At 71.0% G+C, this 55,332-nt stretch carries 60 protein-coding genes and 3 tRNA genes (2 of these 63 only partly in view); 48 read left to right on the top strand and 15 right to left on the bottom strand.

The window, feature by feature from the left end:
• Positions 1-1,281: the 5' portion of a TrkH family potassium uptake protein gene (locus tag J0P97_RS00575; protein ID WP_215485829.1), read on the bottom strand. It extends 162 nt beyond the left edge of the window; the window shows 1,281 of its 1,443 coding nt (coding positions 1-1,281); its start codon is at positions 1,279-1,281; the stop codon falls past the left edge of the window.
• Positions 1,282-1,357: 76 nt separating this feature from the next.
• On the opposite strand from J0P97_RS00575, the gene J0P97_RS00570 reads away from it, so the two are divergent.
• The 5 genes from J0P97_RS00570 (at position 1,358) to J0P97_RS00550 (ending at position 2,947) form a co-directional block, all read left to right on the top strand.
• Positions 1,358-1,765 carry an ArsR/SmtB family transcription factor gene (locus J0P97_RS00570; protein ID WP_215485828.1) on the top strand — a complete coding sequence of 136 codons (408 nt, stop codon included), beginning with the start codon at positions 1,358-1,360 and terminating at the stop codon, positions 1,763-1,765.
• Positions 1,766-1,886: 121 nt separating this feature from the next.
• Positions 1,887-2,078: a helix-turn-helix domain-containing protein gene (locus tag J0P97_RS00565; RefSeq protein ID WP_215485827.1), complete on the top strand. Its 192-nt coding sequence runs from the start codon at positions 1,887-1,889 to the stop codon at positions 2,076-2,078.
• An 83-nt stretch (positions 2,079-2,161) separates the two neighbouring features.
• Positions 2,162-2,260, top strand: a complete 99-nt coding sequence (locus J0P97_RS00560; protein WP_003792170.1) for a 30S ribosomal protein bS22 — start codon at positions 2,162-2,164, stop codon at positions 2,258-2,260.
• A gap of 100 nt (positions 2,261-2,360) precedes the next feature.
• Entirely contained in the window at positions 2,361-2,654 is a 294-nt protein-coding gene (locus tag J0P97_RS00555; protein WP_215485826.1) for a glutaredoxin family protein, read from the top strand.
• The gene (locus J0P97_RS00550) at positions 2,651-2,947 is read left to right on the top strand and encodes a Dabb family protein (protein ID WP_215485825.1); all 297 of its coding nucleotides are present in this window, start codon (positions 2,651-2,653) and stop codon (positions 2,945-2,947) included. The genes J0P97_RS00555 and J0P97_RS00550 overlap by 4 nt, the downstream gene beginning before the upstream one ends.
• 7 nt (positions 2,948-2,954) lie before the next feature.
• Here J0P97_RS00550 and J0P97_RS00545 read toward each other — a convergent pair whose 3' ends face one another.
• The 3 genes from J0P97_RS00545 to aspS all read right to left on the bottom strand — a co-directional run bounded on the left by J0P97_RS00545 (position 2,955) and on the right by aspS (position 5,389).
• The gene (locus J0P97_RS00545; RefSeq protein ID WP_215485824.1) at positions 2,955-3,131 is read right to left on the bottom strand and encodes a YegP family protein; all 177 of its coding nucleotides are present in this window, start codon (positions 3,129-3,131) and stop codon (positions 2,955-2,957) included.
• Positions 3,132-3,235: 104 nt separating this feature from the next.
• Entirely contained in the window at positions 3,236-4,024 is a 789-nt protein-coding gene (locus tag J0P97_RS00540; RefSeq protein ID WP_215485823.1) for a tyrosine-protein phosphatase, read from the bottom strand.
• A 9-nt stretch (positions 4,025-4,033) separates the two neighbouring features.
• Positions 4,034-5,389: an aspartate--tRNA(Asn) ligase gene (gene aspS, locus J0P97_RS00535; protein ID WP_215485822.1), complete on the bottom strand. Its 1,356-nt coding sequence runs from the start codon at positions 5,387-5,389 to the stop codon at positions 4,034-4,036.
• A gap of 76 nt (positions 5,390-5,465) precedes the next feature.
• Here aspS and J0P97_RS00530 point away from each other — a divergent pair, with 76 nt between their 5' ends.
• The 10 genes from J0P97_RS00530 to ccsB all read left to right on the top strand — a co-directional run bounded on the left by J0P97_RS00530 (position 5,466) and on the right by ccsB (position 14,437).
• Complete coding sequence (locus J0P97_RS00530; RefSeq protein WP_215485821.1) at positions 5,466-6,119, top strand: DedA family protein; 654 nt, start codon at positions 5,466-5,468, stop codon at positions 6,117-6,119.
• Between the two features lie 26 nt (positions 6,120-6,145).
• Positions 6,146-7,741 (top strand): radical SAM protein, encoded by a 1,596-nt coding sequence (locus J0P97_RS00525; RefSeq protein WP_246539371.1) that lies wholly within the window; start codon positions 6,146-6,148, stop codon positions 7,739-7,741.
• The gene (locus J0P97_RS00520) at positions 7,738-8,055 is read left to right on the top strand and encodes a hypothetical protein (protein ID WP_215485820.1); all 318 of its coding nucleotides are present in this window, start codon (positions 7,738-7,740) and stop codon (positions 8,053-8,055) included. The genes J0P97_RS00525 and J0P97_RS00520 overlap by 4 nt, the downstream gene beginning before the upstream one ends.
• Before the next feature lie 3 nt (positions 8,056-8,058).
• Positions 8,059-8,886 carry a prolipoprotein diacylglyceryl transferase gene (locus J0P97_RS00515; RefSeq protein ID WP_215485819.1) on the top strand — a complete coding sequence of 276 codons (828 nt, stop codon included), beginning with the start codon at positions 8,059-8,061 and terminating at the stop codon, positions 8,884-8,886.
• Positions 8,870-9,499: a hypothetical protein gene (locus J0P97_RS00510; protein WP_215485818.1), complete on the top strand. Its 630-nt coding sequence runs from the start codon at positions 8,870-8,872 to the stop codon at positions 9,497-9,499. Before J0P97_RS00515 ends, J0P97_RS00510 begins: the two co-directional genes overlap by 17 nt.
• Before the next feature lie 73 nt (positions 9,500-9,572).
• On the top strand, positions 9,573-10,202 hold the full coding sequence (locus tag J0P97_RS00505; RefSeq protein WP_215485817.1) for a histidine phosphatase family protein: 630 nt from the start codon (positions 9,573-9,575) through the stop codon (positions 10,200-10,202).
• A complete protein-coding gene (locus J0P97_RS00500; RefSeq protein ID WP_308163306.1) occupies positions 10,202-10,798 on the top strand; it encodes a TlpA family protein disulfide reductase in 597 nt (198 codons plus the stop codon). Before J0P97_RS00505 ends, J0P97_RS00500 begins: the two co-directional genes overlap by 1 nt.
• Before the next feature lie 10 nt (positions 10,799-10,808).
• Positions 10,809-11,600 carry a cytochrome c biogenesis CcdA family protein gene (locus J0P97_RS00495; protein ID WP_215485816.1) on the top strand — a complete coding sequence of 264 codons (792 nt, stop codon included), beginning with the start codon at positions 10,809-10,811 and terminating at the stop codon, positions 11,598-11,600.
• Positions 11,581-13,332 carry a cytochrome c biogenesis protein ResB gene (resB, locus tag J0P97_RS00490; protein WP_215485815.1) on the top strand — a complete coding sequence of 584 codons (1,752 nt, stop codon included), beginning with the start codon at positions 11,581-11,583 and terminating at the stop codon, positions 13,330-13,332. The genes J0P97_RS00495 and resB overlap by 20 nt, the downstream gene beginning before the upstream one ends.
• 10 nt (positions 13,333-13,342) lie before the next feature.
• On the top strand, positions 13,343-14,437 hold the full coding sequence (gene ccsB / locus J0P97_RS00485; RefSeq protein WP_215485814.1) for a c-type cytochrome biogenesis protein CcsB: 1,095 nt from the start codon (positions 13,343-13,345) through the stop codon (positions 14,435-14,437).
• Positions 14,438-14,646: 209 nt separating this feature from the next.
• On the opposite strand, the gene J0P97_RS00480 is transcribed toward ccsB, so the two are convergent.
• The 3 genes from J0P97_RS00480 to J0P97_RS00470 all read right to left on the bottom strand — a co-directional run bounded on the left by J0P97_RS00480 (position 14,647) and on the right by J0P97_RS00470 (position 20,842).
• Positions 14,647-15,540, bottom strand: a complete 894-nt coding sequence (locus J0P97_RS00480; RefSeq protein WP_215485813.1) for an endonuclease domain-containing protein — start codon at positions 15,538-15,540, stop codon at positions 14,647-14,649.
• A 272-nt stretch (positions 15,541-15,812) separates the two neighbouring features.
• Complete coding sequence (locus J0P97_RS00475; RefSeq protein WP_215485812.1) at positions 15,813-17,900, bottom strand: YhgE/Pip domain-containing protein; 2,088 nt, start codon at positions 17,898-17,900, stop codon at positions 15,813-15,815.
• Positions 17,897-20,842 (bottom strand): MMPL family transporter, encoded by a 2,946-nt coding sequence (locus J0P97_RS00470; RefSeq protein WP_215485811.1) that lies wholly within the window; start codon positions 20,840-20,842, stop codon positions 17,897-17,899. The genes J0P97_RS00475 and J0P97_RS00470 overlap by 4 nt, the downstream gene beginning before the upstream one ends.
• A gap of 138 nt (positions 20,843-20,980) precedes the next feature.
• On the opposite strand from J0P97_RS00470, the gene J0P97_RS00465 reads away from it, so the two are divergent.
• Positions 20,981-21,607 (top strand): TetR/AcrR family transcriptional regulator, encoded by a 627-nt coding sequence (locus J0P97_RS00465; RefSeq protein ID WP_282838223.1) that lies wholly within the window; start codon positions 20,981-20,983, stop codon positions 21,605-21,607.
• A gap of 46 nt (positions 21,608-21,653) precedes the next feature.
• On the opposite strand, the gene J0P97_RS00460 is transcribed toward J0P97_RS00465, so the two are convergent.
• Complete coding sequence (locus J0P97_RS00460) at positions 21,654-22,652, bottom strand: o-succinylbenzoate synthase (protein ID WP_215485810.1); 999 nt, start codon at positions 22,650-22,652, stop codon at positions 21,654-21,656.
• Between the two features lie 106 nt (positions 22,653-22,758).
• On the opposite strand from J0P97_RS00460, the gene J0P97_RS00455 reads away from it, so the two are divergent.
• The gene (locus tag J0P97_RS00455) at positions 22,759-23,109 is read left to right on the top strand and encodes a PadR family transcriptional regulator (protein ID WP_215485805.1); all 351 of its coding nucleotides are present in this window, start codon (positions 22,759-22,761) and stop codon (positions 23,107-23,109) included.
• Position 23,110: 1 nt separating this feature from the next.
• Complete coding sequence (locus J0P97_RS00450; protein ID WP_215485804.1) at positions 23,111-24,076, top strand: permease prefix domain 1-containing protein; 966 nt, start codon at positions 23,111-23,113, stop codon at positions 24,074-24,076.
• Positions 24,077-24,100: 24 nt separating this feature from the next.
• On the opposite strand, the gene J0P97_RS00445 is transcribed toward J0P97_RS00450, so the two are convergent.
• The 3 genes from J0P97_RS00445 to J0P97_RS00435 all read right to left on the bottom strand — a co-directional run bounded on the left by J0P97_RS00445 (position 24,101) and on the right by J0P97_RS00435 (position 25,266).
• A complete protein-coding gene (locus tag J0P97_RS00445; protein ID WP_215485803.1) occupies positions 24,101-24,493 on the bottom strand; it encodes a glucose-6-phosphate dehydrogenase in 393 nt (130 codons plus the stop codon).
• Between the two features lie 85 nt (positions 24,494-24,578).
• Entirely contained in the window at positions 24,579-25,028 is a 450-nt protein-coding gene (locus J0P97_RS00440; RefSeq protein ID WP_308163301.1) for a VOC family protein, read from the bottom strand.
• Positions 24,955-25,266: an antibiotic biosynthesis monooxygenase family protein gene (locus tag J0P97_RS00435; RefSeq protein ID WP_215485802.1), complete on the bottom strand. Its 312-nt coding sequence runs from the start codon at positions 25,264-25,266 to the stop codon at positions 24,955-24,957. The genes J0P97_RS00440 and J0P97_RS00435 overlap by 74 nt, the downstream gene beginning before the upstream one ends.
• Before the next feature lie 213 nt (positions 25,267-25,479).
• Here J0P97_RS00435 and J0P97_RS00430 point away from each other — a divergent pair, with 213 nt between their 5' ends.
• From J0P97_RS00430 to J0P97_RS00420, 3 genes are read left to right on the top strand one after another with little or no spacing between them, the layout of a single operon-like run.
• Positions 25,480-26,400: a 1,4-dihydroxy-2-naphthoyl-CoA synthase gene (locus J0P97_RS00430; RefSeq protein ID WP_215485801.1), complete on the top strand. Its 921-nt coding sequence runs from the start codon at positions 25,480-25,482 to the stop codon at positions 26,398-26,400.
• A 16-nt stretch (positions 26,401-26,416) separates the two neighbouring features.
• Positions 26,417-27,574: an AMP-binding protein gene (locus J0P97_RS00425; protein WP_215485800.1), complete on the top strand. Its 1,158-nt coding sequence runs from the start codon at positions 26,417-26,419 to the stop codon at positions 27,572-27,574.
• A gap of 56 nt (positions 27,575-27,630) precedes the next feature.
• A complete protein-coding gene (locus J0P97_RS00420) occupies positions 27,631-28,608 on the top strand; it encodes a 1,4-dihydroxy-2-naphthoate polyprenyltransferase (RefSeq protein WP_215485799.1) in 978 nt (325 codons plus the stop codon).
• Positions 28,609-28,817: 209 nt separating this feature from the next.
• On the opposite strand, the gene J0P97_RS00415 is transcribed toward J0P97_RS00420, so the two are convergent.
• A complete protein-coding gene (locus tag J0P97_RS00415) occupies positions 28,818-29,093 on the bottom strand; it encodes a DUF4229 domain-containing protein (protein WP_215485798.1) in 276 nt (91 codons plus the stop codon).
• Between the two features lie 76 nt (positions 29,094-29,169).
• Here J0P97_RS00415 and J0P97_RS00410 point away from each other — a divergent pair, with 76 nt between their 5' ends.
• From J0P97_RS00410 to J0P97_RS00400, 3 genes are read left to right on the top strand one after another with little or no spacing between them, the layout of a single operon-like run.
• The gene (locus J0P97_RS00410; protein ID WP_215485797.1) at positions 29,170-29,655 is read left to right on the top strand and encodes a PLD nuclease N-terminal domain-containing protein; all 486 of its coding nucleotides are present in this window, start codon (positions 29,170-29,172) and stop codon (positions 29,653-29,655) included.
• Between the two features lies 1 nt (position 29,656).
• Positions 29,657-31,459 carry a 2-succinyl-5-enolpyruvyl-6-hydroxy-3-cyclohexene-1-carboxylic-acid synthase gene (gene menD, locus J0P97_RS00405; protein ID WP_215485796.1) on the top strand — a complete coding sequence of 601 codons (1,803 nt, stop codon included), beginning with the start codon at positions 29,657-29,659 and terminating at the stop codon, positions 31,457-31,459.
• A gap of 25 nt (positions 31,460-31,484) precedes the next feature.
• On the top strand, positions 31,485-32,348 hold the full coding sequence (locus tag J0P97_RS00400) for a polyphosphate kinase 2 family protein (RefSeq protein ID WP_215485795.1): 864 nt from the start codon (positions 31,485-31,487) through the stop codon (positions 32,346-32,348).
• A 6-nt stretch (positions 32,349-32,354) separates the two neighbouring features.
• On the opposite strand, the gene J0P97_RS00395 is transcribed toward J0P97_RS00400, so the two are convergent.
• The gene (locus J0P97_RS00395; RefSeq protein ID WP_308163300.1) at positions 32,355-33,644 is read right to left on the bottom strand and encodes an isochorismate synthase; all 1,290 of its coding nucleotides are present in this window, start codon (positions 33,642-33,644) and stop codon (positions 32,355-32,357) included.
• Between the two features lie 46 nt (positions 33,645-33,690).
• Here J0P97_RS00395 and J0P97_RS00390 point away from each other — a divergent pair, with 46 nt between their 5' ends.
• The 9 genes from J0P97_RS00390 to J0P97_RS00350 all read left to right on the top strand — a co-directional run bounded on the left by J0P97_RS00390 (position 33,691) and on the right by J0P97_RS00350 (position 43,405).
• A complete protein-coding gene (locus J0P97_RS00390) occupies positions 33,691-34,230 on the top strand; it encodes a DUF402 domain-containing protein (RefSeq protein ID WP_215485793.1) in 540 nt (179 codons plus the stop codon).
• A 46-nt stretch (positions 34,231-34,276) separates the two neighbouring features.
• Positions 34,277-35,011: a demethylmenaquinone methyltransferase gene (locus J0P97_RS00385; RefSeq protein WP_215485792.1), complete on the top strand. Its 735-nt coding sequence runs from the start codon at positions 34,277-34,279 to the stop codon at positions 35,009-35,011.
• Positions 35,012-35,045: 34 nt separating this feature from the next.
• Positions 35,046-36,107 carry a polyprenyl synthetase family protein gene (locus tag J0P97_RS00380; RefSeq protein ID WP_215485791.1) on the top strand — a complete coding sequence of 354 codons (1,062 nt, stop codon included), beginning with the start codon at positions 35,046-35,048 and terminating at the stop codon, positions 36,105-36,107.
• 68 nt (positions 36,108-36,175) lie between these two features.
• Positions 36,176-37,549, top strand: a complete 1,374-nt coding sequence (locus tag J0P97_RS00375; RefSeq protein ID WP_215485790.1) for an FAD-dependent oxidoreductase — start codon at positions 36,176-36,178, stop codon at positions 37,547-37,549.
• A 237-nt stretch (positions 37,550-37,786) separates the two neighbouring features.
• The gene (locus J0P97_RS00370) at positions 37,787-38,614 is read left to right on the top strand and encodes a type IV toxin-antitoxin system AbiEi family antitoxin domain-containing protein (protein WP_215485789.1); all 828 of its coding nucleotides are present in this window, start codon (positions 37,787-37,789) and stop codon (positions 38,612-38,614) included.
• Between the two features lie 311 nt (positions 38,615-38,925).
• Complete coding sequence (locus tag J0P97_RS00365) at positions 38,926-39,903, top strand: alpha/beta hydrolase (RefSeq protein WP_215485788.1); 978 nt, start codon at positions 38,926-38,928, stop codon at positions 39,901-39,903.
• A 167-nt stretch (positions 39,904-40,070) separates the two neighbouring features.
• A complete protein-coding gene (locus J0P97_RS00360; RefSeq protein WP_215485787.1) occupies positions 40,071-41,807 on the top strand; it encodes an AMP-dependent synthetase/ligase in 1,737 nt (578 codons plus the stop codon).
• A gap of 60 nt (positions 41,808-41,867) precedes the next feature.
• Positions 41,868-42,761 (top strand): DUF1295 domain-containing protein, encoded by an 894-nt coding sequence (locus tag J0P97_RS00355; RefSeq protein ID WP_215485786.1) that lies wholly within the window; start codon positions 41,868-41,870, stop codon positions 42,759-42,761.
• Positions 42,758-43,405 carry a DUF1684 domain-containing protein gene (locus tag J0P97_RS00350; protein WP_215485785.1) on the top strand — a complete coding sequence of 216 codons (648 nt, stop codon included), beginning with the start codon at positions 42,758-42,760 and terminating at the stop codon, positions 43,403-43,405. The genes J0P97_RS00355 and J0P97_RS00350 overlap by 4 nt, the downstream gene beginning before the upstream one ends.
• Here J0P97_RS00350 and J0P97_RS00345 read toward each other — a convergent pair.
• On the bottom strand, positions 43,392-43,880 hold the full coding sequence (locus J0P97_RS00345) for a YajQ family cyclic di-GMP-binding protein (protein ID WP_215485784.1): 489 nt from the start codon (positions 43,878-43,880) through the stop codon (positions 43,392-43,394). The two genes, J0P97_RS00350 and J0P97_RS00345, sit on opposite strands and share 14 nt — an antisense overlap.
• Before the next feature lie 73 nt (positions 43,881-43,953).
• On the opposite strand from J0P97_RS00345, the gene J0P97_RS00340 reads away from it, so the two are divergent.
• Both J0P97_RS00340 and J0P97_RS00335 read left to right on the top strand, forming a co-directional pair.
• Positions 43,954-44,706, top strand: coding sequence for a class I SAM-dependent methyltransferase (locus J0P97_RS00340; protein ID WP_215485783.1), 753 nt, complete (start codon positions 43,954-43,956; stop codon positions 44,704-44,706).
• 83 nt (positions 44,707-44,789) lie between these two features.
• A complete protein-coding gene (locus J0P97_RS00335) occupies positions 44,790-45,398 on the top strand; it encodes a hypothetical protein (RefSeq protein WP_282837394.1) in 609 nt (202 codons plus the stop codon).
• On the opposite strand, the gene J0P97_RS00330 is transcribed toward J0P97_RS00335, so the two are convergent.
• Positions 45,395-45,961 (bottom strand): GNAT family N-acetyltransferase, encoded by a 567-nt coding sequence (locus J0P97_RS00330; protein WP_215485782.1) that lies wholly within the window; start codon positions 45,959-45,961, stop codon positions 45,395-45,397. The two genes, J0P97_RS00335 and J0P97_RS00330, sit on opposite strands and share 4 nt — an antisense overlap.
• A 54-nt stretch (positions 45,962-46,015) precedes the next feature.
• Between J0P97_RS00330 and J0P97_RS00325 the strand changes: the two genes are divergently transcribed.
• From J0P97_RS00325 to J0P97_RS00265, 13 genes are all read left to right on the top strand, one after another.
• Positions 46,016-46,501, top strand: a complete 486-nt coding sequence (locus J0P97_RS00325; RefSeq protein ID WP_215485781.1) for an FBP domain-containing protein — start codon at positions 46,016-46,018, stop codon at positions 46,499-46,501.
• 87 nt (positions 46,502-46,588) lie between these two features.
• Positions 46,589-46,670, top strand: a tRNA-Tyr gene (locus J0P97_RS00320).
• 107 nt (positions 46,671-46,777) lie between these two features.
• On the top strand, positions 46,778-48,085 hold the full coding sequence (locus J0P97_RS00315) for an HNH endonuclease signature motif containing protein (protein ID WP_215485780.1): 1,308 nt from the start codon (positions 46,778-46,780) through the stop codon (positions 48,083-48,085).
• A 110-nt stretch (positions 48,086-48,195) separates the two neighbouring features.
• Positions 48,196-49,266 carry an MFS transporter gene (locus tag J0P97_RS00310; protein ID WP_215485779.1) on the top strand — a complete coding sequence of 357 codons (1,071 nt, stop codon included), beginning with the start codon at positions 48,196-48,198 and terminating at the stop codon, positions 49,264-49,266.
• 6 nt (positions 49,267-49,272) lie between these two features.
• On the top strand, positions 49,273-50,061 hold the full coding sequence (locus tag J0P97_RS00305; RefSeq protein ID WP_215485778.1) for an inositol monophosphatase family protein: 789 nt from the start codon (positions 49,273-49,275) through the stop codon (positions 50,059-50,061).
• Between the two features lie 165 nt (positions 50,062-50,226).
• Positions 50,227-51,531, top strand: coding sequence for a M23 family metallopeptidase (locus J0P97_RS15845; RefSeq protein ID WP_308163292.1), 1,305 nt, complete (start codon positions 50,227-50,229; stop codon positions 51,529-51,531).
• A 61-nt stretch (positions 51,532-51,592) separates the two neighbouring features.
• Positions 51,593-51,664 (top strand) — tRNA-Thr (locus J0P97_RS00295).
• A gap of 34 nt (positions 51,665-51,698) precedes the next feature.
• Positions 51,699-51,772 (top strand) — tRNA-Met (locus J0P97_RS00290).
• A 197-nt stretch (positions 51,773-51,969) separates the two neighbouring features.
• Positions 51,970-52,185: a helix-turn-helix transcriptional regulator gene (locus tag J0P97_RS00285; RefSeq protein WP_215485776.1), complete on the top strand. Its 216-nt coding sequence runs from the start codon at positions 51,970-51,972 to the stop codon at positions 52,183-52,185.
• A 304-nt stretch (positions 52,186-52,489) separates the two neighbouring features.
• Positions 52,490-53,191, top strand: a complete 702-nt coding sequence (locus J0P97_RS15980; RefSeq protein ID WP_215485775.1) for a tyrosine-type recombinase/integrase — start codon at positions 52,490-52,492, stop codon at positions 53,189-53,191.
• On the top strand, positions 53,085-53,657 hold the full coding sequence (locus J0P97_RS15975) for an RHS repeat-associated core domain-containing protein (RefSeq protein WP_372449666.1): 573 nt from the start codon (positions 53,085-53,087) through the stop codon (positions 53,655-53,657). Before J0P97_RS15980 ends, J0P97_RS15975 begins: the two co-directional genes overlap by 107 nt.
• A 196-nt stretch (positions 53,658-53,853) precedes the next feature.
• Positions 53,854-54,405, top strand: coding sequence for a hypothetical protein (locus J0P97_RS00270; RefSeq protein ID WP_215485773.1), 552 nt, complete (start codon positions 53,854-53,856; stop codon positions 54,403-54,405).
• A gap of 898 nt (positions 54,406-55,303) precedes the next feature.
• A protein-coding gene (locus tag J0P97_RS00265) for a sugar porter family MFS transporter (protein WP_215485772.1) crosses the window boundary here: on the top strand, positions 55,304-55,332 show its start. Its footprint extends 1,432 nt past the window's final position; 29 of the gene's 1,461 nt are visible here — the first part of the coding sequence; it begins with the start codon at positions 55,304-55,306; its stop codon lies beyond the right edge, outside the window.

Raw genomic sequence — 55,332 nt, 5'->3', positions numbered from 1 at the left:
CAGGCCCACGGTCGCGAAGCCGGAGATCACGTCGAAGAGGACGTTCTCGATCGGGTCGTTCGTGATCTGCGCGATCGTGATCGTGGACAGGGCGACGATGGTCGCCCCCCAGGCGACGACCGAGAGGGCGACCCGCTGCACGTCGCTCGGGATGCGGCGCCCGAAGGCCTCGACCGACGGGCGTCCCTTCGCCTCGGACCAGACGGCGAGGGCGAGGATCGCGAGGGTGGTCACCTTGATGCCTCCCGCGGTGGACGCCGACCCGCCGCCGACGAACATGAGCATCGATCCGACGACCAGCGACGAGCCGTTGAGCTCGCCGATGTCGATCGTCGAGAACCCGCCCGAGCGGGTCATGGCGGAGAGGAAGAACGCGTGGAACGTCGTGTCCCAGGCATCCAGTCCGCCGAAGGTCTTGGGGTTGGCGTACTCGAGGAGCAGGAAGACGCCGGCGCCGACGAAGAACAGGACGACGGTCGTGATGATCGTGAGCTTCGCGTGCAGCGACCACCGGCGCAGGTGGAAGTGGTGGCGCCACAGCGTGAAGATCACCGGGAACCCGATCGACCCGAGGAACACCCCGGCCATCAGGACGGTGAGGAAGAAGTAGTCGGTCGCGAACGGTTCGAGGCCGCCCGCGTTCGGCGTGAAGCCGGTGTTCGTGAACGACATGGCGGCGTAGAAGGGCGCCTCCCACAGCGCCGTCAGCGGGTCCACGCCGTTGATGAGGAGCGACGGGTAGATCAGCACCGCGAGCACGGCCTCGATGACGAGTGTGGAGAGGGCGACGGTCGCCAGAAGCTGACCGACTTCGCCCAGGCGCACCGTCTGGCCCTCGTTGACCGGGCCGCCGTGCGCCCGGAGGGGATTCGTGTCGCCGGCCGCGATGAGCTTCGCGCGCAGGCCGAGCCGCTTGGAGATGACGAGTCCCAGGATGGATGCCAGGGTCAGCACGCCGAGCGCGCCGACGTTGACGCCGATGTAGACGAGGACATGTCCGAAGGGCGACCAGTGCCCGGCCATGTCGACGGTCGACAGACCTGTCACGCAGATGGTCGAGACGGCGGTGAACAATGCGTCGGCGAACGGGGTCTGGATGCCGCTGGCCGAGGCGGCGGGCAGTGAGAAGAGCCCGGTGAACAGGAGGATCAGCGTACTGAAGACGAGCACGGCGAAACGCGAGGGCGAGGCGGTGGCGAGGTCTCGCACGCCGCGAACGGTGGCGGTGGCGAAGGAGGCCAGTCGCCGGCCGAAGCGGACGCCGACGGAGTCGTCCGTCATGACGCCCTCCTCACTGTCCGGTCCCGCGCGGTCGTTGTCATGGTACTCGGGACCGGAGGCGGGCTAACCTACCTTCATGGCGGACATCTTCGACGTGATCGCCGACGGTACCCGTCGGGACATCCTGCAGCTTCTGCGCGAGCGCGCGATGGCGGGGGAGGACGGTACGAGCGTCTCCTTCATCGTGCACGAGCTCGGCGTGAGCCAGCCGACGGTGTCCAAGCACCTGAAGGTGCTGCGCGAGGCCGAGCTGGTGTCGGTCCGCGAAGAGGGCCAGCACCGCTACTACAGCCTGTCGACCGCACCGCTGGACGTCGTGGACGACTGGCTCATCCCCTTCTTCGACGAGGCTCTCACCGCCTCCGGATCGGAGCAGATCTCGCTGCCCGAGTCCGCGGTCGCCGCGGCCGACCTCGTCGGGCGGGCCGCGGCATCCACGAAGCATGCGTTCGACAGCATGCTCAAGCGCATCCCCGGCCGCTGACAAGAACCTCATCGGTGTCGCTGAGGTTAATCACAGCGGTCACAGAGGTTTACACGCGTCGCACCGACCCCGTACGCTGAGACTGCGCCCTCGGGGGAGACAGGCGCAGGGGGAGTGGAGAATGGCCGAGTTGCCGGATGTGCGTTTTCTGACCGTCGCCGAGGTGGCGGAGATCATGCGCGTCTCCAAGATGACCGTGTACCGTCTGGTGCACTCCGGCGAGCTTCCGGCCGTGCGGTTCGGGCGCAGCTACCGCGTGCCCGAGACGGCTGTCACGGCCGCCCTGCAACGGCCGGTCGCCGACGTCGGCTAGACTGTTCCGAGGGCACTTTTCATTCGTGCCCGTTCCCGGACGCGGCGATCCGCGTCCAGACCCCTGACATAGTGAGGTTTTCCGTGGGTTCTGTCATCAAGAAGCGCCGCAAGCGCATGGCGAAGAAGAAGCACCGCAAGCTGCTTCGCAAGACTCGCCACCAGCGCCGCAACAAGAAGTAATCGCGGCGAACGACACCGAGCGCCTGTCCCTGCGGACGGGCGCTTCGTGTTCCTCTGCGCCCTGTCCGCACCGAAGCGCTGCTGCCGAAGGAGGGATGCCGTGACGACGCTCACGATCATCTCCAAGCCCGACTGCCATCTGTGCGACGTCGCTCGCGAGATCGTGGACGTGGTCGTCGCCGATCTGGCGGAGAGCGACGTCGAGGTCGCGGAGCTGTCGATCCTGGACGATCCGCACCTCTACGCGCAATGGTGGGAGAAGATCCCCGTGATCCTCATCGACGACCGCCTGCATGCGCACTGGCGTCTCGACGCGGCCCGACTGCGCAGCGCCCTCATCGACGCCGACAGCCGCACCGCCGACACCATCACCTCGGGAGGGGAACCCGCATGATCCGTCACCTCGTCGCGTGGCGTCTGGCCACCGAAGACCCGGCCGAGAAGGCCGCGCAGGCACAGAAGATCAGTGCCGATCTCACAGCACTGAAGGGCGTCGTCCCCTCGATCAGCGAGATCTGGGTCGGTCCCGACGTTGTCGGAGGCACGAACTGGGATGTCGCACTCGTCGCGGACTTCGTCGACCAGGCGGCCCTGGATGCCTACCAGACCCACCCCGACCACCTCGCCGTCGTCGGCTATGTGCGCTCGGTCGTCTCCGACCGGGTCGCCGTCGACCTCGAGATCTGATCGCGGGTCAGACCTCCACGACCGGAGCGTCGGGCGCGTTCTTCTTGATCGACTCGATGCCGTTGTGCGCGGCGGCCTTCGACTCGTAGGCCTCGCCGACCGCGATGACCTGGCCGTTGCCCGCCTTCAGGCGGAACCGCCACTTGCCGCCCGCGTCGGTGTAGAGCTCGAACTTTCCGGCCATGTCCGTACCTCCTCGCGTGGTGCGTGCGGGGCGCACGCGCTGCGGCTCACACGCTAGCGCGCGCGTCCGGGGTGGCGGAAGAGCACGAGTCTGTGCGTTCCCGATCAGCCTGCGAGGCGGCGCCGCAGCGCCGCGAGCTCGGCGTCGGTGAGCCCCCCGGAGCGCAGGTAGTCCGCCGCCGATCCGTGGGTGGCATCCACCCACTCCAACGCCGTGCGGATGGCCTCGGGCGGGGTCTTCACCATCAGGGTCTGAATCTCAGGAGTGACGGGGATGCCGAGCGCGGCGACCATCTGGAGCATGCCGTCGGCCCACTCTCCGGCGAGGTTCCGCTCGGAGGCGGTGTAGTCGGAGATGACCGCGGCTCGCTCGGCTCCCGCCGCACTCAGGAGGAGTGCCACGGCGACCCCGGTGCGATCTTTGCCCGCCGTGCAGTGGACCAGGACGGCGCTCGGAAGGTCGTCGGTGGAGGCGGCGACCAGACGTGCGACGGCCGCGAAGGCATCCGCGCCGTGCTGCAGCATGCCGACGTAGAGCTGGTCGAGGGTCGGGATGCGCGCCGCCACCTCCGCCATCCGCTCGGGTGTCGGGGGCGCGTCGGCGGCGAACGCCTCCTTCGCCATCTGCGCCATGGCGCCTTCGAGGATCGACATCTCGACGACGCGCACGGCGCGGTCCGCGGGGAGCAGGTCGGGAGCCGCAGCCCGTTCCTCCGGAGTACGGAAGTCGACGACGACGCCGATGTCCGACGCGGCCAGCTCCTCCACCCCGCGCGGCGTGAGCGCTTGCAGTGCGTCCGAACGATACAGGACGCCCGGCCGGACGGCGCCGCCACCCGCGAGGGCGATCCCGCCGACGTCCCGGAAGTTGTGCAGGCCCTCGATGCCGGTCATCCGCGTGCCTTACGGAGCGAGGCGCGTCGGCCCGCGGAAGAGGAAGGTCACCTCGCGGATCGAGTCCTGGCCGAGCATCAGCATGAGCACGCGCGCGAGGCCCATGCCGAAGCCGCCGTGGGGCGGGATGCCGTAGCGGAAGAAGTCGAGGTAGTGCTCGAGACCCTCCAGCGACAATCCCTTCTCGAGCGCCTGCGCCTCGAGGACGTCCACGCGGTGCTCGCGCTGGGCGCCCGTCGTGATCTCGGTGCCGCGGAAGAGGAGGTCGTAGCTGGTGGTGAGGCCCGTCTCCGCATTGCGCATGTGGTAGAACGGCCGGATCTCGGGGTGGTAGTCGGTAATGAACACGAACTGGTGCCCGAAGGTCTCCTGCACGTAGGCAGAGATCTGACGCTCGCCCTCGGGGTCGAGATCGCCGTCGGTGCGGGGGATGTCGTACCCGCGCGTCTTCACGATCTCGCGGGCCTCGGCGAGCGGGATGCGGGGGAAGGGGATCGTCGGCACGACGACCTCGACATCGAACAGCTCCGCGATCTCGGCGCCGTGCCTGTCCTTGACCGCCTGGAACGCGAACGCGAGGAGCTCCTCCTGCATCCGCGCGACGTCCTCGTAGGAGTCGATCCACGAGATCTCGGCGTCGATCGAGGTGAACTCGGTCGCGTGGCGGCTCGTGAAGCTCGGGTCGGCGCGGAACACGTCGCCGATCTCGAACACCTTCCCGAAGCCGGCGGCCTGCGCCATCTGCTTGAAGTGCTGCGGGCTCTGCGCGAGGTAGGCGGTCTGGTCGCCGAAGTACTCGAGGGCGAACAGCTCGGCGTTGCCCTCGGCGGGCGTCGACATGAGCTTGGGGGAGTGGATCTCGACGTAGTCGCGCTCGACCCAGTAGGTGCGCATCGCGTGCTCGAGCGTCGTCTGGATGCGGAAGACGAGGTTGTTCCGACGCTGGCGCAGGTCGATGAAGCGCCAGTCCATGCGCTTGTCCAGGCCGCTGTCGGCGGCGATCGGGGTCTCGGGCAGGGCGGCCGACGCGATCTCGAGCGAGCCCACCTTGATCTCGACACCGCCGAGCTTGACGCGCTCGTCGTGCTTGAGCTCACCCGTGACGGTGAGGAACGTGCCCGTCGACAGCTCGGAGATGAGAGCCGTCAGTGCCAGCGCCGCCTCGGTCTCTGAGCTCGTCGAGGGCTCGGCGCCCTCCGGGGCGGGGCGGGTCGCCGGGTTCACGAGCTGCACGGCGCCGGTCTCGTCGCGCAGGATGACGAACTGCACCTTCTTCTGATCGCGGACGGTCTCGACCCATCCGGATACCGAGACGGGGCCGTCTTCGCGGGACTGCAGCTGGCTGACAAGGGTGCGTTCACTCACGAGGAGCCAGTCTACGGGGCGGTCCGCTCGGCGTCCGCTCAGGTTCCCGTCCCCTCGGGTCCGTAGCGTCGAGCGCATGCAGACTCTGGACGGATCCTGGCTCACCGCCCTCGTGGACGGGGTCGTCGGGCTCATGAACCTCATCGGCGCGCCCGGCGCGGGCATCGCCATCGCCCTCGAGAACCTGTTCCCCCCGCTGCCCAGTGAGGCGATCCTGCCGATGGCGGGACTCGCCGCCGCGCGTGGCTCGTTCACCCTCGTCGAGGCACTCGCCTGGACGACCGCGGGGTCGGTCGTCGGCGCGTTCGCGCTCTACGCCCTGGGCGCGTGGCTCGGGCTCGACCGCCTACGACGCATCGCCCGCCGCGCCCCGCTCCTCCAGGTCGACGACGTCGACCGGACGGTCGCATGGTTCGGCCGCCACGGCGGCAAGGCCGTCTTCTTCGGGCGCATGCTCCCGATCTTCCGGAGCCTCATCTCCATCCCCGCCGGCGTGGTGCGGATGCCGCTCTGGCGCTTCGGCCTGCTGACTCTCGCGGGATCGCTCATCTGGAATTCGGTCTTCGTCCTGTCGGGCTACTTCCTCGGCGCGCAGTGGCACATCGTGGAGGAGTACGCCGGCATCCTCCAGTACGTCGTCATCGGCGTCGCCGGCGCGGCACTCGTCTGGTTCACCGTCGCGCGGGTGCGCCAGCTGCGCGGACGCGCTGTGGACCAGGGCCCCGCCTGAGCGTACCGATGCAGTAGCGTCGGCCCATGACCGCCACCGCCGGCGCCGGGATGCCGCTTCGCGACTATCGCGTCCACCGCTACGTGAACGCCTTCTGCCCGCGGTGTCACGAGGAGGATCCCGAGCGTCCGCTGTCGGAGGTGCGCCGGCTCTCCGGGTGGCTCGCCGACCGGGACGGCACCGTGTGGCTCGAGCGCGGGTGCCCCGATCATGGGCTCGTCTCCACCCTCTACGACGAGTCCGCGGAGATCCTCAGCTATCTCGAGCAGTGGACCGCCCCGACGAAGGTGCACGGCCCGGACACGGTGGGCAACTTCAAGCCGGTCCCCTCGGCGTACGAGGACGGGCTGCCGCAGATGCAGACGCAGCACACGTGCATCTTGCTCGAGGACCTCACGGACCACTGCAACCTGCGCTGCCCGACGTGCTTCGCCGAGTCGGGTCCGGCGGCGAGCGCGGTCGCGCCCCTCACCGAGGTGCTGGCCTCCGTCGACGCGCGCCTGGCCAAAGAGCAGGGTCGCATCGACGTCCTCATGCTCTCGGGCGGTGAGCCGACGCTCTACCCCTGGCTCGAGCAGCTGCTGGAGCAGCTGGTCGCCCGCCCGGTCGTGCGCATCCTGCTGAACTCCAACGGGCTGCGCATCGCCCAGGACGACGGTCTCGTCGAGACGCTGAAGCGTCACCGCGAGCGCGTCGAGGTGTACCTGCAGTACGACGGGGAGTCGGCCGAGGCATCCGCCTTCCATCGCGGCGCCGACATCCGCCGGTTCAAGCAGCGCGCCCTCGAGCGGCTCTCGGATGCCGGGGTCTTCACCACCCTCACCATGACGGCGGCGCTCGGCGTGAACGACGGTGAGATCGGCGATGTGATCCGCCGTGCGATGGCGACGCCCTATGTGGGCGGTGTGACGATCCAGCCCGTGTTCGGCTCGGGGCGCTCTGCCGGGATCGACCCCGAGAGCCGCCTCACCCATACCGGTGTCCTCGCTCGACTCGGGCCGCAGACGGGCGACGAGATCACGTGGCGGGACCTCACCGCCCTGCCGTGCAGCCACCCGCACTGCTGCTCGGTAGGGTACTTCCTCAAAGACGACGCGGGGGACTGGAAGTCGCTCGTCGGACTCATCGGCCACGAACGGCTGAAGGGCTTCCTCGACCTCAACCCCGATCTCCTCGCGAACCGCATCGCCGACTCGAACGTCAACAAGGCGATCCGGGATGTCGTGAAGAGCTCGCTCCTCGACCTCCTCAGCGAGCAGTCGTCCCTGTCGCATCCGTCGATGAGCGACATCTGGCGCGACATCTGCGTGAACTGCGATCTGGGCATCGGGACGCTCGCGACCTTGGCGGCATCCAAGCTCCCCGGGCAGCACCAGCGGCTGCGCAGGATGCTGGCCGATCGCGTGCTGCGCGTCACGGTGAAGCCCTTCATGGACATCAACACGATGATCGAGGAGCGTCTCACCCAGTGCTGCGTGCACGTGGCCACCGTGAACGAGGAGACCTCGGCGCACCAGTGCGCCCCGTTCTGCGCCGTCCAGGCCTGGGCTCCGCTCGCGCGGACGCGCATCTCGACGGCGACGGGCGGACGCCGGCAGCTGCCCGTCTCGGTGGCCACATGAGCGCCGCGGGCTACGGCCACCTGAACCAGCGCGATCCCTCGGTGCCCGATGCCACGGCGCCCTTCGACCCGCTGCGCCTCTGCGTCTTCACGACCATCGCCCTGCTGGCGTGCCTTCTCGGACCGGTCGCCGTCCTCGTCTTCGCGGCCGTCGCGATCGGCGGGTACAGTCGCGCGCGCCGCGCGGGCCTGCTGCGCTCGCGCTGCAAGCTCGGCGCGACGCGCACCGTGCTCATCTACCTCTGGACGGTCGCGGTGGCCTCCGCGGTCGCGATCCCCTTCTGGATCATGATGTGGGTCCGGGTCTGGAGCTGACGCGTGTTCCCGACGCTGCAGGACCTCGCCCCCTGGCTGCCGCCGGTGGGGACCCACGAGCTGTTCGTCGCCCTCGGACTCTGCGCGGCGGGGATCGTCTTCCTGATCGAGAAGCGCCGGCGCGGGGTCAGCGATCCGCGTCTGCCGTACCTCGTCCTCGGAGCCCTCGTGGGAGCGGCGCTCCTGTCGCGCCTCGGGACGTGGGCCCAGCACCTCGACCCGTCGCGGAACCTGAGCTTCGTCGATCAGCTCGCGCACGGGAACGCGTCGATGCTGTCGGCGCTCGTCGGCGCCTGGCTGGGCGTGCACGTCGCCAAGCGCATCGTGCGCTACCCCGACCGCACGGGCGACCTGTTCGCGCCGGCGGTGGCGCTTGCGATGTGCATCGGCCGCGTCGGATGCCTCCTGACGGAGCGCCCGGGGATACCCACGGCATCGGGGTGGGGCGTCGTGCTCACCCCGGAGGCCGCGGCACGCGTCGGATCGCCCGCCGGCGTGGGGCTGCACCCGAGCTTCGTGTACGAGATCGCATTCCACGCGGTCGCGTTCGCGCTCCTCTGGTTCTGGCTGCGCCATCGGCCGATCGCCGCGGGGGAGACGCTGACGCTCTACATCGCGGCCTACGGCATCTTCCGCTTCCTCGTGGAGTTCGTCCGCGGCAACGAGGTCGCCTGGGCCGGGTTCACGCGCCCGCAGCTGTTCCTCATGGTCACCATCCCGATCCTCCTCGTCCGCCTCGCCGTGATGGCGCGGCGCGGAGCCTTCGGGTCGCGGCGGCCGGAGGCATCCATTCCGGAAGAGAGGACGGATCGCCGTGAGCAACCCGCCTGACGAACCGCACGATGAGGCTCCGAGCCCGGAGCAGCCCGACCCGCCCGGGGCGCCGGAGCCGCCGGCGACGCCCGAGCAGCCGGCGACGCCCGAGCAGCCGTCGGTGCCCGGGCAGCCGACGACGCCCGAGCAGCCGTCGGTGCCCGAGCAGCCGGCGACACCGGAGTACCCGCAGCCGGCGACACCTCCGCCGCCGGCCCCGCCGGGCGCATACCCGCCGCCCCCGCCGGGGTCGTACGCCGCGGGCGCCCATCCGCCGCAGCCGTATCCGCAGCAGCCGTACCCGTCTGGGCCGTATCCGCAGCAGCCGTACCCTCCGGGCGCGTACGGCGCGCCGCCATCCGTGGCCGCTCCCTCGTCCACACCGCTCGGGGTCGGCGCGGGGGTGGGGATCGGCTGCGGCGCCCACGTGCTCGGCTTCATGGTGGCCTTCGCCGCCCTCGGGGCGGGTCTGTGGGGCTTCTTCGCCCCGTTCATCGTGATCGCCATCGTCGCGACCGTGATGATGTTCTTCCCCGTGACGCGCAGACTCGCGACCGGGATGCTGATCGTCGTGGCGGGCTCGTGGATCGTCTTCCTCGGGCCGTGCCTGGCGATCATGACCTCGCACTGATGCCGCGTCGGCGTCCTCCGGTGCAGCGGGTCTCCCAGCCCGCCCACAAGCTGGGCCCACGTAGACTTGGCGGGTGCCCGCCGATCGCCTTCACCTCGTGCGCCACGGCGAGGTCCACAACCCCGGGCGCGTCCTGTACGGTCGCCTCCCGGAGTTCCGACTGAGCGGCGCGGGGCGCGCGATGGCCGCCGCCGCGGCGGCCCATGTCGCCGGTCTCGAGCGGCCCGTGACCGCCCTGTACGCCTCCCCGCTCCAGCGCACCCGCGAATCGGCGGAGCCCTTCGCCGAGGCGTTCGGCCTCGATCCGGTCATCGACGAGCGGATCATCGAGCCGACGAACGTCTTCGAGGGCAAGCGGATGCGCCGCGCGGTCCTGAACCCCGGCAACTGGAAGTACCTCTCCGATCCCGCTCTGCCGAGTTGGGGTGAGCCCTACATCGAGGTCGTGGAGCGGATGGATGCCGCGATGGTCGCCGCCTGGGACGCGGCCGAGTCGGGTGACGTCGTCCTCGTCTCCCACCAGCTGCCGATCTGGATCACCCACCTCGCCGTGGCAGGCGAGCCCCTGCGGCACGATCCGCGCAAGCGGCGCTGCGCCCTCTCGAGCGTGACGAGCTTCGAGCGCCGCGGCAACGAGTGGCGGGAGGTCGCCTACGCGGAGCCCGCGACGACGGCGGACGCCGTGGATGTGGGAGCGGTCTGATGCGCAAGGTCCTGGCATCCCTCACGGCGGCGCTGCTCGCCATCACGCTCGCGGCCTGCACGGCGCCGAGCGACGAACTCGCCGACCAGTACCGGGAGGGCGGCGACACCGGCTTCATCTCCGGCGACGGGCGCGTGCAGGAGATCCCCGTCGATCAGCGCGGCGCCGCGGTCGAGTTCGCGGGGACGTCCGTGGACGGTGCCGCGGTCTCGAGCGCCGACTTCGGCGACGACGTGCTCGTCCTCAACTTCTGGTATGCGCAGTGCGGGCCCTGCCGTGCGGAGGCGCCGATCCTCGAGGAGAGCTTCCAGGCGACGAAGCCGAAGGGCGCGGCGTTCCTCGGCGTCAACATCTACGACGGGCCCGAGCAGGCGACCTCGTTCGAGACGACCTACGGCATCAGCTACCCGTCGCTGCTCGCGAAGAGCGACGCCGACCTCAAGCTCGCCTTCGCCGACTGGACGCCGCTGCAGGCCGTGCCGATCACGCTCGTCCTCGACCGCCAGGGCCGCGTCGCGGCGCGGTTCGTCGGTCAGGTGGAGAGCGCCTCGATCCTGCAGACCATCGTGAACGACGTGCTGGCGGAAGCCTCGTGAGGCTCCGGCCGTGAGCGCCGGATCGATCGTCTTCGACGGCGCGCTGTGGCTCGCCGTCCCGATCGCGATGCTCGCCGGCCTCATCTCGTTCGTCTCGCCGTGCGTGCTGCCGCTCGTGCCGGGCTACCTCGGCTTCCTCGGGGGCGCGACCGCGCCCGCACGGTCCGGAGCCGCGGTGGCATCCGGAGGGCAGGCCACGGGCGGTGCGGGCGGTGCGAGGGAGGGGCGAGCGCGCCTTCTCGTCGGCGTCGCACTGTTCATCGCGGGCTTCACCGTCGTGTTCGTCGCGATGGGGGTGCTCGCGGGGACCCTCGGGCGCTTCTTCATCCAGTACCAGGACATCCTGACGCGCATCCTCGGCGTCGTGGTGATCGCGATGGGGCTCGTCTTCCTCGGCCTGTTCGGGCTCGCCCAGCGCACCGTCAAGCCGCAGGTGCGCAGCGGCCTGGGCCTTCTCGGAGCCCCGCTGCTCGGCATCGCGATGGGGATCGGATGGGCGCCGTGCATCGGCCCCACCTACGCCTCGATCCTGTCGATCTCGCTGACGCAGGCCGACCCGTGGCGCGCGGTGCTGCTCGCGGTCGCGTACTCGCTGGGCCTCGGCATCCCGTTCCTCCTCCTCGCGGTGGGGTTCGGCTGGGCGACGCGCTCCGTCGCATTCCTGCGCCGGCATATCCGTACGGTCAACATCATCGGAGGCGTTCTGCTCGTGATCCTCGGCGTGCTCATGGTCTCGGGAGTGTGGACGGCGATCATGTCGCACCTGCAGGGGGTGATCGGCGGTGTCACCCTCCCGCTCTGACACGCGCGTCGGCGAGTCCTCCGCCTCGGATCCGCTGCGCCCCGCCGACCACGCGGACAGCGCCGGCGGCGACGTCCGCGACGGTGACGGGCGGATCACCCAGCCGCAGCTCGGCGTCGTCGGCTGGCTGCGCTGGGGCTGGCGGCAGCTCACGAGCATGCGGACGGCGCTCGTCCTCCTCCTCCTCCTCGCCATCGCGGCGATCCCCGGATCGATCGTGCCGCAGCGCAGCGCCGACCCGAACGGCGTCATCGACTTCGAATCGAAGAACCCGGGTCTGTATCCCGTCTACGACGCCCTGCAGCTGTTCGACGTGTACTCGTCGGCGTGGTTCTCCGCGATCTACATCCTGCTGTTCATCTCGCTCATCGGATGCGTGATCCCGCGGACGAGGCACCATTTCGCGGCGCTCCGCGCCCGACCTCCGCGAACGCCGATGCGCCTGTCGCGCCTGGACGACTACGCGTCGACGACGCGCGCCGTCCCGGTGGGGGCGGTCCCCGACGCGGAGGCGACGCGGATCGTCGAGATCGCCCAGGCGCAGCTGCGGAGGGCGGGTTACCGCGTCGAGCGCTACGACTCCCCGGCGACGGGGACGCGCCCCGCCGTCGCGTCGGTGTCCGCCGAACGGGGCTACGCGCGCGAGACCGGCAACCTCGTCTTCCATGCGGCCCTCGTCGGGGTGCTGATCTCGGTCGGCGTCGGCGGCGGGCTCACCTACACGGGGCAGACGGTGATCGCCGAGGGCGACAGCTTCGTCAACTCGCTCGGCCTCGGCTACACCTCGTTCAATCCGGGCCGCTTCGTCGACCCCGAGCAGCTGCCGCCCTACTCGCTGAGCCTCGACAGCTTCCAGGTGTCGTACGTTCCGGTCGGGCAGGCCGGTCAGGGGATGGCCGGCGACTTCGCCGCGAACCTCACGACACGCCTCCCGGGCAACGACGCCGAGAAGCAGACCGTGCGGGTCAACCATCCGCTCGAGATCGCCGGCGACCGGGTGTACCTCATGGGCAACGGCTACGCGCCGACGATCACGGTGCGAAACCCCGCGGGCGACGTCGTCTTTCGTGAGGACGTGGAGTTCCTGCCGCAGGACGCGAACATGACCTCGCTCGGCGTGGTGAAGGTCGCCGATGGTCTCGCCCAACAGCTCGGCCTCGTGGGCTTCTTCTACCCGACGGCGGCGACACTCCACTCCGGCGCGTTCACCTCGGCGTACCCCGCGCTGGCGAACCCGTTGCTCACCGTGGACGTCTACGTGGGGGACCTCGGCATCGATGACGGCACCCCGCGGAACGTCTACGCGCTCGACACCACGAGCATGACCCAGGTGACGGGTCGCGCGATCGGCGTCGATTCGCTCAAGCTCGAGCCGGGGAAGACCGTCGACCTCCCGAACGGACTGGGCACGATCACCTTCGAGGACAACACCGCGACCGGCGGCGCCGAGGCCGTCAAGCGCTACGTGTCGCTGTCGATCCACCGCGACGTCGGCGCACCGTTCGTGCTCGGTTTCGCGATCCTCGCACTCGGTGGGCTCGTCACCGCGCTGTTCGTGCCCCGCCGGCGGCTGTGGGTCAAGGCGACCCCGTCGGGCGGCGCGGGGATCCAGGTGGAGTACGCGGGCCTCGCGCGCGGCGAAGACCCGGCGATCGCCGTCGCCGTCGAGGCGCTGCGGCGTGAGCACGAGGCATCCCTCGACACCCCCTCGGCCCCGACCCGCCCTGCGTAGACTGGACGACATGCCCGCTGGAGACTTCTCGCTCGACGCCGTCTCGGTCCTCCTCGTATGGACCGCGGTCGCGATCTACGCCCTCGCGTTCATCGCCTACGCCGTCGACCTCGCTCGGCGGTCGGATCTGGCCGCCAAGGCGCAGGATGCCGCCGCGCAGGAGCTCGCGCCGGCTCGTGAGCTCGTCGGCGCCGCCGCCGGGGATGCCTCGGGGGCTTCGAACGCTCCCACCATCGCGCAGATCCGCGCGGAGGAGGCCGCCGCGCTCGCCGCCGTGGAAGCCCGGCCGTCTGCGCGCCCCCGGTACATGTGGGCGCGGATCGGGACATCCCTCACGGTCCTCGGTCTCCTCTTCCATGTCGCCGCGGACATCACGCGCGGCATCGCTGCGGGCCGCGTGCCGTGGTCGAACATGTACGAGTTCGCCCTCACCGGCACGATGCTCATCGTCGCCGTCTACCTCGTCGTGCTGCTGAAGTACGACCTGCGCTTCCTGGGGACCTTCATCACGGGCCTGGTCACCGTCCTCCTCGGCGGTACCGCGATCTGGTTCTACACGGTCGTCGTCCCCCTCTCCGACCCGCTGAAGAGCGTGTGGCTGGTCATCCACGTGTTCGTCGCCTCGCTCGCAACCGCGCTGTTCGCCCTCGCTTTCGCGCTCTCGGTGACGCAGCTGCTGCAGGCGCGACGCGAGCGCCTCGCCGTGGCCGCAGCCGAGGCGGGGGCCGCTGATGCCGCGGCGACGCCCACGGCAGTGGCATCCGGACCTCGCTTCCTGCGCACCCTTCCGTCCGCGGACGCCCTGGAGTCGCTCGCCTACCGTTTCGCGATCATCGGCTTCATCTTCTGGACCTTCACCCTCATCGCCGGCTCGATCTGGGCCAACGACGCGTGGGGCCGGTATTGGGGCTTCGACACCAAAGAAGTGTGGACCTTCGTCATCTGGGTCCTCTACGCCGGCTATATCCACGCGCGCGCGACGCGCGGCTGGCGGGGCACGCGCTCGGCATGGCTCTCGATCGTCGGATTCTCGGCCGTCATGTTCAATTTCACGATCGTGAACATGTTCTTCAAGGGTCTGCACGTCTACAGCGGCCTGAGCTGAGCCGCCCGTCGCGACCCGTCGCGCCCCGTCCCGTCGCGCCCCGCTCCGTCCCGTCGCGTCGCGCCGCGCCCGCGCCCCGTCCCGTCGCCCTGCCCTCTGCCGAGTGTCCAAGACACGCGGACACGGAGCGGTCGCACACCGCGTGTTGTGGACACTCGGCAGGCGCGGCGTGGCGAGCACGCGGCGGCGGCGGCAGCGGCGGGGCGGGGTCAGCGGGAGTAGCCGCGAGAGGTGAGCGCGGCGCGTGTGCGCGCGACGATCGCTCGTCCGGGGTCATCGAAGTGATGGGCGAGGACGCGCACGATCAGCCAGCCCTCCGCGGCGATGTCCGCCCAGCGGTCGGCGTCGCGTGCGAACTGCGCGCCGGTGCTGTGCTGGCGGCCGTCGTACTCGACGCAGACCCGCCAGCGCCGGTAGGCGAGGTCGAGGCGGGCGACGAACCGCCCGTCGGGGCGGCGGAGGTCGACGTTGAGCTCCGGCTCAGGGAGCCCCGCGCGAACGAGGACGAGCCGGGTGAGGGTCTCGCGCGGCGACTCCGAGCCGACGCGCGACTCCGCCAGCGCGGCCCGAGCGGTCACCGCGCCCCGCTGACCCGGGCGGAGGGATGCTGTGAGCTCCTCACGCGTCGCGAGACCGCGGGTGAAGATGGCATCCGCCATCGCGACGAGGTCGTCGACGAGGAGATGCTCGGCGCACTGCGACCAGACCAGGGCGGGCGGCGGGACCGGCATCCCTTCGACGAGCGTGACCCCCTCCGGGTCGAACGTGTGCCGGTGCCCGATCACGCCTTCCGTGCGCGGTTCGCGCCCGCCCCAGAGAGCGCAGACCTCGAGGGGGCGTGAGGCGCACCACGGGGGCAGCGGGAGCGACCAGATGGCCGCCGCGGTGAGGTGGCTGAAGATCTGATGGCCGCGGAGGCGCGGCGCGAGCTCCGTGCACCGCCCGAGGACGTCCTGCGCGGGCGGGTCGGGTGCGCGGACACCGTGGAACGGCCGCGCGAGCTGCCGCGAGCGGAGCCGGTTCGCGGGGAGGCCATGGGCGCGCGCCGCGGACACGGCGAAGGCCGTCGCGGCGAACTCCTCGGGGAGCAGGATGCGGTGCACGCACCCAGTCGACCTCGCCCGGCATCCCGCCGAAGCCTTCCGAGCCTGATCTGTGGACGGATTCGGCGATTCGCGCCCTGTGGATGACAACCCGACCCAACCCCCGGCCGTGCCTCCGCCCTGCCGCCCGGATCGCCGCCGAGTGTCCAAGACACGCGGGCCGCACCGGGGTCGCGTCCGCGTGTTCTGGACACTCGGCAGAGGGCGAGAGGGCGAGACGGCGAGACGGCGAGGGGGGCGGCCCCAGGCCCCGCCGCGCCCGCCCGCCCGGCCTACGCCAGCGCGGGGGCGGGCTGGAGCAGTGCGCGGGCGCCTGCGGTCCGGCGACGGGTGACGGCGATCACCGTCGCGATGAACGCGAGCACCGCCCAGACGACCATCCCGACCGCGCCGGCCCGGAGGCCGCCCGCCGACGTCAGCGCCGCGAGGAACGCGTCGTACGCCGGAGTCGTCGGCAGCAGGGCCGCGATCTGCGTCAGGATGCCGGGGACGGTCGAGACGATCCCCGTGGCGACCGCCATGACTCCGACGAGGGCCGAGATCCAGCGGCCGGCGCCTCCGAAGACGGCGACCAGCGCCTGGTTGACGGCGGCGAACGCGACCCCCGCGAGGACGGCGAGGATCGCGAAGCCCCACCACGTGTGCGCGTCGTAGCGTGCCGCCAGCTGCACGACCGCGGCGACCAGGATGCCCTGACCTGCCCCGATCGCGGCGGCCGGGGCGAGGCTCCTCAGCGCGAGGAGCGCGGAGGGGCGGCGGGAGCTCAGCGCGTACCGCGGCACCGCCTGCAGGGCGATGAACGAGGCGAGACCGCCGAACCACAGCGCGAGCATCGCCAGGAGCGGGATCGCCGAGGCGCCGAAGAGCGTGGAGGACGTGCCCGAGGCGGTCACCGGGTCGCTGACGACCGACGCGAGATCCGTCGCCTGCTGGTTCGTGTACGACGGCAGTGCGGATGCCGCGGTGTCGAGACCGTCGGCGAGCGAACCCGTGCCGGTGGCGACCTGCCCGATGCCGTCGGCGAGCTGGTCGGCGCCGTCGGCGGCCGTGGTCGCGCCGCTCGCGAGCTGGCCCGCCCCGGTCGCGGACTGCGCGGCTCCGTCGGCGATCCCCTGCGCGCCGGCCGCCAGCCCGTCGGCGCCGGTCGCGAGCTCGTTCGCTCCGGCGGCGGCCTGCGAGAGCCCTCCGGCGAGGCCGGCGATGCCCTGGGAGATCCCCGCGCTTCCGGCCGCGAGCTGCGCGGTCGCAGCGGGGAGCTGATTGATCTGGCCGAGCCCGTCGGCGATCTGCTGCGAGTTCCCGATCAGGTCGGTCACGGTGGGCAGTGCCGCCTCCGCCTCGTCGGCGGCACGTGTGAGAGCCGCGCAGAACTCGGCGGGCGACCCGCTGGTCGCGCACTCGGCGGCGAGCTGCTGCAGCTGCGCGACGGTGGCCTCGGCGTTCTGCTGCACGGTGGCGCTGTTGTCGGCGACGTTCTGCGCGGCATCGATGACCCGCTGCGGCACGCTGATGCCCTGCGCCTGGTCGGCGAACTGCTGCATCCCCGCGGCGAGGGCGGCACTGGGCTGCACGAGCTGGTTCAGTCCGTTCGAGAGCTGACCGAGTCCGTCCGCCGAGCGGTGTGCGCCGGCGGCATAGCTCGTCACACCGGACGCGAGCTGGCCGGCGCCGGAGGAGAGCTGGTCGAGTCCGCCGGAGAGGGCGCCCGCCCCCGTGGCGAGCTGGCGGACCCCGTCGGCGAGCGAGACGGCGCCGGACTGGGTCTTCGTCGCCCCGTCGGCGAGCTGGTGCGCGCCGTCCGCAGCGGTGCCGAGCTGGTCGCCGAGCGTCGTGAAGCCGAGGAAGACGTTCTCGAGGTAGACCGTGGACAGCTGCTGCCCCAGGACGGATGCCGCTGCCGATGCCACCTGCGAGGTGATCGCCTCGTCGACGATGCGGCTGTCGGGAGCCGTCTGCGCCGTGATCGTCGCGCGTTCCGGCGTCGAGCCCGGGGCGGTCGAGGTGGCCGCTGCGGAGAAGTTCGCGGGGATCGTGATGACGGCGTCATAGGTTCCGTCGGCGAGGCCGGTGGCGGCGTCGTCCGTGTTGGAGATGGTCCAGTCGAGGTTCGACGGCAGAGCATCCGACCCCTTGACGAGGCCGGCGGTCAGCTGGCGGCCGAGGGGGACGTACTGACCGTTGATCGTCACGGGCTCATCTTCGTTGACGATCGCGGCCCGCATCCCGTCGAGCCGCTCGACGGGGTTGTAGAGGGCCGCCACCAGGATGCCGCCGATGACGACGGGCAGCAGCAGCACGCCGATCAGGGTGAGCCAGGTCACGGGGCGGCGGGAGCGCGCGCGCTCGAGGGGGAGGGTCATGAGGAGATCACCTGGGTCGAAGGGGTCAGAGTCGAAAGGGCGAGGGACGTCACACCGGGGCGGTGCGCGTCGCTGAGGACGCCCAGTGCGGGGCCGTCGTGTCGGGCGGATGCCACGACCGTGAGGGCGGAGTCGGCATCGCCGGACCGCGCCTCGAGCGCGGTCGCCGCGTCGCGCAGAAGGGCGGCGGCCTGGTCGCGGTCGGCGCCGGCGAGCGTGTCCAGCCCGTCGATCGCCACGAGGGTCGTACGCCCGCGGAGGGCGCGCCGCAGCTCGGCGAGGGGATCGACGGCGCCGGCGAGCAGGGCGACCCCGACATGGGCGCGCACCCACGCCCCGCGACCGGGGAGGAGGTGGCCGGCGACGCGCAGGCGACCCTCGCTGGGGTCGATCCTCCCCGCCGTCATGAGGACGAAGGCGCGCGCGGCGCGCGGGTCGGAGGAGGTCACGAGCAGAGTGTCGCCGTGTCCCAGACGGAAGTCGGCTCCCGTGAAGAGCTCCACCTCGCCCACGCCGCGACCGCCGTCGACGCGCACGCTCACGCCCTCGCCGACGAGCGGGGCGCGCGAACCGGGTTCGGGCCAGTCCGCGAGGGCGAGCTCCCGTTCGACGGCCTCGCCCTCGATGTCGAAGTGGGGCAGCGCGCGGTCGAGCCAGCGCGGCATCCACCACGCCTTCTCGCCGAGCAGCGCCATGATCGCGGGCCCGAGCGTCATCCGCACGAGGAACGCGTCGACCGCGATGCCGACCGCCAGCCCGAGGGCGATCGGTTTGATCGCCGTGTCACCCTCGGGGACGAAGGCGGCGAACACGGCGAACATGATGACGGCGGCCGCCGTGACGACGCGGGCCGATGCGGTGAACCCGCTGCGGACGGCGCCGACGGCGGTCTGACGATCGGCCCGGCCGCGGCGCGCGCGACGTGTGTGGACGTAGTCCTCGCGCATGCGCGACACGAGGAACACCTCGTAGTCCATCGCGAGCCCGAACAGAACGCCCATGAGGATGATCGGCATGAAGGAGATGACGGGTCCGGTGCGGGTCACGTGCAGCGCATCGGCGAGCCATCCCCATTCGAAGACGGCGGCGACGACGCCGAACGAGGCGAGGATCGACAGCAGGTAGCCGAGGGTCGCCTTCAAGGGCACCCAGACCGATCGGAACACGATCATCAGGAGGACGAATGAGAGGCCGACGACGAACAGTCCGAAGGGCAGCAGCGCCGCTCCGAGCCGGTCGGAGATGTCGATCGCGATGGCGGTGAAGCCGGTGACCTTGAGGTCGACGCCGTAGGTCGAGAGCCACTCGTCGTGGTGCGAACGCAGCTCGCGGACGAGGTCGGCCGTCTGCGGGTCGTCGGGCGCGGTCGTGGGAACGACCTGGATGAGCCCGGTATCGGCGGTCTCGTTCGGGGTGGCGAGCGCCACCTCGGCGACGCCGGGGATCTTCTCGATCTCCGATTTCAGGTCGGCCATGAGGCCGAGCGGATCGGTGGAGGTGACGATCGTCCCCGTGACGATCAGCGGGCCGTTGGCGCCCGGGCCGAAGTGCTCGGCCGTCAGGTCGTACGCCTGGCGCGCCTCGCTCGAGGCCGGCTGCATCCCGGCGTTCGGGAGGGCGAGCTGCAGACTCGCCGCCGGGATCGCCACGACGCCGAGGGTCAGCACGACCGCGATCGTCGTGATGATCGGATGCCGCGTCACGAGCATCACCCAGGGGTTCGTGCGCGTGCGTGGGGTCGCGACGGGCTCGGGGTTCCGGCGCGCCGCCGCGGCGGGCACGGGCGCGGCGGGCACGGGCTCGGCGGGCGATCCGTCGACCGGCTCGAGAGTCGAGGCGGCCTTCGCCGACGGCCGAGCGCCTCGCCGACGGCCGACGCGCATGCCCCGCGAGAGGCCATGGCCCCAACCGGCGACGCGACCCTTCGCGAACCCGAGCAGAGCGGGCGTCAGCGTCACCGCGACGAGGACGGCGACGGCGACGGCACCGGCCGCGGCGATGCCCATCGTCGTGAGGAACGGGATGCCGGCGAAGCTGAGGCCGATCAGGGCGATGAGCACCGTGACGCCGGCGAAGACGACCGCAGACCCCGCCGTGCCGGTGGCGCGGGAGGCGGACTCCTCGGGCGCGATCCCGGCGCGGACCTGATCCTGATGTCGCGCGACGATGAAGAGCGCGTAATCGATCCCGACGGCCAGTCCGAGCATGATGGCGAGCATCGGGGTGGTCGAGGACACCGTCGCGAACGCGGTGGAGGCGAAGATCAGGGTGATCGCCAGGGCCACGCCGATGAGGGCGCTTACGAGGGGGAACCAGGCCACCGCGAAGGAGCGGAACGTGACGATGAGCACGAACAGGGCCACGAGGACGCCGACGATCTCGACGATCGAGAGGGCGGGAAGAGACGTCGAGAACAGGTCGCCCCCGACGACGACCTTCGATCCGGCGGGGAGCGTCGCGCCGAGGGAGTCCGAGGCATCCTCCAGAGCGGTCTTGGTGGCACCCGGCACGTCGGTCACGGTGCCCTCGAACTGGAGGCGGATGAGTGCCGCCTCGCCGTCGTCCGAGAGCGTTCCGGAGACGGTGCCGTCGAAGGGGTCGGTGACCGCGATCACGCCATCCAGGCGGCTCAGGTCCGTGACGGTCGCGGCGATCTCGTCGGTGTACGGCTCCTCGTCGACGCGGTCGCCCGGAGCGGCGACCACGATGAACTGCGCGCTCGTGCCGCTCGCCTGCGGGAATGTGCGGTTCAGGAGCTCGAGACCCTCCTGGCCCTCGGTCCCGGGGATCGAGAAGGAGTTGTCGAAGCCCTTGATGCCGCCGGTGGCGATCCCGACGCCGACCGATCCGCCGACGATGCCGAGGAGCAGGATCCACGAGAGGAGCACGCGCCACGGATGGCGGTAGGACCAGCGGCCGAGGGAGGACAGAAGAGTGGACACAGGCGCTCCGGGAACGTTGTTCAGTCGGATCAGGGAAAGGCGATACAGCGCTGTATCCGATACATGGTTGTATCCTAAGAGCGTCGGTCCCCGCAATTCTGGGGACTCGGTGTGAAAATCGTCCGGAAGGAGGGCGCCGTGGCCGATGTCCTGCCCCGCACGGGGACCCGCCGACGCGAGCAGACCCGCGCGCGGCTGCTCGACGCCGCGCACGAGGTCTTCGCCGAGGTCGGCATGGATGCCGCCTCCGTCGAGATGATCTGCGAGCGCGCCGGCTTCACGCGCGGAGCGTTCTACTCCAACTTCGAGTCGAAGAACGAGCTCTTCCTCGCCCTGATCACCCAGCTCGCCGGTGCGAAGCTCGACGAGGTGGCCGTGCGCGTGCGTGACCTTCCCACCAGCGCCATGACGGATCCGGGGAGCCTGGTGCGTCAGGTGGTCGGTGTGTCGCTCGGCGATCGCATGGAGCCGCAGCTGTTCAGCGAGCTCCGCACGCAGGCGCTCCGCGACCCCGAGCTCGCTGCGGCCTACCTCTCCTGGCAGGATGCCATGGCCGGTCGGGTGGAGGGCATCATCCGCCACGTCGTCGACGTCTACGGCCTGCGGCTGCGCCTTCCGGTCCCCGATGCCGCGCGCCTGCTGGTCGATGTGTCCGATGACACCTGCACGCGCGCGACCCTCGAGGGGCGCCCTGCGGAGGAGGTCTCCGGCCTCATGAACGACCGGCTCGAGCGGATCGTCGGCATCCTGGTCGAGCCCGCCTGACCCGCGCCTGCGCGCCGGCCGCGACGAGCCGTCCGGTTGTGCGCGACTAGTCCTCCGGCTGCAGGAGCGCCCGGCAGCGTTCGAGGCGTGCCAGCCACCACGCGGTGCGATCGGGCGAGGCCGAGCGCTCGCGCAGCAGCTCGGAGTCCACCGTGACCCGGCCGACCGGCAGGACGCCGCCCTGCGGGAGGAGCGGCGCGCGTGTCACATCGGCGGCGAGGAGGGAGGCCGTTCCCAGTCCGCAGTCGTACGGCAGATCCGGCAGCGACGCGGCGAGCGCGAGCCCCATCGAGAGCCCGACGGAGGTGTCGAGCGCGCTCGACACGACCGCGGGAAGGCCGGCGTCGGCGACGATCGTCCGCGCCCGCGCGACGCCTCCGAGGGGCTGGGCCTTCACGACGATGAGATCGGCCGCGCCCGCCCGCGCGACGGCGAGCGGGTCGGTTGCCTTCCGGACGCTCTCGTCGGCGGCGATCGGCAGGTCCCAGTCCGCGATCCGCTCGCGGAGCTCGCTCAGCTCGTCGATCGTCGCGCACGGCTGCTCGATGTACTCCAGGTCGAACTCGGCGAGGGCGTGCGCGGCGCGCTCCGCCTCGTCGACGTTCCAGCCGGCGTTGGCGTCGATTCTGACGCGCCCCTCCGCGCCCATCGCCGCGCGGACGGCCCGCACGCGCGCGATGTCGTCGGCGAGGCTCTGGCCCCGCTCGGCGACTTTCACCTTGGCCGTCCGGCATCCCTCGAAGCGCGACAGCAGCGCCGGCACCTCGTGCGCGGCGACGGCGGGGACGGTCGCGTTCACGAAGACCTCATCGCGGAGGGGTGCGGGCTGGGGATTCCAGCCGAAGTCGATCGCCGCCGCGAGCCAGGTCGAGGATTCCGCGTCGTCGTACTCGAGGAACGGTGAGAACTCCGTCCATCCCTCGGGGCCCTCCAGCAGGATCGCTTCGCGATGGTCGACGCCGCGGAAGCGCGTCACGAGGGGGAGGGAGACGACGCGGGCGGTCGCACGGAGCTCGCCGATCGTGGGGAGGGTCACGGCATCCATTCTGCCCGCGCGCCGACCGTTCTCGACGTGCGGGCGCGCGGGAAGACGGGATGCGGCGTGATAGTGCGATTGACGATAGTGTGTGACACACGGTAAAGTGCGTCATGTGACGGAGACCGAAGCGCTCGACACCCACCTGCAGGAGCTGCGGCGCGGCACGGTCGTGCTGGCCTGCCTGCGGCTGCTGATCGAGCCGGGCTACGGCTACGCCCTGCTCGAGCAGCTGCAGGCGCGCGGCTTCGACACCGACACGAACACGCTCTACCCGCTGCTGCGCCGGCTGGAGAAGCAGGGGCACCTGACGAGCGTGTGGAACACCGACGAGGCCCGTCCGCGCAAGTTCTACCGCACGTCCGCGCAGGGGCGCCGGCTGGCGCGGGCGCTCGAGCAGGATTTCACCGCGATCGCCGACGCGATCGCGGGCCTCCCGCAGGCCGAGACAGACGAGGAGCACTGAGATGGACGTCACCTTGACCGACCGCTACGTCGAGGCCGTGGTGCGCACGATCCCCGAACGCCAGCGGGCGGACGTCGCACGCGAACTGCACGCCGCCATCGCCGACCAGCTCGACGCGCGAGTGGAGGGCGGTGAGTCCGGGGATGCCGCGGAACGCGAGGTGCTCACCGAGCTGGGCGACCCCGACCGGCTGGCGGCGGAGTACGCCGACCGCCCGCTGCAGCTCATCGGCCCCCGCTATTACCTCGTCTGGAAGCGGCTCCTCGTGCTGCTGCTGTGGATCGTCCCGATCTGCGCAGCGGCGGGGGTGGCGCTCGCGCAGATGCTCGCGGGCGCCACGGCGGGTGGAGTGGTCGGCGCGGTCATCCCGGTCGTCCTCTCGGTGATCGTGCACACCTGCTTCTGGGTGACCCTCGTGTTCGCCGTGATCGAGCGCACGGGCGGCGCGGCGCCGGACGCGGGTCGGTGGACACCCGACCGGCTTCCGGAGCCGCGGGCCTCCGGCGCCCGGGCGTCCGACCTGATCGGCGGCCTGGTGTGGATCGCGCTGCTGGCCGCGGCGATCGTCTGGGACCTCGCACGCGGGTTCGTCTTCACCGGAGGCGCGTGGACCTCGTTCCTGAACCCCGCGCTCGGGCCGGGAGGGGTGGTGGTCCTCATCGCGATGATGCTCGCCGAGCTCGCGCTCACGGCGCTCGCCTTCCGGGCGGGGCGCTGGACGGTGGGGCTCGCCGTGGCGAACGCGGTGCTGGCGGTGGTCTCGGCATCCATCCTGCTCTGGATGCTCGGCGCGGGCCTTCTCGTGAACCCTGCCCTCTACGATCTGGCGGTCGCCTCGGGCGCGGGTGTGGACCTGCCCCGGGTCATCGCGGGCCTGACGGGGTTCACGATCGTCGGCGTCGCCGTGTGGGACGCGGTGGACGGCTTCCTCAAGGCGCGGCGCGCCGCGGGCGCGGGCGCACGCTGACGCGGGCGGGGCGGCGGTCGCGGCTCAGGCGACCTGCTGGCCGCACATCCCGCAGACGCCGGTCGCCGGCACCTGCACGAAGCAGTCCGGGCACAGCACGACGGCTCGCTCGGGAACGGTCGGGGCGGCGAGCCTGCGCGGAGCGGAGGGCGCCGAGCGGCGGGCGCGTTCGGGGGACGACACCGGCGGCGCGAGCTTGGCGACCGGCTTGTGGTCGGCGCAGTAGTAGCGGACGAATCCGGCGGGGTTCGTCGGATGCCGGTGCTTGACCACCCACAGCGCCTCGCGCGGCCAGGGCTCGCTGTCGATGCCGCAGCCCGCGCAGCGGGTCGGCTCGCCCGGCACGGCCTCGGCCGCAGCGACGGGAAGCTCGAAGGGGAGGGCGTCACGCCAGTCGGAGGAGTTCCGGATCTTCATGGTGCGCCTTCCCGGCGGCATCCATTCGGGTGGAGGTCGCCGTGCTCCATTGTCCCACGGCGGCGAGGCCGGCGGGGCCCGACCGTCAGCGGTGCGCGGCCCATCCCGCCCAGCCAGGAGCGGCGACCACGCAGAAGCGATTCCCCTCAGGGTCCTCCATGATCACGTAGTCGCTGCCCGGCGGCTGCCGGTCCCAGTGGACGCGGGCGGCGCCGAGGCCGATGAGGCGCGCGACCTCGGCATCCTGGTCCTCCGCGTACAGGTCGAGGTGGATCCGCGGGGGAGTATCCGCGGCGAGGGGACGACATCCAGCGAGATGCCCGGCCCGGGCCCGGTGCGCGGGCGCAGCACCACGAAGTCCTCGCCGGGGGCGTCGCGGGGGACGTAGTCCAGGGCGCGCGTCCAGAAGTCCATCTGCCGCGCAAGGTCGGTGACGCGGATGACGATCGAGCCGACGACGATCACGGCAGGGCCGGCGTGCCGCTCGAGATCTCGACGAAGTGCTCGACCCGGGGGAACGGGTCGTAGAACTCATGCAGCAGCTCGCGCCACCGGGCGTACTCGGGCGAGGTCCGGAAACCCTGGGTGTGGGCCTCGAGGGAGTCCCACTCGACGAGCAGCAGGTACTCGTTCGGCGTCTCCAGGCTCCGCTGCACCGAGAGGGAGACGAACCCGGGCTGCGCGGCGATCAGCGGCCGCGCGCGGTGCATCGCCGCCTCGAAGTCCGACTCCCGGCCCGGGCGGACGGGGAGGATCGCATGCTCGAGGATCATCCTCAGACACTAGCGAGGCCCATGGGGGCGGGGGCGGTGCGCTCGTAAGACCCTCGGCGCGAGACCGGCGGGACGAGACCGGCGGGAGGGGACCGGCGGTCCTCCCGCGTGCGAATCGGGTCCTTCTCCGTTCGCACCACGGCCCACGCGATCGGCGCCGCGCGGCGGGAGGCGGCAGAGTGGTCGCCGCGAACGCGCGCGTAGGCTGGGCGGGTGACCGACACCGCGCCCCCCTTCGTCTCCGACCTGTTCGACCCGGACGTGTGGGTGGATGCCCCGGGCGCGGATGCCTACACCGACATCACCGCCCATGTGTCGATCTGCGGCCGCGTCGCGCGCATCGCGTTCGACCGTCCCGAGGTGCGCAACGCGTTCCGCCCGCACACGGTGGACGAGCTCTACCGTGCCCTCGACATCGCACGGCAGGACCCCGAGATCGGCGTGGTGCTCCTCACCGGCAACGGGCCGAGCCCCAAGGACGGCGGATGGGCGTTCTGCTCCGGCGGGGACCAGCGCATCCGCGGGCGGGACGGGTACACGTACGCGTCCGATGACGCGACCGCTCCCGACTCCGCCCGTGCGGGTCGCCTCCACATCCTCGAGGTGCAGCGACTCATCCGCTTCATGCCGAAGGTCGTCATCGCGGTGATCCCCGGCTGGGCGGCCGGCGGCGGCCATTCGCTGCACATCGTGTGCGACCTGTCGGTGGCATCCGCCGAGCACGGGAAGTTCAAGCAGACCGATGCCGACGTCGGCTCGTTCGACGCCGGCTACGGCTCGGCGTACATGGCCCGCCAGGTGGGCCAGAAGGTGGCACGCGAGGTGTTCTTCCTCGCCGAGGAGTACTCGGCGCAGCGCGCATACGAGATGGGCGCGGTCAACCGGGTCGTCCCGCACGCCGAGCTCGAGCGCGAGGCGCTCGCGATGGCGAAGACGATCCTCGGCAAGTCGCCGACCGCGATCCGCATGCTGAAGTTCGCGTTCAACGCGATCGACGACGGCATGGTCGGCCAGCAGGTGTTCGCGGGCGAGGCCACGCGACTCGCGTACGGCACCGACGAGGCCGTCGAGGGCCGTGACGCGTTCCTCCAGAAGCGCGACCCGGACTGGTCGCCGTACCCGTACCACTACTGAGCCGTCGGGCACGGCCGTGAGACTCGAACGGGTGGATGCCTCCGATGCCCGCGCCGTCCTGCGGGGGCTCCGCGGTGCGGTGCTGGGCGCCGGGCCCGCGATCGCGTGCGGTGCGGCGTCCGGTGGTTCGTCGGCCGCGCTGCCGACCGAGGTCCCCGCCGGGACGGCCGTCGTCGTCACGACGTCGGGGTCGACGGGGCATCCGAAATCCGTCGTGCTGAGCCGGTCGGCACTCACGTCGAGCGCGCTTTCGACCGCCGATCGGGTCGGCGAGGGAGCGTGGCTGCTCGCCCTCCCGCCCGGCTACATCGCCGGCATCCAGGTGCTCGTGCGCGCCCTCGTCGCGGGGCGGGAGCCGGCGATCCTCGCCGGCGCCTTCTCGGCGCACGCCTTCACCGCCGCGGCGGCGGGGATGGCCTCCAGCGAGGGCGGCGTGCGCGTGCCGACCTACACCTCGCTCGTCCCCGCCCAGCTGCAGACCGTACTCGACGCCGTCGAGGCGGGCAGCGCCGAGGCGGGCCGGGCGCTGCGCTCCTTCACCGCGATCCTGGTCGGGGGGCAGGCGCTGCCGCCGGCTCTCGCCGCGCGGGCGGATGCGGCGGGCGCGCGGATCGTCCGGACCTACGGATCGAGTGAGACCTCCGGCGGATGCGTGTACGACGGCGTGCCGCTCCGGGGCGTCAGCGTGCGGATCGAGGCCGGCGAGGTGCAGCTGTCGGGGCCGATGCTCGCCGACGGCTACCTCGGCGATCCCGATCTCACCGCGCGGGCCTTCGCGACAGCGGCGGACGGGACCCGCTGGTATCGGACGGGCGACCTGGGCCTGGTGGAGAGCGGCCGGCTGCGCGTCACCGGCCGTGTCGACAACGTCATCGTCTCCGGTGGGGTGAACATCTCGCTCGACCGCGTCGAGCGGGTCGTGCGGCAGGTGCCGGGCTTCGCGGACGCCGTCGTCGTGGCGGTCCCGGACGAGAGGTGGGGGCAGGCATCCGTCGTCGTGTCGGCCTCTCCGGCGGCCCGCGCGGGCACAGCGCTCGACGTGGTGCGCGCCGCGGTGGGGGCCGAACTCGGCGCGCCGGCTCGCCCGCGCGCGGTGCGCGTGGTCGCGGAGATCCCTCAGCTGGCCAGCGGAAAACCCGACCGCGCCGCGCTCCGTTCCCTCGCCGAGAGATGACGCCGGCGCCGCCCCCGTGCACCGGGCGCGTACCGGCCACGGCATAGGATCGCTGCGTGGCTGGCAGCACCCGGAAGAAGAAGCGCCCCAACTCCCCGTCGCGGGGGTCGCGGGGAGGCCCGCAGCGCGCGCACGTCTCGCGCGACCCCGCGCACGTCGAACCGGCTCGGTTCGGCGACTGGGTGTCCGCCGCGCGACTTCGGACGCTTCCGCTGGCAGTGGCACCGGTCATCGTCGGAACCGGCGCGGCGCTCACCGAGAGGACCGAGTTCCACTGGGTCATCGCGCTGTGCTGCCTCGTGCTCGCCGTCTCGATCCAGATCGGCGTCAACTACGCGAACGACTACAGCGACGGCATCCGCGGGACGGACGACCACCGCGTGGGTCCCGCCCGGCTCACCGCGAGCCGCAAGGCGTCGCCGCGGGCCGTGCTCCTGGTCGCGCTGGCGTTCTTCGGCATCGCCGCCGTCGCGGGCCTCGCGATCGTGATCCGGACGGGGCACTGGTGGATGCTCCTGGTCGGCGCCGCCTGCCTCGTCGCCGCCTGGTTCTACACCGGCGGGAAGCACCCGTACGGGTACGCCGGGCTCGGCGAGCTGTTCGTGTTCGTCTTCTTCGGCCTTGTCGCGACGGTCGGCACCACGTTCGTGCAGGCGGGCTCGGTGCCTCAGGAGGCGTGGTTCGGCGGCGTCGCGACGGGGCTCCTGGCCTGCGCCGTGCTTCTCGCCAACAACCTCCGCGACATCGACCAGGACCGCCTCGCCGGCAAGCGGACGCTCACGGTGCGGATCGGAAAGCGCGCGACGCAGATCGTCTTCACGGTCTTCGTCGTCGGCGCCTTCGCGATCGTCGCCTTCCTCGCCCTGTTCTACCCGCTCGCGTGGATCGCGCTTCTCGCGCTGATCCCCGGGGCGTGTGCGATCCTCATCGTCTGGACCTACCGCGCGCCGCGCGAACTGGTCGTCGCCCTGAGCCTCACCTCGCTCACCTCGCTCGCCCTCGCGGGCCTGCTCTGCTGGGCGTTCGTGGCCTGACGGTTCGGGACGTGCCGCGGCTGCGGCGACCGCGCTGTACCGTTCGCAGGACGACTGCAGCATCGGCGCCGCTCGAGCCGCGGATTTCCGGGCCTCGGCGGGCGGCGTCCCGGTGGAGCTCCTGCATCAGGTACAGCTCGAGCCCCTCACGCCTCGGAGTGCGGCCGCTCGACGCCGGCAGACCCGGCAGACCCGGCGGCGGATGGGCCTCAGCGGTCGGCGGACTCGCCCGCCGACTCGGTCGCGGCATCCTCGACGTCCTCGTCGGTGACCGTGCGACGACGGCGGGATGCCAGGTCCGCGCTCAGGTCGTCGAGGGGGCGGCGGAGGAACAGCGTCGACAGGCTGAGGCCGATGAGGGCGGCGAAGATCGCCGACAGCCAGTAGTACTCGCGCAGGAGAGGCGAGAGCATCATGAGCCCGAACGGCACGAGGAACGCGGCCAGGCGGAGCACGGTGTAGACGAGGGCCGAGCGTACGCGCATGGGCTCAAGCTTACGCGGGTGCGTCGCCGATGCCTGCGGCGGCCGCGGGCATGGGCGCGCCGCTTAGGATGGGACCGTGGTGCGCATACTCCTTCCGGCGGTGCTGCTGCTGATCGCGTTCTGGGTCTACAGCATCGTCGACTGCGCGCTCCTGCAGCCGACGCGTCATCGCGGGGTGAGCAAGCCCGTGTGGCTCCTCATCGTGGTGCTTCTGCCCATCGTCGGCGGGATCCTGTGGTTCATCGTCGGCCGAGGCCGCGTCCGTCCCGTGGCCGCCCCGAAGGCGCCCGACGACGACCCGAACTTCCTCGGGACGATCGGCTCGATCAGCGACCAGGATGAGCGCATCCGCCGGCTCGAGGCGGAGCTCGCCGCCCTCGATCTCGAGGACCTCGCCGGCCTCGACCCCGACGGCCCGATCACGCCCCGTCCCGAGGATCCCCGCCCCGGAGGCTCCGGCCTCGACGGCACCCGACCGGGTGCGACGACCCCCGACGCGACCCCCGACGCTCCTCGCCCCGGCGCCGTCCGTCCGGACGACGACGTCGACCCGCGCGGCTGACATGACGCACGCCGACCTCCCGGCTCCGGCGACGGATGCCGCAGCCGCCCTCCTCGGGCGGTTGATCGAGCTCGGCGTCCGCCACATCGTGCTGAGCCCCGGCTCGCGCTCGCAGGCGCTCGCCCTCGTCGCCGCAGAGCTCGAGGCGCGCGGCGCGGCATCCGTGCACGTCCGCGTCGACGAGCGCGTCGCGGGGTTCACCGCGCTCGGCATCGGACGCGAGAGCGGGATGCCTGCGGCCGTCATCTGCACGTCGGGCACCGCCGTCGCGAACCTGCTCCCCGCCGCGCTCGAGGCGCACCACGCCGGCGTGCCCATGCTTCTGCTGACCGCCGACCGACCGCCCGAGCTGCGCGGCGTGGGGGCGAACCAGACGACCCGTCAGCCGGGGCTCTTCGCGCCCTGCGTGCGGCTCGAGGCCGACCTTCCGGTTCCGGAGGAGGTCGACGAGGACGGTGCGGGGGAGCAGTCCGCGATGCTGCGCCGGATGGCCGAGGATGCTGTCGCCGCAGCCCTCGGCGCCGGCACGCGTCAGCCAGGACCGGTGCACCTGAATCTGCCCTTCCGGGAGCCGCTCGCCGGCGCACTGCCGGATTGGCTCGGCATCGCGGCCGTGGACCTCGAGCCCCTGCCGCCGGGCCCCGACGACGTGCCCGTCGAGGAGATCGCCGCGCCGGACCCCTCGGGCGCGCTGTACCAGGGCGGCGGAGGCATCGGCGAGGCCAACCACCCCGCCGACCCCGAGGTCGACCCGCACGTCCTCGAGCGCGGCCCGCGCACGGTCGTCGTCGCGGGGGCGGATGCCGGGCCCGCCGCCGAGGCGCTCGCCCACGCCGGCGGATGGCCGCTCATCGCCGAGATCGTCTCGGGCTCGAGATACGGCCGCAACCTCGTGCACGGGTACCGGGCGCACCTGCGCGATGCCGAGCTCGGCGGGCGGATCGAGCGCGCCGTGGTCTTCGGGCATCCGACCCTCAGCCGCGAGGTGACGGCGCTCCTCTCTCGCGACGACGTCGAGGTGCTCGCGGTGCGGGGCCCCGGAGAGCCGCTGAACCTCAACGGCGCGACGGTCGCCGTCGACGCGGTGATCGCCGCGATCGGCGACTTCGACCGGGCCTGGTTCGGCGCCTGGATGCGCGCTTCGCGCGCGGCCGCGGTGGATCTGTCGCCCGCCGCTCCCGACGCCGCCGCCCTCGCGTCGGCCGTCCCACGCGAGCGGCTCGGGGCGCTCGCCGCGGAGCTCGAGACGGTCCGTGCGCCGATCGATCGCGCGGCGCTCGTCGACGCGGTCTGGCGGGCCAGCTGGCCGCACGACCGCCTCGTGTTCGCCTCATCGCGGCTGGTGCGGGTGGCGGACGAGCTGCTCGGGGGAAAGAAGATCCCGGTCCACGCGAACCGGGGCCTCGCGGGCATCGACGGCACGATCGCGACGGCGACGGGCGTCGCGCTCACGAGCCAGGCGCAGGGCGCGCCCGGGATCACCCGGCTTCTGATCGGCGACCTCGCCCTGCTGCACGACGTGGGGGCGCTGCTCCTCCCCGCCGCGGAGCCCGCCCCGCGCCTCCAGGTGATCGTCGGCAACGACGGCGGCGGGACGATTTTCGATTCCCTCGAGGTCGCGGGCGTCGCGGGCCCGGCGGCGATGGAGCGGGTGCTGTACACGCCGCAGGAGGTGTCGCTCGCCGACCTCGCCTCCGCGTACGGGTGGGCGTACGTCCGCGCGACGACGCGCACCGAGCTCGACCAGGCGCTCACCGCGGCGGTGACGGGGCGACAGCTCGTCGAGGTCGTACTCGCGCGCTGACCCCGGCATCCCTCAGGATGGCACCATGACCGCGAAGAGCCAGACCCGCTGGACGGGCGAACCCGCCGACCTGCTGCGCGTGGAAAAGGGGTTCCGCCTCGCGGAGGTCGACCCCCGCTCCACGCCCGGATTCGACGGCACGAAGAAGGACGGGCGCGCCGACCTGGCCGACGGAGTCGGTGAGTTGGACGAGCTCCAGGAGCGGCTGTACGCGCAGAGCCGGGTGGAGAAGGACACCCCGGCGGTCCTGCTCGTGCTGCAGGCGATGGACTCCGCAGGCAAGGGCGGCATCGTGCGGCACGTGATCGGCTCCGTCGATCCGCAGGGCGTGCGCCTCAAGGCGTTCAAGGCGCCGACGGCCGAGGAGCGTGCGCACGACTTCCTCTGGCGGATCGAGAAGGAGACCCCGCCGCCCGGATTCATCGGCGTGTTCGACCGGTCGCACTACGAGGACGTGCTGATCGGCCGGGTCCGCGAGCTTGCGCCGCCTGAGGAGATCGAGCGCCGCTACGGCGCGATCAACGACTTCGAGAAGCGGCTGACGGATGCCGGCACTCGCGTCGTGAAGGTCATGCTGCACATCTCCCCCGAGGCGCAGAAGGAGCGCCTCATGGAGCGGCTCGACCGGCCCGACAAGCATTGGAAGTACAACCCGGGCGACGTCGACGAGCGGATGCTGTGGCCCGCGTACATGGATGCCTACCAGGTCATGTTCGAGCGGACGTCGACCGCATCCGCGCCGTGGCACGTGATCCCCGCCGACCGCAAGTGGTACGCGCGCCTCGCGGTGCAGGCGCTCCTCCTCGAGGCGCTCGAGGACATCGACCCGCAGTGGCCGATCGCCGACTTCGACGTCGCCGCGGAGAAGGAGCGGCTCGCCGCGACCTGAGCCGCGTCAGGCCAGGGCGTCGACGATGGGGCGGAACTTGACGCGCGTCTCGAGGAGCTCCGCCTCGGGATCGCTCCCCGACACGATCCCCGCGCCGGCGTGGGCGGTGAACGGGATGTCGCCGCCGTCGCCGCCGTCGCCCTCCGCGCCGGCGCCCGCTGCGGCCAGGTCGAACTGCGCTCCGCGCAGCGCGATCGCCCATTCGCCGTCGCCGTGCGCGTCGATCCAGCCCACCGGGCCGGCGTAACGCCCCCGGTCGAAGGGCTCGATGCGCGCGATGGCGGCGACGGCGGCATCCGTCGGCGTCCCGGCGACCGCGGCGGTGGGGTGCAGCACCGCGAGCAGGTCGAGAGCAGACGAGTCCGCGGCGACGGTCGCCTCCACATCCGTCGCGAGGTGCCAGACGTTGGGTAGGGCGAGGGTGAAGGGCTGCTCGCTCGCCGCGAGGGCGCTCGTGAGCGGCGCAAGGGCGTCGACGAGGCTCCGGACGGCGAAGCCGTGCTCGGTGAGGTCTTTGAGGCTGGATGCCAAGCCGAGCGCCGCCTCGCGGTCCGAGTCGGGGTCGGCGCCGCGAGCCACCGTGCCCGCGAGGACGCGGGCGGTCACCGTGCCCCCGGAGACCGTGACGAGCGTCTCGGGGCTGGCGCCGATCAGGCCGTCGACGGCGTACACCCAGGTGTCGGGGTAGCCGGAGGCGAGAGAGCGAACCAGGCGGCGGAGGTCGGAGCCGGCGGGGACGGTGCCGACGAGGTCCCGCGCGAGCACGATCTTGCTGACCTCACCGGCGGCGATGGCCTCGAGGCCCGCGCGGACGGCGGCCTGATAGCCCTCGGGCGTCAGGCGACCCGGGCCGACCGCCGCCGACCAGTGCGGGCCGAACGGGACCGGCTGCGGCTCCGCGGGCTCGGGATCGCCCGTCTCGGGCAGGATCCAGGTCGCCCAGGTGCGGTCGCCGCGGTGGCCGATCGTCAGCTCGGGGACGACGAGGGCCGCGGGGGAGGAGGAGTGCGCGTCGAACGGGAGAGCACCGAAGGCGACGAGCCCGCTGCCGGGCTCCTCGACGTGATCGTCGATCTCGGCGATCCGCGCCGTCTCGCGCCAGCGCGCGGCGAGCGTCGCGGCATCCTTCGCAGGGGCCGTCAGCCGCAGGGCGCTCCCGACGCCCACGAGCCACGAGCCGCGCCGGGCCCAGACGAGCGGATCGGCGGGATCGGCGTACTCCAGCAGGTCGCCGAGGGGCGCGATCTCGCGGGTCACCACGCGCAGCCGGACGGGGCTCGGGGGCGGAGAGATCACACGCCCCAGCCTAATCCGCGGCGGGTGCGGGGCGTAGGCTCCCCCCATGACCGCTGTCCCTCCGCGCCCGGCACCGGGCACGCCCCTCGTCTTCCGCTGGCGGAAATGGGACGGGTCGCCGCACTGGGAGCACGACTGCGTGTACCTCGGCAGCGACCGCTGGGGGGACTGGGTCGGCCAGAGATCCGGGTGGCACAGCCAGAGGCCGGGGCTGGAGTTCGACGCCGACGGCGACAACGTGACCCTCATCCCTCCCTCGGGCGATTACGCCGCGACCTTCAACGCCACCCATCCCCGGCTCGCGATCTACATCGACGTCGCATGGGACGTGCGCTGGGAGGACGGCGCGCCGACCGGGATCGACATGGACCTCGACGTCGTCCGCGCCCGCGACGGCCGAGGGATCTGGATCGACGACCGCGACGAGTGGGACGAGCATCGCGTGCAGTACGGCTACCCCCTCGATGTCGTGACCCGCCTCGAGACGGTGGCCATCGACCTCGAACGCGAGGTCACGCAGGAGTCGGTGCCCTTCGACGGCCTCACCGCGGCGCACTGGCTGTCCGAGCTCGACCGTCTCGGCTGATCGCCGAGCACTGCTGGCAGGCCGACATCCCTCGTAGGATCGAGGGATGAGCGACCACGATGCCGACATCCACAAGGCGGACCTCGGCAAGGACCCCGCCCGTGTGAGCGGGATGTTCGACGAGGTCGCCGCCGGCTACGACCGGACGAACACGGTCCTCAGCCTCGGCCAGGACCGCCTGTGGCGCATCGCCACGACGCGGGCCGTCGCGCCGCACGCGGGTCAGCGCATCCTCGACCTCGCCGCCGGGACGGGAGCGAGCTCGGTCGCGCTCGCGAAGAGCGGCGCCGAGGTGACGGCGGGGGACTTCTCGCCCGGAATGATCGCGGAGGGACGCCGACGCCACGGGCACGTCCCGAATGTGACCTTCGTGCAGGCCGATGCCATGGACCTGCCCTTCGAGGACGACTCCTTCGACGCGGTGACGATCTCGTTCGGTCTGCGGAACGTGAACGATCCGAAGCGGGCGCTTCGGGAGATGCTCCGCGTCACCGCGCCCGGGGGACGCCTCGTCGTCTGCGAGTTCTCCCACCCGCAGAATCCCGCGTTCGAGGGCGTCTACCGCTTCTACAACGACCGCATCCTGCCCGTCGTCGCGAAGACCGTCAGCAGCAACGCCGACGCCTACGACTACCTGAACGAGTCGATCCGCGACTGGCCCGACCAGGTGACGCTCGCCGGGTGGGTGCGGGACGCCGGATGGACCCAGGTCGCGCACCGCGACCTGACCTTCGGCATCGTCGCGCTGCACCGCGGCGTCAAGCCCCACGCGGGTGCCTGACCAGGTGGTGCAGCGCGCCGGTAGGCTGGACGGCGTGACTGCCCGTCCTCATGCCTCCGGCGAACGCCTGTCGGCCCAACTGGGTCTGGCCGAGCGCGTGCTCGCCGGGCCGCGGATGCGGAAGCTGCTCGGGGTCGTCGAGGACGGCCTCGAAGAGGTCGAGGAGACCCTCGCGCGCGAGCTGAAGGTCACCGACGCGCTCGCCGACGCGACCACCCGCTACCTCTACGAGGCGGGCGGCAAGCGGGTGCGGCCGATGCTCGCGCTCCTGACCGCGCAGCTCGGCAAGGGCGCGACCGCCGACGTCATCACCGGCGCCACGGCGCTCGAGATGACCCACCTCGGCTCGCTGTACCACGACGACGTCATGGACGGCGCGGATGTGCGTCGCGGTGTTCCCAGCGCACACGCCGTCTGGGGCAACAACGTCGCGATCCTCACGGGGGATCTGCTGTTCTCGCGGGCGAGTCAGCTGATGGCGCAGATCGGCGAACGGGCGATCCGCCTCCAGGCCGATACGTTCGAGCGGCTCGTCCTCGGTCAGATGCACGAGACGGTCGGCGCCCAGGCGGGCGATGACCCGGTCGAGTTCTACCTGCAGGTGCTCGCCGACAAGACCGGTTCGCTCATCGCCGCCGCCGCGCAGTCGGGCGTCATCTTCTCCGACGGGCCGGAGGAGTACGTGGAGCCGGTGCTGCAGTACGGCGAGAAGGTCGGCGTCGCCTTCCAGCTCCTCGACGACGTCATCGACCTGTCGCCGGATGCCGGTGCCACCGGGAAGGTCCCCGGGACCGACCTGCGGGCGGGCGTTCCGACCATGCCGTCGCTGCTGCTCGCGTGCGCCGCAGACCCGGCATCCCGGTCGCTGCGGGCCACCATCGACGACGGCGTCGCGCGCATCGCCGACGGTGCCGACCCCGCGATCCTCGACGAGGCGATCGGCGAGCTGCGGGACCACCCCGCCACGGCCGAGACCCGCCGCCAGGCGTATGCCTGGGCGGATGCCGCGGTCACGGCGATCGACCCGCTGCCGGACGGTCCCGTGAAGGATGCGCTCGTGAAGCTCTCCCACGTCATCGTCGACCGCTCCAGCTGACCCGCCGACCCCCGACAAGCTCAGGGACCGGTGAGCGGTTCCACAACGCAGAAGGAACACCACACACCATGACCAAGCTCAGGCTGGCCATCGTCGGCGCGGGCCCCGCCGGCATCTACGCGGCGGACATCCTGCTGAAGGCCGAGCGCAAGTTCGACGTCTCGATCGACCTGTTCGACCATCTGCCCGCGCCCTACGGCCTGGTCCGATACGGCGTCGCCCCCGATCACCCCCGCATCAAGGGCATCATCACCGCGCTGCGCGATGTGCTCGACCGCGGTGACATCCGCATCTTCGGCAACGTGCGCTTCGGCGAGGACGTCACCCTCGACGACCTCAAGCGCCACTACAACGCGGTCATCTTCGCGACCGGCGCGATCCGCGACGCGGCCTTGGAGATCCCTGGCGTCGACGCGGTGGGCTCCTACGGCGCGGCCAACTTCGTGAGCTGGTACGACGGGCACCCCGACTTCCCCCGCGAGTGGCCGCTGGATGCCGCCTCCGTCGGCGTCGTCGGCGTGGGCAACGTCGCCCTCGACGTCGCGCGCATCCTCGCCAAGCACGCCGAGGACCTCCTGCCCACCGAGATCCCCGCGAACGTGCAGGCCGGCCTCGAGGCATCCCAGGTCACGGATGTGCACGTGTTCGGCCGGCGCGGCCCCGCGCAGGTGAAGTTCACGCCGCTCGAGCTGCGCGAGCTCGGTGAGCTGCGCGACGTCGACATGGTCGTCTACGACGAGGACTTCGACTACGACGAGGCGTCGAAGGCCGCCATCGCCTCCAACAAGCAGGTCATGGTCATCGACAAGGTGCTGCAGTCGTGGCGTAAGCGCCCGAGCGTGAACAACGCCGGCGGCGAGGCATCCCGCCGCCTCCACCTGCACTTCTGGGCCAAGCCGGTCGAGGTGCGCACCGACGACACGGGTCGCGCCGCGGCACTCGTCTACGAGCGGACCCGCCCCGACGGGCAGGGCGGCGTCGAGGGGACGGGCGAGCTGCGCGAGGTGCCGCTGCAGCAGCTGTACCGCGCGGTCGGCTACTTCGGATCGCCGCTGCCCGGCGTCCCCTTCGACAAGAAGCACGGCGTGATCCCGAACCATGAGGGCCAGGTGCTCAAGAAGGATTCGAACGAGCGCGTTCCCGGCGTGTACGCGACCGGCTGGATCAAGCGCGGCCCGGTGGGGCTCATCGGGCACACGAAGTCGGATGCCATGGAGACCATCAGCCACGTGATCAACGATCAGGGCTCGTGGTGGACCCCGGAGGACCCCTCGGCCGAGGCGATCCCCGCCCTCCTGTCGGAGCGGGGCGTGGCGTGGACCGACCTCGATGGCTGGCACCGGCTCGACGAGCACGAGGTCGCGCTCGGCGCTCCGCACGAGCGCGCGCGCATCAAGGTCGTCGACCGCGACGAGATGGTCCGGGTCTCGCGCGGGGAGTAGGGCGCGAGCGGTCCGCGACTCGCGGTCCGCGGTTCGCGGCTCGCCGCCTCGCGGCCTGCGTTCGGGAGGGTTTCGGCACTCGGGAGGACTCTTCCCGGGAATTCGTCCTCCCGAACGCCGATCTCCTCCCGACGGCCCGACCCATCGCCTCCTCCCCAGAGGGCTGATCCGCGGAGGCCTCCACAGATCGCGTGATCGCGCCGCAGAGCCGCCCGCGGCGCGGCGAGGATCGGGCCCATGGATGTCTCAGCCTGGGTCGCGCGGCACGGCGGCGTCGCGCGGGTCCGCACGCTGCGGGATGCCGGGGCGAGCCGATTCGCCATCGCGCAGGCGCGCGAGCGCGGCGCACTCGTGTCGGTCACCCGTGGGTGGGTCTGCGTCCCCGAGGCCGACGATCTCTTGGCCGGCGCCGCCCGCAGAGGCGTGGTCATCAGTTGTGTGACGCAGGCCTCGCGCCTCGGGCTCTGGGTGCTCGACGGCGACGGGCGTCCGCACGTCGGCGCATCGCCGCACGCGGGGCGGGCGCCGACCGCGGAGGCGGTGGTGCACCGGCACCGGCCGGTCGTGCCGCGGCATCCCGACGCCCTCGTCGACCCCGTCGAGAACGTCCTCGTCCTCGTGGCGCAGTGCCAGGCGTTCGAAGCGGCGCTCGCCGTCTGGGAGTCGGCCCTCCGGCAGGCGAAGGTCGCGCCGGACGTCCTCCAGCGCCTCGCGTTGCCGCCTCGTGCGCGACGGGTTCTGGATGCCGCGGAGATCTGGTCCGACTCGGGTCTCGAGACCTTCGTCGTTCCCCGGCTGCGCTGGCTGCGGCTGACCCTGCGCCGGCAGGTCTGGATCGCGGGTCACCGCATCGACCTTCTCATCGGTGAGAGGCTCGTGCTCCAGATCGACGGCGCGCATCACACGGGTCGGCAGAGGGAGGAGGACATCGCGCACGACGCCGCCCTCATGCTGCTGGGCTACCACGTGGTCCGCGTCGGGTATCGGCAGATCCTGGAGGAATGGGCCTCCGTGCAGGATGTGATCATGCGCGCCGTCGCCCAGGGGCTGCACCGTGTGCGGTGAGCGGGGCATTCGGGCGTCCTTCCGCGCATCCGGCGTCCAGGGCTCGCGTTCGGGAGGGTTTCGGCACTCGGGAGGACTCATCGCGAGTATCCGCCCTCCCGAACGCCGACCTCCTCCCGAACGCCGACCTCCTCTCGAGCGCCGACCTCCTCCCGAACGCCGACCTCCTCCCGAACGCCGACCTCCTCCCGACGGTCGGAACACGAGAACCCGGCTCGCGTGTCGCCCCGGGCGCGCGTGCCACCCGGCGCTCCGGACGCGCCTCCCACCCCACCCGCGAGGCGCGCGACGTGCCTGGCTAGGCTGGCAGCATGGCCGATTCGCACGCCTGGACCACCGACATCCTCGGGAAGCCGTTCGAGCAGCTCACGCTCCCCCTGGGGCAGGATGCCGAGGGTGAGGTCGTGGCGACGCTCGTCCGCTCGCGGCCGCGGGGCTCCGCACTCAAGCCCCTCGCCGACGTCGACGTGCTCTACGTGCATGGATGGTCGGATTACTTCTTCCAGACGGATCTCGCCCGGTTCTGGAACCGCCTCGGCGCGCGCTTCCATGCGCTCGACCTGCGCAAGTACGGGCGGAGCATCCGCCCGGGGCAGACGCCGGGATACATCGCCTCCCTCGACGAGTACGACGCCGACATCGCGGCGGCGCTCGATGCGATTCGGGCGCACCACCGCGGGCCCGCGCGTCGGCTCGTCCTGATGGGGCACTCGACGGGCGGTCTCACGCTCAGTCTGTGGGCGGCGCGGCATCCCGGCGAGGCGGCGGCGGTCGTCCTCAACAGTCCGTGGCTGGAGCTCCAGACCGGCGCCATCGGCAGGCAGGCGATCGCGCCGCTCGTGGCCGCACGCGCTCGATTCGACCCCCTGGGGTCGCACCCGATCGTCGATCTCGGCTACTACACGCGCGCCCAGCGCGAGCTCGGGACGCTGCCCGACAGCCCCGAGGGGTGGCGGCCGGAGCGCGGCTTCCCGACGCACCCGGGCTGGCTTGCGGCGGTGATGGCGGGCCATGCGCGTGTCGCCGGCGGCCTCGGCATCGACGCGCAGACCCTGGTCATGCTCTCGACGGGCTACACGTCGCCGATGCAGTGGTCGGATGCCATGGTCCGTACCGACAGCGTCCTCGTCGTCGACGACATCGCGCGCGCCGCGACGAGGCTCGGCCCGCGCGTCGCGATCGACCGGATCCCCGATGCGATCCACGACATCTTCCTCTCCGCTCCCGATGCCCGGGGTCGGGCTTTCGCGCGCCTGAGCGATTGGCTCCAGAACGGCGCTCTCGCCTGACGTCCGCGCCGCAAGGTCCGTGCCGCTGCGCGCCGTCCTCCCACGTCCGCGCCGTCCTCCCGCGTCCGCGCCCGCCGCGCCCGCCGCACGGCATCGAGGAGCTCGGTTCATCCGATCCTCCCTCCGCTCCGAACAAACACGTGTCCATTCCCGAAGGAGCTCCGATCGTGAGAGAAGCGTCCACGCCGCCGCTGGCCGATCTGTCGTCCTACCGCAACGTGACCGACTTGCTGCTGCGCCGCGAGGCTGTCGCGCCCCACCACCTCGCGTTCGACGTCGCCGCCGTCGACGGGACCTGGCGCCAGGTGTCGACCGCCGCGTTCGCCGACGAGGTCCGCGCCGTCGCCAGAGGGCTCATCGCGGCGGGTCTCGAGCCGGGCCAGAGCGTCGCGATCATGTCGGCGACGCGCTACGAATGGGCGGTCGCCGACCTCGCGATCTGGTTCGCGGGGGGCGTCGTGGTGCCCGTCTACGACTCGTCCACGGCCGCGCAGGTCGCGGCGATCGCGACGGACGCGCACGTCCGGATCGCCTTCTCGGGCGACGAACGCGCACAGGATGCGCTGACTGACGCCGGAGTGCCGCTCGTCATCGATCTCGGGGGCGGTCTGACCGCGCTCGCCCAGCGGGGTGCCGACATCACCGACGACGCGCTCGAGCGAGCCCGGAGCCATGCGACTCCTGCGTCGCCCGCGACGATCGTGTACACATCGGGAACCACGGGGCACCCGAAAGGGGCGGTCCTGACGCACGAGAACTTCCTCGGGCAGGTCCTGAACATCGCGGCCGTCTACTCCGATATCGTTCGCGCGGACGGTAACACGGTCATCTTTCTGCCGCTGGCCCATGTGCTCGCCCGGGGCCTGCAGCTGATCTGCCTGGCGAGCGGAATGCGGATCGCCCACCTCTCCGCGCCGTCCGACGTCGTCTCCTCTCTCGCAGTGCTGCGACCGACGTTCCTGGTCGTCGTGCCGCGGATCCTCGAGAAGATCACGGCGGCGGCGGCCGCCAGGGCCGCGGAGAAGCGCCTTCACGGCCTCTGGTCGGCCGCGGTCGCCACCGCGACGGACGCGGGGAGGGCCGCCGAAGAGAGCGAAGACGGGGGCATCGCCGCGCGATCATGGTCGCTGCGCCTGCGCCACCGCCTGTTCGACGCCCTCTTCTACCGCCGCATCCGTGGACTCATGGGCGGGCGCCTCCGGTACATGCTCTCGGGCGGGGCCACGCTGCCGGCCCGGATGTCGCTGCTCTTTTGCGGCATGGGCATCCCGGTGATCGAGGGGTACGGCCTCACCGAGACCACCGCCCCGCTGACGGGCAACCTCCCCGGAGCGATCCGGTCCGGTACCGTCGGGGTGCCCCTCCCCGGGTCGACGGTGCGGATCTCGGATGGCGGCGAGGTGCTGGCGCGGGGCGTGGGAGTGTTCGCGGGTTATCGCAACCCCGACGATGACGCGGATGCCTTCGTCGACGGCTTCTTCCGGACCGGCGACCTCGGTCGCCTGGACGACCGCGGCAGGCTGACGCTCGAGGGTCGTCTCAAGGATGTCGTGACCACGTCTCACGGAAAGACCATCGTTCCGGCGCGCTGGGAGGCCGCGATCGAGCAGCATCCGCTCGTCTCCTCCGCGATCACGGTCGGCGAGGGGCGGCCGTACCTCACCGCGCTCATCGTCCTCGATCCCGACGCACCCGCGTTCGCCGATGTGCGGTCGCACCACTCGACGATCCAGCGCGCGGTGGACGACGCGAACGCGCTTGTCTCCCGCAGCGAGCAGGTGCGGCGCTTCGAGCTCGTGACGGCGGACGCGGAGGATCGCGAGGTCGTGACCCCCACCCTGAAGATCCGGCGCCGCGAGTTGCTGCACCGCGAATCAGCCGTCATCGACGCCCTGTACCGCTAGCCTCGGCGGCGGCGGACGCCGCCCTCTCCTCCCCCTGCGATCGAAGCCCGGAGCTCCGTCATGTCTCAACGTCCCACCGCCACCCTCATCACGATCGGCCTCGCTCTCGCCATCGGCGCGGGAATCGCTGCCGCGGGCAGCTCCGCGGGGCAGACGCTCGGCGGCATTCCGCTGTTCGGCCTCGCCGTCGCCGCCGCATTCCTCATTCAGGTCGTCGCCTACATCCCCGCCGCTCTGCTGCGGACCGAGAAGTTCTTCGACCTCACGGGCGGGCTCACGTTCGCGCTGGTGACCGCCGCCCTCCTCGCCGCCGTGGTGCCGGCGAACCCCCGCGCATGGCTGCTCGCGGTCATGGTCGTGGTCTGGGGCGTGCGGCTGTCGGTGTTCCTGTTCCTCCGCGTGCGCGCGAGCGGGTCGGACGGGCGCTTCGACGACATCAAGGTGCAGCCCCTCGCCTTCCTGCGTGTCTGGATCATGCAAGGGCTGTGGGTCGCGGTGACCGCATCCGCGGCGTGGGTCGGGATCACCGCAGTACCCGCGGCCGGCGCCACGGGTATCGACGGGTGGATGATCGCCGGCGCCGTCATCTGGCTCGGAGGACTCGTCCTCGAAGTCGTCGCCGACGCGCAGAAGACCGCCTTCCGGCGCGACCCTGCGCACAAGGGCCGGTTCATCCAGAGCGGGGTGTGGGCGTGGTCGCGGCATCCGAACTATCTCGGCGAGATCCTCGTGTGGATCGGTGTCGCCGTCGTCGCGCTGCCCGCGGCGATCGGCTGGCAGTGGGCGACCATCCTCTCGCCGGTCTTCGTCGTGCTCCTGCTCACGCGGGTGAGCGGGATCCCGCTCCTGGAGAAGCGCGCCGACGCGCGCTGGGGGCAGGATTCCGCCTACCTCGCGTACAAGGAGCGCACACCCGTGCTCATCCCGGGTCGTGGGGCGCGGGTGACCCGATGACCGGTCCTGTCGCGGAGCGGGCGCGCATCGCCGCGGAGGTCGTGGACTGGCGACGCCGGACGTTCGATCTGTACGGGGTCGTGCGGGAGCGCTCCGACCCGCGTCTCGCTCACGAGCGGTGGCGATCCGGTCGCGACGAGATGATGGCGACCCATCCCGCCAGCCCGCTTCTGGAGGCGGACCGCGCCGCTTTCGCGGGTCTCCCGGTCGCGCCCTACGACCCTGATTGGCGATTCGAGGTGCCGCTGCTTCCGGCCCTCCCCGAGACGTTCGCGTTCCCGAGCGGCACCGACGGCGTCGTCCCCTTCGAGCGCATCGCCCGCGTCGAGTTGCCGGGTGTGGGGTCACTGGATGTCTGGCGGCTGACGAGCTACGGCGGAGGGATCTTCATCCCGCTGCGCGACGCCCTCGCGGGGCGTCCGGGCGGCACCTACGGCGGGGGGCGCTACGTTATCGACACCGTCAAGGGCGCTGACCTCGGGTCGAGCGCGCGCCAGGGGACGATCGTGGTCGACCTGAACTTCGCCTACAACCCGTCGTGCGCGTACGACGTCGCGTGGGCGTGCCCGCTCGCTCCGGCCGGGAACGTCGTGTCCGTCCCGGTCCCCGTCGGGGAGCTGTACGCGGCTTTCAGCGGTAGTTGACGAACTGCAGATCCACATCGAGGTCGGCGGCCTTCAGCATCCGCTGGAGTTCCTGCAGGTCGTCGCGAGACTTGGAGGTCACGCGCAGCTCGTCGCCCTGGATCTGCGACTTGACCGTCTTGGGCCCCTCGTCGCGGATCAGCTTGGAGATCTTCTTCGCGTCCTCCGAGGAGATCCCCTCCTTGAGGGTCGAGGTGATCCGGTACTCCTTGCCGGATGCCTGCGGCTCGCCCGTGTCGAGCGACTTCAGCGAGATGCCGCGCTTGATGAGCTTCGACTGGAAGACGTCGAGCACCGCCTTCGCGCGCTCCTCGCTGTTCGCCTTGATGAGGACGGCTTCGCCCGACCAGCCGATCGAGGCATCCGTGCCTTTGAAGTCGTAGCGCTGCTCAACCTCCTTGCGCGCCTGGTTCAGCGCGTTCTCCGCCTCCTGGCGGTCGATCTTGGAGACGATGTCGAACGAAGAGTCAGCCATGATGCCAGTGTAGGAGCCGGAGCGGCTCTCCGAGCCTCCCGCCCACTGCGTCTCCCGAACGGAAGGATGCGGCGTGACTTCCGATGCGACATCCGACGCCGGCCCCGCCTCCGCGGCGCCCTGGGCGAAGCTCTCGTCCGACTATGAGCGTGCGCGTGCCCGGGAGGATTCCCTCGACCGACTCGTCGAATGGCCCGCGCAACGCGAGGCGCTCGGCAAGGTGGAGGGGAAGTCGATCCTCGACCTCGGGTGCGGGAACGGATCGAAGGTCGCCCAGCTGGTGGAGGAGGGCGCCGCGCCCTCCGTCGGTGTCGACCTCAGCGCCGACTTCATCCCTTCGCCGCCTGAGCGCCTCGACCTGGTGCAGGGCGACCTGTCCGACCTCGGCTCGATTCCGACGCTGACTCATCGGACGTTCGACCGCATCCTGTTCCTCCAGTCCTTCGGGTACGCGTCGGACCCGATCCGCACTCTGCAGGCGGCGCGTGATCTTCTCGCTGACGACGGGTTCATCCTCCTCACGAGGACGCATCCCATCCGCTACGCCGTGGAACGGTCGGAACGCGACGGCACGTCTTTGGGTGAGGAGTACTACGCGGGCGGCGCGTACAGCTACTCCAGCGGATGGAACAGCGAGGTCACGCTGACCCACGACGTCTTCACCATCGCCGATCTGTTGAACCAGTTCAGTGCCGCGGGCCTGTGGGTCGAGCACGCCGCCGAGCCGCGACTGTCGGAGGAAGATGCGCTCCGGTTCCCGCACAAGCAGGAGTGGATGAACAAATACCTCGGCATCCTCGTTTTCCGGCTCCGGCCTCGGCTCTAACCGGCTGACGCGGGCGAAACCGTCGCGGGCACCTCGACGAGGTGGAACCAGCGCCCCGTGGGGCGGCGGGTGAGAATGTTCACGTGGATACAGGCGCCAGCGGTCCGGACTCTCCGAGTGATGCGGTGCCCGAGCGGTTCGTCTATCACGCCGTCGTCGACCTGGTGCCCGGCACCGACTCGCTCCTGTCCGCGTCCGCGCTCCGGGACGTGGACGCAGCGGCGGCCCGTCGCGCGCTCGCGAAGTACGACGTGAGCGCGGAGCGACGACGACTGGCCACGACCCGGATCCCGCTCATCGAGCGAGGATGGACCGAGGTCGTGTTCCTGTCGCCGATTCATCCGCATGCGATCTGGAGCGCGTGGCGGGAGGTCACCGGCGAGACTCTTCCGCCGGTCTCCTTCTGGGAGATCCCGATCGAGAGCGTGCCGGATGACGCCGTCGTCTTCGATCGAGTCTCGAGCAGAGTCGGCGATCCGATCCCGCTGGACGAGGTCCGACACCTCGACCGTTCGAGCTTTCGCACGCTGCGGCAGACGCCGAGCGCCAACCGAGAGTGGCTGGTCGCTCTCGCCGCTCGCGGTCGGCGAGGTGCGTGGTTCAATCTGACCCCGCACGTGCTCACGCAAGGCCCGGTCGTCCTCGATGAGGCGTCGATCATCTCGTGGGACGAGGCCACGGCCTCGGATTAGGCTTCGACCCCGTCCGGCCAGCCGGGCTTCGGCGTGCGGTCGTCGGTGCGCAGCAGCTCGCCGTTCCACGCCAGGATCGGGCTGCCGTCGCGGGCGGGGATCCGGCCGGTGTGCTCGCCCGTGAAGCGAAAGCCGCACTTCTGCGCGACGCGCATCGAGGCGAGGTTGCCGACCGTGCACTCCCAGCGCACCCGGTCGAGCTCGGTCCGCGCGAAGACGGCGTCGATGACCGCGCCGAGGGCCTCCGGCAGGATGCCGTGGCCACGGTGCGGCGCGCCGAGCCAGTAGCCGACCATCCCGCCTGCCTTCCGCACGCTGAGGACGCCGAGGAGCGGTGCCGAGTCGTGCGCACGGATCGCCCAGGTCCATTCCGTGTCCTGCGCCCATCCGGCGGGCACGTACTCGTCGACGAAGCCGACGGCGTGCTCGCGTTCGTAGGGCCAGGGCGTGACCATGAACCGCTCGAACACGGGGTCGGTGCAGAACCCGGCGATGGTGTCGACGTCGGCATCCGTGGGCTGGTCGAGCATGAGTCGCTCGGTAGGGAGCGGGAAGGGCGACATGCCTCGATCGTAGGCGGCGGCCCCGACGGCGACCGTCGCTCCTAGACTGGGCGGATGCAGGCGCTGACCGAAGACCAGGTCCGCGCGGCGCTCGTCAATGCGTCGCCCGAGGAACGCGATCGGCTGTCCGTGCCGATGTCGTTCGTGCTCGCCGATTGGGATCATCTCGACTTCTTCGCGTGGCCCGACCCGGATGCGCGAGACCGCGGTTACGTGGTGGTCGAGCGCGGCGGCGTGCCCGTCGGGATCGTGCTGCGCGCGGCATCCGGCGTCCGCTCGCATGCGGCGATGTGCAATCTCTGCCACACGATGCAGCCGGGCAACCAGGTGGCCCTGTTCACCGCACGCCGGGCCGGATCGCTCGGAGACCGCGGCGACAGCGTGGGGACGTACGTGTGCGCGGACCTCGGATGCCACGAGAACGTGCGCCTGGCCGCTCCGCTCGCTCCGAGCGAGCTGCGCGCGAGCGTCGACCGGCGCATCGACGGCACGCGGCGACGCGTCGAGGCCTTCGTCGAGCGGGTCGTCGTCGCCGAATGAGGCACCGGTTTTTCGTCCGGCCCGGCTGCCGCTAAGATAGGTGATCGCGCCTCCGCTCGACTGAACAAGCCGGTCGGGTGCGCACCTGGCGAGTTACCCAAGCGGCCAAAGGGATCTGACTGTAAATCAGCCGTCTTCGACTTCGGGGGTTCGAATCCCTCACTCGCCACCCCGGTCATTCTCTGATCAGACCGCGAAAGCGCCCCTCCCGGATCACTCCGGAGGGGCGCTTCTGTTCTTCGAACGGATGTCCGAACCCCCTGTCAGAATGAGGGCATGACGGAGTTCACGGGGGCAGCGGATCCCGACGCCGGCGGGGTCGATGCCTACATCGACGCGCTGTCGGGTCTCGTCGCCGAGGCCGTGACCGTCGCCGCGCACGTGACCGCGGCCCAGGTCGCGGAGGTGCGGGTTCTCGCCGCGGCAGGCCGGCTCGCCGAGCATCAGGCCGCGGGGGAGCGTTCATCGGTGCGCATGCACGATATGGCCTTGCGCTCCATCGCCGCGGAATTCGGCGGCGTCCTGCGCGTGACCGATCGCACCGTGCAACAGCGCATCGGCGACGCGCGCGAACTCGTCGAGTGCTATCCCGCCACCCTGTCCGCCTGGGAGGCCGGGCGGATCACTCGCGGTCATGTTCGCGTGATCGTCGACGCCGGTGGCGTCGTCCCCGCCGAGCGACGTCCCGCCTTCGAGGTCGACGCGATCCGGATGTGCGAGGCCGACACTCCGAACCGAGTCCGGGCAGCGGTCGAGATCCTCGCCGAGCGCACGTCGGAGCGCTCCTTCACCGAGCGTCACCGCGAGGCGAACGGATGCCGCAAGGTCCGCGTCATCCCTGGGCAGGCCGGGATGTCCGACCTGATCGCCACCGTACCGACCGTGATCGCCGACGGAATCATGGATCGGCTGACGCAGCAGGCGACGACGATCATCGACGCGCGAGACGCTCAGGACGGCGATGACCGGCGAATGGATCAGGTGCGCGCGGACGTCTTCACCGACCTGCTCTTGACGGCCGCGCCCGCGCTCGACCTCGCCACCGGCGATGGGGCCGGATCGCTCGGGGCGATCCGCGCGCAGGTCCAGGTGATCGTGCCCGCGTTGACGCTCCTCGGAGCTGATGATGGACCGGTCGATCTCATCGGGCGCACTCCGATCGACGCGGAGACGGCGCGCTGCCTCGCGGCGAACGCGCCGAGCTGGGCGCGGGTGCTCACCGATCCCGTCGACGGCGCCGTCATCGCCGTCGACCGCTACCGTCCAGGACTGCCGCAGCGACGGTTCCTTCGGGCGCGTGATCAGCATTGCCGGTTCCCCGGATGCCGGAGGGCAGCGATCCGGTGCGAGATCGACCACACCGTCGATGCGGCGCGGGGCGGCCCGACGGCGCTGTGGAACCTCGCCCATCTGTGTCAACGCCATCACTCGATGAAGCAGTTCACCCGCTGGCGCGTGCGGCAGTCATCCGGCGGCATCCTCGAGTGGACCTCTCCGACGGGTCGCGTCTATCGCGAAGACGCGCCCGCGCCACCTGTCGCGTTCGTCGCCGCGCCTGCGGCTTCCGAGCCCCCTCCGTTCTGAACCCAGCGCGGCCGCCTCGCCCCGCCGCCTCGTTCCGCCGCCTCGTTCCCGACCGCCGCGCGCATGTCTCTGTCAGGATGGGGGAGATGTCACGCGGCGAAGGGACCGATATGTCACACCCGATCACCTCACCCCAGTCGAGCAAGATCCTGCGGGCGTCCCTCTGGGTGGCCATCGGCGCCCTCATCGCGGCCGCACTGGTGTGCGTCGTCTGGGTGCTGATCGGCGACGACAACGGCATCATCGGCAAGGCCTTCCTGACGATCGTGCTGCTCGCGGCGTTCGCCGCGGTCGCCATCGCTGAGTCGCACCTCGCCTCCCATCGGCCTGCCTGGCTCGCGCTGACCAGCATGGTCTCGTGGGTGATCATCCTTCTGATCGGCGCGTTCCTCATCTGGATGCCACTGAGCAGCTCGTTCGGCATCGGCGCCGAACGGTTCTTCCGCTTCGTGCTGATCGTGCTGATCATCCAGGGCGCCCTGTTGCACGTGCGATTGTTCGTCATCGCATCCGCGCGCCACCAGACGACCTTCACGACCGTCGTGACCTACGTGACCATCGGTCTCGTCGGCATCCTCGCCGTGATGCTCGTCCTGCCCCTCGTGACCCAGGAGGTCGTGGACTACCGTCCGCTCTACTGGCGCGTCGTCGTCGCCCTCGCCATCCTGGCCGCCGTCGGGACGGCGCTCGTGCCTCTGGTGAACGCGTTGATGGCACCGAAGAGGCCGCGTGCCCACGCGCTCGCGCCTTACGGCCAGCAGCCCTCCGGCCAGCAGCCTTACGGCCAGCAGCCTTACGGCCAGCAGCCTTACGGCCAGCAGCCTTACGGCCAGCAGCCTTACGGCCAGCAGCCTTACGGCCAGCAGCCCTCCGGCCAGCAGCCGACCGCCCTTCCTCTCGCCCCCCAGGCGGCGCCCCTTCCCTGGCCGACCTTCGCGGACGGGGTCACGCCGCTTCCCGTCCTGCCCGACGGCACTCCCGATTGGAACGCGTACTACACGGGGTATCCGACGATGGGATACCCGGCGGCGCCGGCCCCGTCCTCGCAGACTCCGACCGAGCCCTCCGGCGACCCGGAGGCCGCCGCCTGGTACCAGGGCTACCCGCCCCCGCCGCCTGTGCCCCCGCACCACGCCGCTCCGCAGCAGCACCAGCAGCACCCGCAGAACCCGCAGGGCTGATCGCCGGTGGATGTTGCAGAGCTGGAAGGGATCGCCGCCGAAATCTCCCGCGAGGCGGGCGATCTGGCGCGTCGGCGCCGCGCCGAGGGCGTCCGGATCGCGGCGACGAAGTCGGCCCTCGCCGACATCGTGACCGACGCCGACCGCGAGGTCGAGCAGCTCATCCGCGACCGACTCGCGGCTCGCCGGCCGGACGACGGCTTCGTCGGCGAGGAGTCCGATGCCCAGCCGGGGACGAGCGGCATCACGTGGGTCGTCGACCCGATCGACGGCACGGTCAACTACGCCTACGGCATCCCTCACTACGCCGTCTCGATCGCCGCCGTCATCGGCGAGCCGACGCCGGAGGCGTGGACCGCCCTCGCCGGTGTCGTCTTCACGCCGGTCGTGGACGAGCTGTTCCGCGCCTCGCGCGGCGGTGGCGCATGGCTCGGCGAGGAGCGTCTCGCCGTCTCCACGCCGACGGATGCCGGGGCACTCGTGGCCACGGGCTTCGGATACGACCCGGCCACGCACGCCGACGACCTCGCCCGCGTGGCGCGCTTCATGCCGCTCGCGCGCGATCTGCGGCGCGGGGGAGCGGCATCCCTCGACCTGGCGTACGTCGCCGCGGGGCGGCTGGACGCCTACGTGGAGCGCGGACTGCACCCGTGGGACCACGCGGCGGGAGCCCTGCTCGTGACCGAGGCGGGCGGGGTCGTCGGCGGAGCGCCGGGCGGCCGGCCGGGCCGTGAGATGACGATCGCGACGAGCTCCGAGCTCTTCGAGACGCTGTCATCGGCGATATACCGGTAGCGTTCACCGCATTCTCAGCCGCCCGGCTGTAGTGTTTACCCGATCGTTACTTTCGCCGCCCGAACGGCGAGAGTGATCACCACCCGATCCACCCTTGTCGCGCGACACCCGCGCGGCCGGACGAGAGCCTGCCATTTGACCCTCGACGCCTCCCCGTCTGACGCCGTGCCCCCCACGCGGCGCTCGGCCCGTCGACCCGTCGTGACCGCGCCGGCCGCGCCGCTCACGCGCGCCGAATACCGGCGTCGCGCCGCCGCCGCAGACGCAGCGCCCGAACGCGACCCCGCATCGGAAGCCTCCGTTCCCGAGCAGGTGTCGCTCGCCGAGTCGGTCGTCGCCGACGTCGCTGCCGCGATCGTGGCCGAGTCGGTCGGAGACGCGCCCGACGAGGCCGCCCGCCGTCGCCTGCGCGCCGCCGCGCACGAGGTCTTCGCCGAGGTCGTCGCCCGGGTGGACACCGTCGCGATCGATGTCGTCGCCGGAGCCGCCGATGTGCCCGGCACCCCCGCGGCCCCGGCGGCCCCCGGTGCGTCGTTCGTCCGGCCGGATGCCGCGTGCGCGGACGACGAGTTCGCGTTCGCTGCCAGGCTCTTCTCCTTCACGGGGGAGACCCCCATCCAGCGGCCGGCCGCGCAGGGCGCCTCCTCGCCCGCGCCGGTCTCGGCGGCCACGGCCCCGCACGTCGCTCGTCGCCGACCGCGCCGGGGCGTCCTGTTCCAGCGCCTCGCCGCAGCATCCTTCTCGATCGGCGTCATGTCGATCGTGGGTCTCCTCGCCGTCGGCACGACGACCCCCGCCGAGGCGATCACGCCGACGTCGGTCACGACATCCGACATCACCGCCGCGGCGAGCACCACCGCGAAGCGCGACAGCGGCGAGATCCAGGCCTTCGTCGCCGGCGATGTCGCGCAGCCCGCCGCCCTCGACCGGCCCGAAGGCTACGGCGTCGCATCGATGGCCGACCTCGCCGCCGATTCCGGCGTCACGATCTTCGCCAGCGCGGGTCAGGGCACCTGGGTGAACAACCCGTCCGCCGCGATCCAGTGGCCCTTCCCGGTCGGCGTGCCGATCTCGGCCGCCTACGGCTCGTCGTCCTACCTCGCGGAGTTCTCCTCCGCCCACAGCGGCACCGACCTCACCCCGGGCGCCGGCGCGGAGATCCACGCTGTCGCGGCGGGCACCGTGCGCATCGCCACCGAGGACGGCGGCGACTACGGCGTCACCGTCGTGATCGACCACATCATCGACGGCCAGCCCGTCGCGACCCGGTACGGCCACATGCAGTACGGCTCGCTGCAGGTCACGCAGGGTCAGATCGTCAAGGCCGGCGAGGTCATCGGCAAGGTGGGCCAGACCGGCAAGGCCACGGGGCCTCACCTGCACCTCGAAGTGCTCCTGAACGGCAACACGCGCACAGACCCGATGCCGTGGCTCTACGAGCACACGACGGGCACCCACACCGTCGGCTGACGGTTCGGCGGGATGCCGCTGCTCTGGTATCCTCGTCTAGTTGCCTGCGCGCAGGCGGCACGCCCCGATAGCTCAGTGGCAGAGCACTTCCATGGTAAGGAAGGGGTCGTCAGTTCAATCCTGACTCGGGGCTCGGAGCATTCCGGACATGTCCGCGTGTGCTCTGCGGCGGGGTAGCTCAGTTGGTGAGAGCGCACGACTCATAATCGTGAGGTCGCGGGTTCAAGCCCCGCTCCCGCTACAGAGAAAAGCCCCCGTACTCGCGTAAACACGCGGTAGATGCGGGGGTTCTTCATGTCTGCTAGACCGACCGATCGTTCACGGTGGTCCGGAAATGGTCCGCTTTTCGACGCTCCAAGGGTCTCTTCCGAACAGCTGGCGCGGGTGCCACGGAGTGATCCCGATCACATTCCGCTCGGCGCCGTGCATGTGGTGGACATGAGCACTCAACCACTGAACCGCACCGAGACGACCGGATCGCCCACGCGACTCCTGACTACGGAGGAACTCGCCGAGTACCTCCAGATCCCCGTCCGTACGATCGAAGACTGGCGACACCGTGATTACGGTCCCAAGTACGCCCGCATGGGTAAGCGTGTGCGGTACCGACAGAGCGCCGTCGACGCCTGGCTCGAAGAGATCGAGGCCGCGTGATGGCGGGTCGAACACCGATCAGACCGGGTGAAATCGGTTCCGTGCAGATCGCTCCGTCCGGCGACCGATTCCGCGGTCGGGCTCGGACCAGAGACGCCGGCGGTGCGCTGCATCGCTTGTCTGCCACCGCGGACACCCCGGAAGACTGCGCGAAGTCCTCGGCGTCATCCGAAACGTCCGATCGATCTCTGCTGAGAACCAAGCGCGGGTAGCGCTCAGGGGCGCACTCGGACTGGCGGCCGAGGTCGGCGCCATCCCGCACAATCCAATTCTCGGTCTCCGGCGCGTCAGGCAGCGCAAGCCGATGCCGATCTCCCTCACCGTCGACCAGGTCGCGATCCTCCGCGAGGCGATCCTTCGACGAGAGGTGCGGATACGCCCGGACAGCGGCCCGACCGCAGGCAACCTGAGATGGGCGTTCGAGGTCCAAATCGGACTCGGACTGCGGCTGGGGGAGGTTCTAGGCCTACGCAACGCCGACGTCGACTTCGAAGCCGGACGAGTGTCCGTAAGCGGCACCCTCGTGGACGATGAGGTCTGGCGAGTCGTCCGACAGTCGGAACTCAAGTCCCGAGACCAGGCGCGGATCATCGAGGCACCGCGGTTCGTTCTCGCCGCCCTCGCCGAGGCGCGCTCGACGAGGGAGAGCCTCACGGATCGCTTGCCCATCGCTCCCGCTCTCCAGAGTCGCGCGGGAACGTGGATCGCGCCCCGCAACCTCCGACGTGCCTTCCGACACCTCCGGAGCGATTCGGAGTTGATCGAGGCCCTACGGGCCACCGGCATCGAGCCCGACCGTCTCACGCATCACGTGCTCCGCAGGACGGCTGCGACACTCCTCGGGTGCACTGCTGCTGTGGGACCCCTTCGGGCAACCCGTCAACACGACCACCTACGCGATCGGCACCGCCGCAACCGACGACACCGCCCAGATCGCAGGGAACACGCAGTGGCACCAAGGCGCCTTCAAGCCCGCGGAATCCGCCGGATCAACGCTCGTGATTGAGATGGGCGCACGCCTCTACGTACCCGCCCTCGCTCGATTCCTCCAAATCGACCCCATCGAAGGGGCTGGCTCCAATGCCTACGTCTGGCCAGGGGACCCCATCAACACCCACGATTTGAGTGGCAAGAGACCCCTCGGTGCCTATGATTACGCGGGTGGTTATAACGCGAACTCATTTTCGAGGAGCGCTGACGAGATCGTGGGTGCAACCAGAGCTGGCGCGGCTCCGGAAAAATCTCGGCCCGTCACATCGAGGGTATTCGAGTTCGTTGCGCCGATCTCTCAGTGGGCGTCGCTCGGTCTGAGCTTCTTGAGTATTGTTTCCTTGGCCGTCGCGGCGTTGGCACCGCCGACTGCAGTGGTCACAGTACCGCTCTCAGGTGCGTTCGGCATGGGAGCTACGTGGGTCGGAGTGGTGGCCGTAATCTCGGATTGTGTGTACCACATGCTCGATAAATGTGCTTAGCCCAGCTACCCGGTGCGATAGTCGGGGCAGGAATCAGTATCGCGGCCCCCGCACTCTCGGGAGCGATATTCTGGTTGCATACTGGTGTGGCCTGGTTGTTCGCGTCGAGTGATGGACGGCCGGTCCTCCCTTGAAGGGCGCCGCCCGCTTCGACGCGCTATCGCCCCGGTTGCGCTGGTACAACAGACTCAGGCTCGTGAACTATGGGGTGGCTATCGCATTCGCCTGCTTCGTTGCCGTCGTGCCGTTCGTCGCCGGCGCGGAGGTGGGCTACCTCGTGTTCTACCCCCTCCTGGGTGCGATCCTCGTGGCACTTGTCTTCAGAGTCGGTCTTCGCCGGTGGGGCCTACTTGATCGCGTCGCGCGGCGAGCGGCCGTTGGGGAGAGTGAGCTGCTGTGCACGTTCGCTCGGGTCGAATCCTCTAGCGAGAAGCGCTCTTTTCCGGAAGGGTGCGGGTGGTTGACGATCAGTGATTCCGACCTGATCTTCACGCTGTCGACGATCCGTGGTGATGTTCTGTCGACGCTCTCGTGGCCGCTCGTTGAGATTGCTGGGGCGCAGCGAGTGGAGGTCTCCGGAGGGCGGGAGTATTCGGACCTCTATATCGACGTGGTTGGAGGGGAGTCGGTGACGGTGTCGACCAACCAGCCCGGTGGTTGGAACATCAGACCGATGACCGATACCGATATCGACCGACTGGCGGCACGGCTACGAGATAAAGTGCAAGCCGTCAAACGTGCGCCGTGAACTGGTAGCGGGCACGATCCTGGCTCGAAGCTCGCGGTGAAAGAGTACGGTCACGATACCTGCCGATGAGCTGCTGACGCGGCGGTTGCTGCCATACAGAGCGTGGTTTCGAACAGCGGTGGGGCGGCGTCCACAACGGGATATAGCGGCGCGCCGAAGTAGCGAGGCAGCGCACCGTGGTGGGCATGGGTCTGTGGCGCCGTCGTTGGGTTGCAGGTGCCTTCGCGGCAGTGCAAGCCTGCGCCCTGTCTGCTGAGCTCGCCGCATCCAGCCCTCGGCGGGCAACCATCCTCGGTTGGGTGATGGTCCTCGCGGTCTCGTTCGGCGTAACCGGTCTGGTTGTCGACCTAGTGGATCGCCTCAGCAGCAGGCGGTTGCCGAAGCTGATTCTCATCTGCACCCTCGCCGCCGGCTGTGGAGTCGCTGCGATTGTAATGCCGGCTGGCTTCCCAGGGTTCGCGATCTCCGAGCACTCCCCAAACTGCTTGCTGAACAGCGCTCCCCTGCCTCTCCTGCTCCATTTCTCGGCCGGTGTCCTCCTCCTGTTCGCTGCAATACCTTCGAGCCGGGGTATGGCACGGCTAAGCTCCGGCTCTCGGTGGTCCGCTTTTGGTCCGGAATTGAGCCTGTGGGCCGGTTTGACATCCGTGGCGATCGGTACCGATGAGGGTTCGATCGGCCTTAACATGTAGGCACAGCCAGGGTGCAGGTGTGCTCACTCATAATCGTGAGGTCGCGGGTTCAAGCCCCGCTCCCGCTACAGAAACAGCCCCGGAATCACGACGATCTCCGGGGCTTCGTCGTGTTCGTGGATGCGGGCACCCCGCAGCGTGCGTACATCGCCGCGCGAGGTGATGACCTTCGTGGTCGGGCCTTGAGCGTGGGTAGTGTTGCAGCCATGACGGATGTCCCCGCCTCGATCCCCAC

The sequence above is a fragment of the Microbacterium flavum genome, assembly GCF_018717645.1.
Classification (GTDB): domain Bacteria; phylum Actinomycetota; class Actinomycetes; order Actinomycetales; family Microbacteriaceae; genus Microbacterium; species Microbacterium flavum.
The sequence above is the reverse complement of the archived record's forward strand: the minus strand, read 5'-3'. Positions and strand labels throughout refer to the sequence as shown.

Coding starts and splice junctions, on each gene's coding strand:
- J0P97_RS00540 (WP_215485823.1), bottom strand. CDS start 4,024: ATGACCGGCATCGAGGGCCTGCACAACTTCCGGGACGTCGGCGGGATC.
- J0P97_RS00460 (WP_215485810.1), bottom strand. CDS start 22,652: ATGGATGCCGTGACCCTCCCCACGATCGGCGAGCTCCGTGCGACCGCC.
- J0P97_RS00325 (WP_215485781.1), top strand. CDS start 46,016: ATGCAGGCGCTGACCGAAGACCAGGTCCGCGCGGCGCTCGTCAATGCG.
- J0P97_RS00285 (WP_215485776.1), top strand. CDS start 51,970: ATGAGCACTCAACCACTGAACCGCACCGAGACGACCGGATCGCCCACG.
- J0P97_RS00545 (WP_215485824.1), bottom strand. CDS start 3,131: ATGGCCGGAAAGTTCGAGCTCTACACCGACGCGGGCGGCAAGTGGCGG.
- J0P97_RS00520 (WP_215485820.1), top strand. CDS start 7,738: ATGAGCGCCGCGGGCTACGGCCACCTGAACCAGCGCGATCCCTCGGTG.
- J0P97_RS00435 (WP_215485802.1), bottom strand. CDS start 25,266: ATGATCCTCGAGCATGCGATCCTCCCCGTCCGCCCGGGCCGGGAGTCG.
- J0P97_RS00345 (WP_215485784.1), bottom strand. CDS start 43,880: ATGGCTGACTCTTCGTTCGACATCGTCTCCAAGATCGACCGCCAGGAG.
- J0P97_RS00500 (WP_308163306.1), top strand. CDS start 10,202: ATGCGCAAGGTCCTGGCATCCCTCACGGCGGCGCTGCTCGCCATCACG.
- J0P97_RS00475 (WP_215485812.1), bottom strand. CDS start 17,900: ATGACCCTCCCCCTCGAGCGCGCGCGCTCCCGCCGCCCCGTGACCTGG.
- J0P97_RS00330 (WP_215485782.1), bottom strand. CDS start 45,961: ATGTCGCCCTTCCCGCTCCCTACCGAGCGACTCATGCTCGACCAGCCC.
- J0P97_RS00400 (WP_215485795.1), top strand. CDS start 31,485: ATGACCGCGAAGAGCCAGACCCGCTGGACGGGCGAACCCGCCGACCTG.
- J0P97_RS00445 (WP_215485803.1), bottom strand. CDS start 24,493: ATGAAGATCCGGAACTCCTCCGACTGGCGTGACGCCCTCCCCTTCGAG.
- J0P97_RS00450 (WP_215485804.1), top strand. CDS start 23,111: ATGGACGTCACCTTGACCGACCGCTACGTCGAGGCCGTGGTGCGCACG.
- J0P97_RS00355 (WP_215485786.1), top strand. CDS start 41,868: ATGTCTCAACGTCCCACCGCCACCCTCATCACGATCGGCCTCGCTCTC.
- J0P97_RS00315 (WP_215485780.1), top strand. CDS start 46,778: ATGACGGAGTTCACGGGGGCAGCGGATCCCGACGCCGGCGGGGTCGAT.
- J0P97_RS00385 (WP_215485792.1), top strand. CDS start 34,277: ATGAGCGACCACGATGCCGACATCCACAAGGCGGACCTCGGCAAGGAC.
- J0P97_RS00525 (WP_246539371.1), top strand. CDS start 6,146: ATGACCGCCACCGCCGGCGCCGGGATGCCGCTTCGCGACTATCGCGTC.
- J0P97_RS15980 (WP_215485775.1), top strand. CDS start 52,490: ATGCCGATCTCCCTCACCGTCGACCAGGTCGCGATCCTCCGCGAGGCG.
- menD (WP_215485796.1), top strand. CDS start 29,657: ATGACGCACGCCGACCTCCCGGCTCCGGCGACGGATGCCGCAGCCGCC.
- J0P97_RS00530 (WP_215485821.1), top strand. CDS start 5,466: ATGCAGACTCTGGACGGATCCTGGCTCACCGCCCTCGTGGACGGGGTC.
- J0P97_RS00365 (WP_215485788.1), top strand. CDS start 38,926: ATGGCCGATTCGCACGCCTGGACCACCGACATCCTCGGGAAGCCGTTC.
- J0P97_RS00370 (WP_215485789.1), top strand. CDS start 37,787: ATGGATGTCTCAGCCTGGGTCGCGCGGCACGGCGGCGTCGCGCGGGTC.
- J0P97_RS00390 (WP_215485793.1), top strand. CDS start 33,691: ATGACCGCTGTCCCTCCGCGCCCGGCACCGGGCACGCCCCTCGTCTTC.
- J0P97_RS00310 (WP_215485779.1), top strand. CDS start 48,196: ATGTCACACCCGATCACCTCACCCCAGTCGAGCAAGATCCTGCGGGCG.
- J0P97_RS00375 (WP_215485790.1), top strand. CDS start 36,176: ATGACCAAGCTCAGGCTGGCCATCGTCGGCGCGGGCCCCGCCGGCATC.
- ccsB (WP_215485814.1), top strand. CDS start 13,343: ATGCCCGCTGGAGACTTCTCGCTCGACGCCGTCTCGGTCCTCCTCGTA.
- J0P97_RS00350 (WP_215485785.1), top strand. CDS start 42,758: ATGACCGGTCCTGTCGCGGAGCGGGCGCGCATCGCCGCGGAGGTCGTG.
- J0P97_RS00415 (WP_215485798.1), bottom strand. CDS start 29,093: ATGCGCGTACGCTCGGCCCTCGTCTACACCGTGCTCCGCCTGGCCGCG.
- J0P97_RS00565 (WP_215485827.1), top strand. CDS start 1,887: ATGGCCGAGTTGCCGGATGTGCGTTTTCTGACCGTCGCCGAGGTGGCG.
- J0P97_RS00550 (WP_215485825.1), top strand. CDS start 2,651: ATGATCCGTCACCTCGTCGCGTGGCGTCTGGCCACCGAAGACCCGGCC.
- J0P97_RS00570 (WP_215485828.1), top strand. CDS start 1,358: ATGGCGGACATCTTCGACGTGATCGCCGACGGTACCCGTCGGGACATC.
- J0P97_RS00440 (WP_308163301.1), bottom strand. CDS start 25,028: ATGAGTTCTACGACCCGTTCCCCCGGGTCGAGCACTTCGTCGAGATCT.